Here is a 56138-nt window from a genome sequence, read left to right as displayed (position 1 = left end):
GACGAGCAGGAACGACGGGATGTCCAGTACGGGGCGGCCCAGGTCAGCCACGGTGCGCAGCGCGATCGCGCCCGCGATCAGGACGAGCAGGGTCAAGGCGCCGAAGACCCACAGCAGGGTGGTCCACGGGGCGAACGTCAGCAGCACGCCGGAGAGCACGATCGCCAGGGAAGGCCCCAGGGTGGTCATCGCGGCCATGATGCCCATGTTCAGCCCGAGCTTCTCGCGGGGCGAGACGGCCAGCGTGATGTTCATGCCGATCGGGGTGAGCAGACCCGTCCCGATGGCCTGGAGCAGGCGGGCGATCAGCAGTACCTCGAAGGACGGGGCGAGGGCACCCATAATCGAGCCGATGACCATGACCGCGACGACCGAGACGAACAACTGCCGGGTCGGGAAGCGGTGGTACAGCACGTTCGAGACAGGGACGAACACGGCGGCGACCAGCAGATACCCGGTGGTGAGCCACTGCACGGTGTTCACGTCGACGCCGAAGTCGTTCATGATCGGCGTGAAGGCGACGTTGAGGAAGGCCTCGTTGAAGGTGGCGAGGAACGCCGCGGCGGCGGCGACCGCGATCATCCAACCGGCACGGCCGGGGACAGGCGCAGGGGCAGTATGGGATGAGGACAAGGAGTCTCCTGACGTCCGGCGGGTGGGGTTGATCGACCGTGCCGTGTCAGAAGGTCCCTGCGTGGACCCTCGCGTGTCGTGTCATCGATGCTTGAGTACGGCTGTGAAGCCGACGAACGAAGCTATCACGATTCCGCGTCGTCGCGTAAGCGCGTCCGGGTAATGGACCGGTTCATGGGGGCCCTGCGGGTCCGCCACCCCGTACCTGGCCGGGACGGGCCTACGGGCTGCCCTGTTAGCCTGACCAGGACATTCGCCGATCCGTCGAGGAGTATCACCGTGGAACTGAGCATGGACAAGGGCAACCGGTTCGTCGAGGAGACGCAGTCCCCGGAGTCGGCGGCGGCATGGAAGCAGCAGCTGGACGAGTTCGCGCCCGGGGCATCCGACTGGGTGGTCGGCGCGGTGTTCGGTGGAACCTACCAGCGGGACGGCCTGGAGCTCCGCGATCGCCAGATGCTCAACATGGCCGCCCTGGCCGCGATGGGCGGGACAGAGCCGCAACTCACCGGCCACATCAAGACGGCCATCGATGTGGCCGGGATGAGCCGGGAGCAGGTGGCGGAGTGCTTCGTGCACCTGATGCCCTACATCGGCGTGCCCAAGACGCTGGCCGCGATGCGCTGCATGAAGGCCGCGCTCGACAGCTGAACATCTTCTCTTGACGTCACTCCTACGTGGCGCCCGCCCACCCCGGCGGCGGGTCGATCTCCTCCGTGCCGCAGCGCCAGCCGGAGTGGAAGTCCTCGAAGGCAGACGGGGGAGCGCCGATCTCCTCGGCACGGTGCCTCATCGCGGCGAACCAGCGGCAGTAGTCGGCATCGTTGAAGTACCGCACCTGGCTCGGGGAGCCGAGGCCGCGCAGGATCTCGTCCGCCACGTCCCGCGCGCTCGTGCGGATCGAGACGGTGAGGTCCCCGACGTGGGGGAAGGCGCCCTCAGTGGCCCGGAACACCGCGTCTTCGTCCCTGGGTGGGAGATCCACCCCGTTCGGGAGGTTGTCGGCGGTGGTGACCTCTAGTCGCCAGTAGCCGACGGGACCGAAGTACGGCAGGGCGCGGATGCCGGCGAACCCCCGGTCATGGAGGTCCTCCACCGCGGCGAGCAGGAGTGGCCACACGTGTCGTGGGGCCGGGTAGTCGGTCGCGTCGGAAACGTCGGTCTCTCGATTCTCCCGGGAAATGGCGCACCGCACCCCGGGGCGGGCCCGGGGTGCGGTGCGGCTGCGGCGTGGAAGTCAGCCGGAGATGCTCGCGAGGGCGGCGTTGAACGTCTCGCTCGGACGCATCGCCTCCTTCAGCTTGTCGATCGCGGGCTGGTAGTAACCGCCCAGGTCGACCGGCTTGCCCTGCACCTCGAGGAGCTCGCCGAGGATGGTGTCCTTCTCAGCGTCGAGCTTGCCCGCCAGCGGCGCGAAGTGGGCCGCCAGGTCTGGGTCGTCGGACTGCGCGGCCAGCTCCTGGGCCCAGTACAGCGAGAGCCAGAACTGGCTGCCCCGGTTGTCGAGCTCACCGGTCTCCCGCGACGGGGACTTCCGGTTCTCCAGCAGTTTGCCGGTAGCGGTGTCCAGCGTCCGGGCCAGGATCGCGGCCTTGGGGTTGTCGTACTTGCGTCCGACGTCCTCGAGGCTGGCGCCGAGCGCGAGGAACTCGCCGAGCGAATCCCAGCGCAGGTGGTTCTCCTCGACGAGCTGCTGCACGTGCTTGGGCGCGGAGCCGCCCGCGCCGGTCTCGTACAGGCCGCCGCCGGCCATCAGCGGCACGATCGACAGCATCTTGGCGCTGGTTCCCAGCTCGAGGATGGGGAACAGGTCGGTGAGGTAGTCACGCAGGATGTTGCCGGTGACCGAGATGGTGTCCAGGCCACGCCAGGCGCGCTCGAGGGTGTACCGCATGGCGCGCACCTGGGACATGATCTGGATGTCCAGGCCCTCGGTGTCGTGCTCGGCGAGGTACTTCTTCACCAGGGTGATGAGGTTGTTCTCGTGCGGCCGGTACGGATCGAGCCAGAAGACGGCCGGCATGCCCGAGGCGCGGGCGCGGTCCACGGCGAGCCGGACCCAGTCGCGGATCGGCGCGTCCTTGACGGTGCACATGCGCCAGATGTCGCCCGCCTCCACGTTCTGGGAGAGCAGGACCTCGCCGGTGGCGGCGTCGACGATGTTGGCCACACCGCCGTGCTGGACCTCGAAGGTCTTGTCGTGGCTGCCGTACTCCTCGGCCTTCTGCGCCATCAGGCCGACGTTGGGCACGGTGCCCATGGTCCGCGGGTCGAACGCCCCGTTGGTCTTGCAGAAGTTGATGATCTCCTGGTAGATCCGCGCGAACGTGGACTCCGGGATGACGGCCTTGGTGTCCTTCTTACGGCCGTCGGCACCGTACATCTTGCCGCCGATACGGATCATCGCGGGCATGGAGGCGTCGACGATGACGTCGGAGGGGGAGTGGAAGTTGGTGATGCCGCGGGCCGAGTCGACCATCGCCAGCTCCGGGCGCGACTCGTGGCAGCGGTGGATGTCCTCGATGACCTCCTCCTTCTTGGAGGTCGGCAGGGACTCGAGCTTGTCGTAGAGATCGCCCATCCCGTTGTTCACGTTGACGCCCAGCTCGTCGAAGAGCTCGCCGTGCTTGGCGAACGCGTCCTTGTAGAACACGCGGACGGCGTGACCGAACACGATCGGGTGGCTGACCTTCATCATGGTGGCCTTGACGTGGAGCGAGAACATGACGCCCGTCTCCTTGGCGTCGTCGAGCTGCTCCTCGTAGAAGTCCAGGAGCGCCTTCTTGCTCATGAACATCGAGTCGACGACCTCGCCGGCCTCGAGCGGCACGGTCTTGAGGACATGGGTCTCGCCGTCCGGGGTCACGATCTCCATGCGGGCGTCGCAGGCGCGGTCCAGGATGATGGACTTCTCGCCGGCGTAGAAGTCGCCGTGGGTCATGTGCGCGACGTGGGTCTGCGACGCCATCGACCACTTGCCCATGGAGTGCGGGTTCGCCCGCGCGTACTCCTTGACCGCCTTCGGCGCGCGCCGGTCGGAGTTGCCCTGGCGCAGCACGGGGTTCACCGCGCTGCCGAGGCAGGAGCCGTATCGCTCGGCGATCTCCTTCTCCTCGGGCGTCTTGGGGTCGTACGGGTAATCGGGGAGGTCGTACCCCTTCTCCCGGAGCTCGGCGATCGCAGCGGTGAGCTGCGGCACCGAGGCGCTGATGTTGGGCAGCTTGATGATGTTGGTGTCGGGCTCCTGGGTCAGCCGACCCAGCTCGGCCAGGTTGTCGGGGACGCGCTGCTCCTCGGTGAGCCGCTCGGGGAACGCGGCGAGGATGCGGGCGGCCACCGAGATGTCACTGGTCTCGACGCCGATACCGGCGGGCGCTGCGAAGGTGCGGAGGACCGGGAGGAACGCCTCGGTCGCGAGCCGCGGTGCCTCATCGGTGAGGGTGTAGATGATCTTCTGGGGACCTTGGGTCATGGATGTCGACTCTTCTCGTTTCGGGCTGATCGTGTTCTTGTGGAACTGCGCCATCTGGCCGCCCACCATCATCCCCCGGGTCGGACCGACGGTGTCGGAGCCCCCGGCGGGACGATGGACGCCCCGTTCCGTGCGTACGGCCCGGGAATCGAGGCGGCCTCCCCTGCAGTGTGGTCCAACTGGCGCTCGCTCGCCGGGTTTCCCGACGTCGCCCACCCCGGTCGGGCCCGTTCTAGGCCGGGTCCGGGGCGCTGTCCACGGCGGTCGCCCGCCGGCCGGCGGACCAGGCGGTCCATAGTCGGTGGTAGATCCCGCCGTGGGCGACGAGGTCGTCGTGGGTGCCGCGCTCGACGATCCGTCCGGAGTCCATCACGAGGATGGTGTCCGCCCGAGAGGCCTGATCGAGCCGGTGGGCGATCACCAGGGCGGACCTGTCGCGGGTGACCTCGTCGGCCGCACGCTCCAGCGCCTCCGCGCCCGCCGAGCCGGCCTCGGCCGTGGCCTCGTCCATGACGATGACGGCCGGATCGAGCAGGAGGACGCGGGCCAGGGCCAGCTGCTGCGCGGCGACCGGATCCAGTTGGAGCCCGCGCGCCCCGACGACCGTGTCGAGCCCCTCCGGCAGCCGCTCGAACCACGCGGTGGCGTTGACCCGGCGCAGCGCGTCGAGCAGCTCGTCGTCAGTGGCCTCCGGTCTGGCCAGGGTGAGGTCCTGGCGCAAGGTCCCCGAGAACACATGGACCTCCTGGCTGACGGTGGCCAGACGGGCGATGCGCTCGCGGTCGGACAGCGACGACACCGGGTGGCCGTCGACGAGCACCTCGCCGGCATCCGGGACCAGGAGGCCCGTCAGTAGAGCGGCAACCGTCGTCTTGCCGGCGCCCGACGCACCGACGATCGCGACGGTCCGCCCCGGTTCGATGGAGAAGCTGATGTCGCGCACCGCCCACGAGCCGCCGTAGCTGAAGCTCACACCGCGCAGCTCGACCCGGCCCTGCGGCGGCTCGGCACCGCTGTCGGGCACCGGCACGGGCGGGTCCACCACCACGCCGACGATGCGGGACAGCGACGCGTAGCCCGACTGGACCACGTCCAGGATGCGCATGAAGGTCATGAGCGGACCCCGCAGGCGGATGATCATGAGCACCGCCCCGGTCACCGCGCCCACGGTGAGGGTGCCGGTGGCGACGAGGTGGTAGCCCACCGTGAGAGCGATCGCGAGCATGAGGAACTCGCCCACCAGCATCCAGACGTTGAGCACGAGCATCGTCGTGCGGGCCCGGATGCCCTTGCGCACCACGTCCCAGGAGGCGTTGGCGATCCGGTTGTGCATCCGGCCCTCGAGCGAGAACGCGCGTACGGTCGCCCGGCCACGGATGGCCTCGAGGACCCGTCGCGCCCGCTCGGCCATCGCCGCGCGTTCCGCGGCGTAGCGGCCCGGGGCCTTGCCGAGGTACCGGCGCGCGGCGACGTAATAGAGGGGCGCGACTACGAGGGGGACGACGAGGAACTGCCAGTCCAGGGCGAACAGCGCGATCACTGTCGCCACGACCGTCAGGGCCGAGGTGGACAGCGTCGGGACGGTCTCGGTGACCGCCGAGGACAGTTCGGCCACGTCATCGGTGGACCGGCTGACGAGGTCGCCGGAGCCCGCGTCCTCCACCCGGTGGGTGGGCAGTCCGAGCGCGGTGCCGACCATGTCCTGCCGCAGGTTGGCGATCACCCGCTCGGACAGCCGGGCCACCAGGTAGAAGCCGGATGCGCTGAGCGCCGCGCCGCCGACCGCCGCCGCCAACAGCAGTCCGCCGATCTGCCACAGCGACCCCCCGCGTTCACCGGTGACCAGGTCCACGATCCGACCCATCAGCTGGGGGATGAGCACACCCGCGGTCGCCCCGAGGCTCAGAAGGAGTAACGCCACCGCCAGCCACCGCCGGGCGTGGCGGACCCGGGAGAGCTGCCGGGCCACCTCGCGACGGACCTGGCCCGCGGAGGCGACCGGAAACCTCAGGGCGGTGTCGGTCTTCAGGGGTGGTGTCGAACTCGTCGTCGTCATCCCTCGGCCCCCACGAGCAGACCCTCCGCGGTCTCGCGCAGTCGCCGTGCGGTCAGCCGCGCGTCCGCGACGGCGTTCCACGCCGGGGCCGGGCTGAAGACGATCGTGGTCTTCCCGATCCGCTCACGGGCGATGTTGTCCGCGAGGTTCTGTTCGGTCACCGAGTCCACAGCGGTGGTGGGGTCCTGCAGTACGAGTACCTCCGGGGCGAGCGCGACGGCACGCGCGAGGGCGACGCGCTGCCGCTGACCGCCCGAGAGCATCCGCCCGCTCTCACCGACCCGCTTGTCGGGGCCGTCGGGGATGTCGTCGCAGCAGGCGACCCGCAGGGCGTGTTCCGCCGCCGCGCGATCGGGGTGGACGTTGTCCGCCACGCTGCCGTCGAACAGGTCGGCGGCGTGGGGCACGACCGCCACCCGCGTGCGGGGCAGTGACTCGAGGAGGCGGATCAGCTCGGCGTCGGTGCCGTCGACGACCGTCAGGCCTGACGGAAGGGCGCGGATGAACCGCTCCGTGGTGGCGGCGTCGGCCTCCGAGATACGCTCGAAATCCGCGCCGAGCACCTCGCGTATCCGTCGGCCGGACGCCTCCGCCGACGCCCAGCGGGAGGCGATGTTGCGGCCGAACATGGTCATGGGGACCACGAGGAACTGGGTGAGGCCGACCACCGTGATCAGCTCGCCGATAGTGACGTGCCCGGCGAGCGCCAACGCGCCCGCCGCGATCCCGAGCGTGGACACGAAGACGGCTCCGGTCGCCTCGGTGGCGCCGTTGAGCCGTGCCTCGGCGGCGTCGGCGTGAACGGTCTTGCGGTAGGCGTCGTCCGACACCTCGTCGTAGCGCCTCCGGACGGTGACGATGGCGCCCAGGCCCTTGAGGATCCGCAGCCCCTGCACCACGTCGGTCGCGGTGGCCGCGGCCTGGGCGATCGCCTGCTGACGCGCCACCGACCGGCGCTGCAGCGGCCGCGCCACCCGAAGCGCCACGATGACCAACACCGGGCCGCCGACCAGGGTGGCCAGGCTCAGCCACGGGTTGATCGTGAACATCATCGCCGCGCCGTATGTGATGGCCGCCGCCTCGGCGACGGGCATCACGGTCATCATGACGATGTCCCCGACGCGCGTGGTGTCCGACGAGGCGATGGACAGCAGGCCGCCCGCGGTGCGTTCCCGGCCCGCGAACCCGCGCGGGTCCTGGATGCGGTCGGTGACCGCGGTGCGCAGGTCGTGGCTGACGAGTTGCTGACTGCGGACCAACATGAAGCGTGCGGTCCAGTTGGCGACCATCGCCACCAGGAACACGCAGGCGAGCACGCCGATCCATAACCAGAGCCGGTTCAGACGGCCGGTGGCGATCGCGTCGTCGACTGCACGGCCCACGACGACGGGGGTGAGCCCGTTGCAGAGAAATCCCACGGCCATGCCGCCGGAGGCGATGAAGCTCCACGGACGCTGGGACAACGCCACTTTGAGGGTCCACCGCGGTGAGTCGACGGCGGGCAGCTTCGACCGGCGGCCCCCGGGCCCGGGAAGCGCCGAGTAGTCGACGATGCTGCCCGTTCCCGGGGACTGCGAGTTGTCGGGCACGAGGGTCGATGGTAGCGGCGGGACGCCGGGTTCCTGTCATCCGCGAGCGGTGGTCAGAGGCGGTTCACCGGGCCGCGTGCCGCCCACTCACGCGCGGCTGCCGTTGCGCGCGGCGCGGCCGCCGACGATCTCCACGGTGTCCACGTCCGCCACCCCCAGCGCCAGGAGCGCCTGCCCCGTGGCATCCAGCTCGTCCTCTATCGTTCGCAGCCAGCCCCGCACCACTTCGTCGGGGAGGCGGTGCCTGGCGGACAGTCCGACGACGAATCCGGGCGACGCGATGGCTGGCAGGACGGCCATCGCGTCGCGGCGCTCGTGCGATGTGCACAGCCAGTCCACGTCGCTGATGAGGATGGGGGCGGCAAGGCCGACGTCGTGTTCGTCGCACGGGAGGATGAGCATCGTGTTCCGGCCGCGGTCGTGGTGACCGATGACGAGGTCGATCACGCCGGCGGCGAGCGGGGCGTCGTCGAGCGGGAGCGTGTTCCAGTTGTCGGGGAGGTCCTCGAATCTCATGCCCCGAGTCTCGGCGCTCCCGAGCGCCGGCGACAGCCCCGCGGCGCGTTCTGTGTAGCCGCCGGAACGCCCTGTGGACAAATGGATCCGCGGGAACCCGGAGGTGGCCGGACGCGTCTGGTCAGGACTCGTGCCGGAACCCCACCTTGATGGTCACCTGCCAGTGGGCGACCGCCCCGCCGTCGAGCTTGCCGCGGACGGACTGGACCTCGAACCACTCGAGGTTCCGCAAGGTCTTCGACGCCTCCGCGACCGCGTTGGCGATGGCCTGGTCCGTTCCGTCCGGCGAGGAGCCGACGATCTCGGTGACGCTGTAGACGTGGTTCATGGTGACCTCCGGAGTGCGCGCGGCGACGTGTGATACGGATCACTCTACGGTGGTCCGCGCGCTCGGCCACCGGCGTAGGGTCGGGAGGTGAAAGTTCCCGTTCCAGAGGAGGATCGAGATGCCCGACGTACGTGCACGAGCAACCACGCTGGCCGAGCTCCACGAATCGGGTGAACTGACGGTCCTGCCGACCGTGTGGGACACCTGGAGCGCCCGGGTCGCCGCCGATGCCGGCTTCAAGGGACTGACGGTGGGCAGCCACCCCGTCGCCGACGCGATCGGCAGCGCGGACGGGGAGAAGATGGACTTCTCCGAGTACCTGCGCGTGGTCAAGCGGATCACGGACGCGGTGTCCGTTCCCGTCAGCGCGGACGTCGAGTCGGGCTACGGTCTCGACCCTGCCGAGTTGATCACCCGCCTGCTCGAGGCCGGGGCCGTCGGCGCGAACATCGAGGACGTCGTGCACCGCGAGGGCAAACGCGTCCGGGACCGTCAGGAGCACGCTGACTACATCGCCGCCGCTCGCCGCGCGGCTGATGACGCCGGGGTTCCCTTCGTCATCAACGGACGCACCGATGCCGTCAAGCTGGGAACGGACGTCTTCCCGGACCCGGTGGCGGAAGCCGAGGCCCGTATCGCGCTCATGGAAGATGCCGGAGCGCGATCGGTGTACCCGGTGGGCGTGACGACCGCCGATCAGCTGACGCGTCTCGTGCAGGCGGTGACGATCCCCCTCAACGCGACCGCCCATCCGGTGAAGGGACACGGCGCCGGCGACCTGGCGGCCCTGAAGAAACTCGGTGTGCGCCGGGTGTCCTTCGGCCCGCTCTGGCAGATGTGGCTCGCCGAGGCCTCCGCCGACCGGTTCGTCGACTGGCTCCCGGAGAACGGCTGACGTCGCCGACCGGGCCGATCAGGCCGCGGGCCCGCTGCCAGGGTGAGACGGTGGAGGCATGGACACCCCTCCCGAACCATCGCTGCCGGACACGAAAGACTGGACGACCGTTCTCGAGTCCGGCTGTGACGACTGTGGATACCGGCCTCACGACCCGGCTTTCACGAGCGACCGACTGGCTTCCGCCCGCGACCGGTGGCTCGCCGTCCTCCGGCGGACCGGGGTCGAGCGGCGACCGTCGCCGCGGGTGTGGTCGCCGCGGGAGTACGCGGGCCACTGCCGTGACCTCATCGAAGTCCTGGGGGACCGCATAGCGGCGATGCTCGACCGAGCCGAGCCGACCTACGACGATTTCGACGGCGAGGCGGCGGTCGTCGAGCACGGGTACTGGCGCAGCGACCCGGACGATCTCGCCCGCCGACTCGACGCCACCACCGCTCGGACGCTGAAGGTTCTCGACCGCGTCGGCCCCGCGGACCGGGACAGGACCGGTCGACGCGGCGACGGCTACGTCTTCACCGTCGCCTCTCTGTGCCAGTACATCGTGCACGACGTCGAACACCATCTGGGTGACGTCGACGGGTGAGAACGCGCGGTCCCTGTTTCCCGCCCCGGGGCCTCGCGGGCGGGCTCGCCGACCGGCCCGTGGTCGGCGCCCACGCCGTCGCCCAGCGGCGTCACGCACCTGACGTTCCAGCGGCGCCGCTGACGGGGGCGTGTGTGAGGGTCCGGCGCGTGGCGAACCGTCGGGGCTCGCCGGTGACTGGGTCGGTGAACCCGAGCTCGCGGGCGAGGAGTTGCAGCGGCAGGTCGGGGTCGTCGGGGGCCTCGGGCAGCAGGTCGGGGTAGCGCCGGTCGCCGAGGATGCCGATCCCCAGCGCGGCGAGGTGCACGCGCAGTTGGTGGAGCCGCCCCGTGCGGGGCCGGAGGAGAGTCTGGACGACGAGCCGCCCTGAGGCGCTGTGTCCGGTCCGGAGCACGTCGACGAGGGTCTCGGAATTGGGCGGTAGCCCGGGGTGGAGGGTGACGCGCAGCTCGCCGCGCCGCGACCGGATGTGCTCGCGGTGGGTCACGGGTGCCGGGCGGCCGGCGAGAAACGGCGCGGCCGGGTCCCACCCGGGCGGGCGCGCGGAGACGGCCTCGTAGACCTTGGTGACCTCTCTCCGCTCGAACATGGACTGGTAGGCGCCGCGGGTGTCGGCGCGGGCGGAGAACATGACCACCCCGGCGGTCTCGCGGTCGAGTCGGTGGATCGGCGTGATGTCGGCGTTGCCCAGGCGGGTGCGTAGCCGGACCAGTGCGGTCTCGCGGAGGAAGTGGCCGGAGGGGGTGGTGGGGAGGAAGTGCGGTTTGTCGACGACGACGAGGTGGTCGTCGCGGTGCAGGATCTCCTCCCGGTAGGGCAGGGTGGGCTCGTCGGGCAGGTCACGGTGGTACCAGACGAACTCGTGCGTGCCCAGCGGTGTGTCGTGGTCGATCGCCCGGCCGTCGGCGCCGACGATCTCGCCGGCGGAGATCCGGCGCCGCAGCTCGCGTGGGTCGAGGTGGTCGAACCTCGCCTCGATGTACTCGGCGATGCCCGCCCACGAGCCGTCGGCGGGGACTCGCAGGCGGGTGGGGCTGACGCCGTCCCGGACCGGTAGAGGCGGCGGTGCGGGCACGGTCACACGTCCTGTCCGGTGACCGTCCGCGCCGGCTGGAAGTCGTTGTCGAGACGGCTCGGGACGTACATGGTGTGCTCGGGCCCGACCCCGGCGCGGCGGACGACCGCGGAGAAGAACACCCGCGCGGCCGGCAGACACCCCACGCACTGCTGTCCGACCGGCGTGTGTTGATCCACGGGAGGATCGTGTCACGGTTGCGACCGGTCCGCAGCGGGCCGCGCGCCGAATAGGGTGGAGGTCGCCCGGCAGGAGCGATGCGGAGGCGAGAACGGTGTGGGGTGGGGAGATGGCGCAGCGCGAGGCCGGGTCGGACCCCGCCACCGAGCCGTCGGTGGGGGATCCGCCGCTGGTCGGCCCGGTGCCCGCGCCCGGCCTCCACGTCATGACGTGGAACATCCGGCGGCCGGTGCCCGCTGCGCTCACCCGGCCGGCGGACCGGTGGCATCACCGGGCGCCGCGCGTGCGGGCGCTTCTCACATCCGAGCGGCCGACCGTTCTGTGCGCGCAGGAGGTGGCCGCCCGACAATTCGCCACCGTGCTCGAGGCCCTCGGCCCGGGCTACGACCACGTCGGTCGTGGCCGCTCGGCGGGCGGCGGGGGAGAGGCGTGTCCGATCTTCTTCGACGCGACCCGTCTCGAGCTGCTGGGCTGGGAACAGTCCGCCCTGTCGGACACGCCTCACCGTGCCGGGTCGGTGTCCTGGGGCAACCTGTTCCCCCGGGTGATGGTCGAGGTGCACCTTCGCGACCGGGTCACCGGTCGCGACCTGCTGGTGGTCAACACACACCTCGACCCGCTGTCCGGCCGGTCCCGGCTGCGCTCCGCCCGTGCCCTCCTGGAGGTGGTGGCCGCACGGGGCCTGCCGGCCGTCGTGACGGGCGACTTCAACGCGGGCCCGTCGAGCCCGGCCGTGCGCACACTCCTCTCGGACGGGGTACTGGTGGACAGTTGGCGGGTCGCCCGCGCCCGGCACAGCGAGCAGTGGGGCACCTACGCCGACTACCGGCGGCCGCGACGGGACGGCGCCCGGATCGACTGGATCCTCGCCACTCCCGATCTCTCGGTCACCGACGCCGCGATCAACCCGCTCCGCCACGAGGGCGGGTGGCCCTCGGACCATCTGCCGGTGCACGTTGTGGTGCACCCGGCCGGTCCGGGCGATGAGGAGCACAGTGGGCCGCGAGACGAGACGCGAGGACAGGGAGGAGCCCGGCGGACGTGATCGACAACTTCCTGCGCCCCGCCGGGAGCGCATTCCAGACGGTGGCGGACGCCCTGCGCCTGCTCGGCGTCCTCAGCGTGGTCTCGGCCCTGCTGTTCCACGGGGTGACGGACGCCGCCATCGTGGCCTTCGCCCTACCCGGACACATGCTGCCCCGGTTCCTCGGCATGCGCGCGTGGGCGGACGTCGCCGTGTCGGCCACGCTGCTCGTGGCGGCGTGGAGCAACGTCGTGGACCTCTACCGAACCGTCTGGTGGTGGGACATCCCGATCCACTTCTTCCTGGCCGCCGCCCTGTCGGTGGTGGCGTACGTGTTCTGCGCACACCGCGGGATCGTGCGGGCGCCGGGTGCCCGCGGGTTCACCGTCACCGGCGCGGTCGTGCTCACCACGGCGTTCGGGCTCGCGCTGGGCGCGATGTGGGAGATGGTGGAGTGGTTCGGCTACGCCTACCTCGCAGACGAGATCTACGTGACCTACGAGGACACCGTCGGGGACTTGGCGGCGGGCGGACTCGGCGCGCTGCTCGCCGGCGTGCTCATGGCCCGTGGCCCAGAGTTGCTGCTCCCCGCGGCCACGCTGCCCGCCCGGCCGGCGCCCGCCTACGGCACAGGTAGGTCTCGGCCCGCCCGTCCCCGGAGCGAGCTGCACCGTTCGCGACGAGAGCCGGCCTCGTCGTCGTCGCCGTACCCACGCAGGCGCGAGGCGCGGCCCACACCACCATCGCGATCCGGAAGAGGGAGACGAGTTCGGTCGAGGAGGGCTCCGCGGCCGGGCCGGCAGGCGGTGGCGCCCGGCGTGGCGGCACCGGGTGACCATGGGCGTTCGGCCCGCCGTGCCGCCCGTGCCAAGGTGGAAGCCATGACCTCCTCGCCGTGCACCCGTTCCGACGGTGACCCCCGCGCCCTGCCGGGGTTCCGGCGCACCTTCGCGCCCGGCCGACTCACGCTCGGCCTCGGGTTCCCGATGCGGAGCCGGACCGACAGCGACGACGTCCACGACCCGGCGGCCCAGGTGCGCCTCGCCCGGGCCGCCGAAGCCGGCGGTTTCGCCGCCCTCTACGTCCGTGACATCCCGCTGCGCGTGCCGTCCTTCGGCGACGTCGGTCAGGTCTACGACCCGTGGATCTACCTCACCCACATCGCCGCCCACACCTCGCGGATCGCGCTGGGCACCGCGGGCATCGTCCTGCCGGTGCGGCACCCACTGCACGTGGCCAAGTCCGCGGCCAGCGTCGACCGGCTGTCGGGCGGACGGTTCCTGCTGGGATTGGCGTCCGGCGACAGGCCCGAGGAGTTCCGCGCGTTCGGCCTCGAGCAGGGCGAGCGCGGTGAGCGGTTCCGCGAGAACCTCCGCGTGATGACGCACGCCCTGACCACCGAGATGCGCGGGATCCGGTGGTCCGGCGGATGGATGCACAGCGCGGACGTGGTGCCCAAGCCCACCGCCGCGTCGGTTCCGGTCATCATGATCGGGTCGTGTCAACAGAGCGTGGCCTACCTCGCCGCGCACGGGGACGGGTGGATGACCTACCCGCGCGACTTCGACGCCCAGCGGCGCACCGCCGCACAGTGGAGGGACGCGGTGGCCGCCGCCGCGGCCGGCGGAGTCGGCGACGTGAACGACGACGCCGACAGGGTCGACGGGGAGGTGTTCAAACCCTTCGCGCAGTCGCTGCAGATCGACCTCTCGCAGGACCCGGACGAGTCAGCCTCCCCGATCACCTTCGGCTTCCGGATCGGCCGGCGCAGGCTGGTCGACCACCTCGAGGACCTGAGGGGGATCGGGGTCAACCACGTGCAACTGGGTCTGGGGGCCTGCCGTCGCCCGGTCGGCGAGGTGATCGCCGAGCTGGCCGAGTACGTGGTGCCCCACTTCCCGGCCCACGCGCACTAGGGTCGCCGGACTCACCGGAGCGGCTCCCGTGCGCGTTCCCGCGGCCGAGCGTCTGGCTGCCCGGCGAGGGCCGCACTTCTGCCAGACTCGATGATCACGGCGACGGATCCCGGTCGATCCGCCGCGAGCGCCGACGAGGAGGCCCCGTGGGGATCTCGATTCTGTGGTTCCGCCGCGACCTGCGACTGTCCGACCATCCGGCGCTGCTCGCGGCAGTGGAGGCGGGGGATGAGGTGCTGCCCGTCTTCGTCCGCGACCCCGGCCTGCTGTCCCGGGCCGGCGCGCGAGCCGACAGACTGGCGGCGTCGGTCGCGGCGCTGTCGGCTGACACCGGGGGAGCGCTGGTCGTGCGAACCGGCGATCCAGCCCACGTCATCCCCGGGCTGGCCGCGCTCACCGGTGCCCGCGAGGTGCACGTCAGCCGTGAGTCCACGCCCTACGGACGGCGCCGGGACGCACGGGTGGGGGCCGCGCTCGAGGCCGACGGCCGCCGGCTGGTCGAGACGGGGTCGCCCTACGCCGTCGGGCCCGGCCGCGTTCTCAACGGCAGCGGCCGTCCGTACCAGGTGTTCACCCCGTTCTCACGCGCGTGGCGCGAACACGGGTGGCCCGCGCCCGGACAGCGGCCCCGGGACGTCCCCTGGGCGGCGGTGCCCTCCGGGGGGCTCCCCGGAGTCGACGGTGACGGCTGGGGACGCGGCACGGCGGGTGGCGTGGTTCGCGGTGCGGCCGGAGACGCGGGGGAGGCCGCGGCCCTCGCCCGGTGGCGAGCCTTTCTCGAGGATGACCTCGAGCACTACGGACAGCAGCGCGATCGCCCCGATCTGGACACCACGAGCCGCCTGTCCGCGCCGCTGAAGTACGGCGAGATCCACCCGCGCACGATCCTCACCGACCTCGCGGCGCACCCCGCCGCCGACGGCGAGGGGGCCCGCCGCTTCGTCACCGAACTCGCGTGGCGGGAGTTCTACGCCGACGTCCTGTGGCACCAGCCCCGGTCCGCCTGGCGAGACCTGCGTGACGCCCTCGCCGGGATGCCGTACGACCGGGGTCCCGAGGTGGACGACCTCGTCGAGGTCTGGCGACGGGGCCGGACGGGCTTCCCGTTCGTCGACGCGGGCATGCGTCAGCTCCTCGCGCAGGGGTGGATGCACAACCGCGTCCGGATGGTCACCGCGAGTTTCCTGATCAAGGACCTGCACGTGTGGTGGCCGGTCGGCGCCCGGCACTTCCTCGACCACCTGCTCGACGGCGACCTCGCCTCCAACAACCACGGATGGCAGTGGGTGGCCGGCACGGGGACGGACGCCTCCCCGTTCTTCCGCGTCTTCAACCCGGTCACCCAGGGGCAGCGCTTCGACCCGGACGGTGACTACATCCGTCGGTGGGTCCCGGAGTTGCGGCATCTACCCGGGGCGGCCGCGCACGAGCCCTGGCGGTGGCCCGACGGCCACGATCACGGGTACCCGGAACGGATCGTGGATCACGCCGAGGAGCGGCTCGAGGCGTTACGCCGGTACGACCTCGTCAGGAACGGCTCCTGATGATCAGGCGGGTTGCGGGCGGCGGTCAGTCTGCCACGTGCAGCAGCTCAGTTTCTCCCAGGGGGGAACAGGCCGACGTGCCACTCGCCGGCGAAAGGGGTGCGGTATCCCGCGTCACGCAGGAGTTCCGCTACGGTCGGCACCGGGTGGTCGAGGTATCCCTCGTAGCCCGGCTGCATGTACTGGTTCAGCTCATGCAGCGGCTGCATCACGCCGAGGCCCGCGGGTGTGGAATCCCCGGCCCGATCGGTGGTCTGTCGGGCCGCGGCGGAGGGGCCGACCGCGCAGCTGGGCCGACAATGCCTAGGCTGTGCGCATGAGCTCCGGAACCGACATGCCTCGCCCAGGACACGCGGCCACCGGCCGCGAGGTCGACATCAAGCCCCGAAGCCGCGACGTCACCGACGGGCTCGAGAAGACCGCCGCCCGCGGGATGCTCCGCGCGGTGGGTATGGGCGACGACGACTGGGTCAAGCCGCAGATCGGTGTGGCCTCCTCATGGAACGAGATCACCCCGTGCAACCTCTCGCTCGACCGGCTGGCCAAGGCCGTCAAGGACGGGACTCACGCCGGAGGCGGTTACCCGCTGGAGTTCGGCACCATCTCGGTGTCCGACGGCATCTCGATGGGCCACGAGGGGATGCACTTCTCGCTGGTCTCGCGTGAGGTGATCGCCGACAGCGTCGAGACCGTCATGAGCGCCGAGCGGCTCGACGGCTCTGTGCTGCTCGCCGGCTGCGACAAGTCCCTGCCCGGCATGCTCATGGCCGCTGCGCGGCTGGATCTGGCGAGCGTGTTTCTCTATGCCGGGTCCACCCTTCCCGGCTTCGCCAAGCTCTCCGACGGAACGGAGAAGCAGGTCACGATCATCGACGCCTTCGAGGCCGTCGGGGCCTGCTCGCGCGGTCTCATGAGCCGGGAGGACGTCGACACGATCGAGCGGTCCATCTGCCCGGGCGAGGGCGCGTGCGGCGGTATGTACACCGCCAACACGATGGCGAGCGCCGCCGAGGCGCTGGGTATGTCCCTGCCGGGCAGCGCGTCGCCGCCGGCCCCGGACCGCCGGCGCGACGACTACGCCAAGGCGAGCGGCGAGGCCGTGGTCGAGCTGCTGCGGAAGGGCATCACCGCGCGCGACATCATGACCAAGGAGGCATTCGAGAACGCGATCGCAGTCGTCATGGCCTTCGGTGGGTCCACCAACGCGGTCCTACACCTGCTCGCGATCGCCAGCGAGGCCGAGGTCGAACTGACCCTCGACGACTTCGCTCGCATCGGCGCCACGGTGCCGCATCTGGCCGACGTCAAGCCGTTCGGTGCCCACGTCATGACCGACGTGGACAAGATCGGTGGCGTCCCCGTGGTCATGCGGGCGCTGCTGGACGCCGGGCTGCTCCACGGTGACTGCCTCACCGTCACCGGCCGCACCGTGGCCGAGAATCTCGCCGACATCGCTCCGCCGGACCCGGACGGCAAGGTGCTCCGAGCTATGTCCGAGCCGATCCACCCGACCGGCGGGATCACGATCCTGCGCGGGTCGCTCGCCCCCGAGGGTGCGGTGGTCAAGTCCGCCGGTTTCGACTCCGACGTCTTCGAGGGCACCGCGCGCGTCTTCGAGCGCGAACGCGCTGCCATGGATGCTCTCGAGGACGGGACCATCACGGCGGGCGATGTCGTCGTGATCCGCTACGAGGGTCCCAAGGGCGGCCCCGGCATGCGTGAGATGCTCGCCATCACCGGTGCGATCAAGGGCGCCGGCCTGGGCAAGGACGTCCTGCTCATGACCGACGGGCGCTTCTCGGGTGGCACCACCGGGCTGTGCGTCGGCCACATCGCCCCGGAGGCCGTGGACGGTGGACCGATCGCGTTCGTGAAGGACGGCGACCGGATCCGACTGGACGTCTCGCAGGGGACCCTCGAGCTGCTGGTGGACGAGTCCGAACTGCGGTCCCGGCGCGAGGGGTGGGAGCCCCTGCCGCCGCGCTACACCCGCGGCGTCCTCGCCAAGTACTCGAAGTTGGTGCAGTCCGCCTCGACGGGCGCCATCTGCCGCTGAGGCCGGCCGCGCGGAACGCCGCGCCGCCCGCTGACGCGCGGGCGGCGGTCAGCCTCGCCTGACCGGGGGAGCGTCTCCGGACAGGGAGGCCGGCGTCATCGAGATCCGCGAGGAGGATCCGGTGATCTGGCCCGGTATCGCCGCGGTCGGTGCGGGTCAGTCGAGGACGGTGCCGTCGTCGAGGTGGGAGAGCGAGCCGCCGTCAGGGCGCTCCCCGGTGGCGAGGTAGACGATGCGGTTGGCGATGCTCACGGTGTGGTCGGCGAAACGCTCGTAGTACCGCGCCAGCAACGCCAGGTCGACCGCGCTGACCGACCCGTGCGGCCAGTCCTCCGACGAGATCTCCTTCATGAGGTCGGCGTGGAGTTGGTCTACGGCGTCGTCGTCGTCGTTGAGAGTCCGCGCCTTGTCGGCGTCGTGGTCGCTGAGCAGGGTCGTGAGCTGTCGGGCCATCACGCCGTCGCGGCGGGCCATCTCGCGGATGAGGGGGACGACGGGCTCGGGAACGACCGGGTGCGGATGCCGACGTCGGGCCACTCGTGCGATGTGGCCGGCGAGCGCGGACATCCGTGTGAAGTGTTCGACGATGTAGATGCCCGAGACCACCTGGCGGAGGTCACCGGCGACAGGCGCCTCGAGTAGGAGGAGCTCGAAGGCGTGCTGCTCGCTCACCTCACGGAGGTCCTCCAGTTCGGCGGCGCCGTCGATCACCTCTGTGGCGGCGACCTCGTCAGCGTCGAGCAGGGCGGCGGTGGCGCGCTCGAGCAACCGGGTGTTCGTCTCACAGAAGCGGATCAGCTGGTCCTCGAACTCGTCGAGCTTGGATCGGAAAACAGTACGCATGACACCACTGTAGTTGCGCGGTCGGGGCTCCGGCTCTCCGTTCTCCCAGTGTTCACCGCGCCGCCCTCCGGAAAGGGGGAGCCCGCCCGGGAATAGTTAGACAGAACTGTCTGTTCTCTCTACCGTGGGGCCAGACGACGAGACGACGCCCCGGGAAAGGAACACCCCCCAATGACCCTCTTCCTCTACGAGATCACCCCCTCGGCGGAGCAGCAGACCGACCCCTCCGCGCTGATCGATTCCATCGCCTCGACCCTCGCGGGCTCCGGCGCCGAGGTCATCGAGACCCAGGTGACCAAGGGCGCCTCCCGCGTCTTCACCATCATCGAGCTCCCCGACGACGAGAACGGTGCCTGCGCCTTCGAGGCACCCGCCCTGGACGCGTCCGCGATCGGTGCGGCCGAGGTCACCGAGCCCGCGCAGGTGCGTCTCGTGGGCACCGACCTCGAGACCATCAAGGCGGCCCGTCCCGAGGCCGGCTACCTGGTCGAGTGGGACATCCCAGCCGAGATCGACATGGACACCTACCTCACGCGCAAGAAGGAGAAGTCCCCGAAGTACGCGGAGATCCCCGAGGTCTCCTTCCTGCGCACCTACGTCCGTGAGGACACGGACAAGTGCCTGTGCTTCTACAACGCCCCGGACACCGACGCCGTCGTCCGCGCGCGTGAGATCGTGTCCACCCCCATCTCGCGTCTGCACGAGCTGGCATGAGCGACTCCGCGACCGACACCATCACCCACGACCTCGGGGCTCCCAGGGCCCGGCTCGCCGCCGGTGAGTTCGGCAGTGTCGACGTGGCGGGTCTCGTCGCGGTGATCGACTCCGTCGCCGCACGCGCCTCCGCGCTGGACCGGAACGAGGCGGATCTGCGTCAGGACATCGCCGCACTCGCCGACCTCGGCCTCTTCGACGTGGACCGCACGCCGGTCTCCGCCGCCGCCGCGGTCATCGAGGCGGTGGCCACGGAGAGCCTGGCCGTCGCGTTCGCAGCGTGGGCGCAGCGGATGACCGCCGCCTACCTGCGGCACTCGGCCGACCGCTCCGACGCGGCGGCCCGGACCTACCGGGCCGTCGCGGACGGCGGCCGCCCCGGCGTCACCGGGATGGCCGCAGCCCAGCGGCAGGTAGTCGGCCTCGGCAACGTCCCGATCTCCGCGACGAAGGTCGACGGTGGTTACCGGATCGACGGACCGATCGCGTGGGCGTCCAACGTGTACCCGGACAGCACGATCGTTCTCGCGGCCAACACCGAGGACGGGCGCAGCCTGGTCGTCACCTTCGACGCCTCCGCGCCCGGCGTGGAGATCCGCAATGCTCCGGACCTCCTGGCACTCAACGCGACCGCCTCCATGATGATCGGTCTGGACAGCGTGATCGTCCCCGACGAGCAGGTGCTCGGCGAGGATCTCGCCGACTTCCTGTCCGGCGTGCGCCCCCAGTTCCTGGTCCTCCAGGCCGCGTTCTGCTCGGGCGTCGCCGCCCGGTCTCTGACCGAGGCCGAGGGGCGGCTCGAAGGACTCGGTGCCTTCTACTCGGACGAGCACGCCGACCTCGCTGCTCGTCATGCGCATATGCACTCCGAACTGCACCGACTCGGTGCGGCACCGCACGAGGCGTCGCTGAAGGATCTTCTGCTCCTGCGACTCGACGGGGCTGAGATCGCGCCGGCGGCGACCCGGCTCGAGGCCGTCCTCTGCGGGGGGATGGGGTACGCCCAGACGGCCCCTGCGAACCGTCGGATGAGGGAGGCGGCGTTCCTTCCCGTGCAGTCGCCCTCCCAGTCTCAGCTGCGGTGGGAGCTCGACCGGCTCGGGGTCGCGCCGTGACGGCCGGAGTGCTCGAGAAGCCCGTGGCCGTCAGCGTCACGGGCCTCCAGCACCGGTTGCCCGGTGGTCGGCCGTTGTTCACCGACCTCGATCTGCAGGTCCGGTCCGGTGAGTCGCTCGTCCTCCTCGGCCCGTCCGGCGTCGGTAAGTCCACTCTCCTCCGGCTCCTGGCGGGGCTGGAGGAACCGGCCGGCGGCGAACTCCGTGTCGGTTCGGGCAGCATCGGCGGCGGTGGCCACTCCTATGCCGTGGTCTTCCAGAAGCCGCTGCTGTACCCGTGGCTCACGGTGCGGGAGAACGTGGCGCTGGGCGGCCGGTTCCGTGCACTGCGGGGCCGCGTCGACGCGCGTCACGTCGATGATCTTCTCGACCACTTCGGTATCGCCGAGCTCGCCGACTCCCGCCCCGATCAGATCTCGGGCGGGCAGGCGCAGCGGGTCGCGGTCGTCCGTGCCGCGGCGACGCGCCCGGAGATCCTCCTGCTCGACGAGCCGTTCAGCGCACTCGACCCGGTCACCCGGGCTGATTCGCAGCGGTGGCTCGTCGGTGTGACGGCCGACCTCGGGGTCACCTCGGTGATGGTGACGCATGACGTGGACGAGGCACTGGTCGTGGGCTCTCGCATCGCGCTGCTCGGCTCATCGGGCCGCGTGCAGCAGGAGTGGACGAACCCCTCTCACGGCACCACCGACTCGGATCCGGCCCTGCGAGAGAGCATTCTCGCCGCCTACCGGACCGCCTGACCGTCGCGGCGATGTCTGATTCTGCCGGGGCCAGGGGCCCCCTTCTCGACCGGCGGGCTCTGCTCAGGGCCGGAGGTGCCCTCGCCGTCGGGGCCGGTGCCCTCGGGGGCGCCGCCTCGCTCGGCTCGCTGGTCACGGCGGCGACGGCGTCGCGGGGCGCGGCCACCGACGACCTCCGGATCGGCTACCTGCCGATCACCGACGCGGCCCCCCTGCTCGTCGCGCACGGTGACGGATACTTCGAGCGGCAGCGGCTCATCGTCGGTCGGCCGGTGCTGTTCCGGTCCTGGTCGTCGCTCATGGAAGCGTTCCTCACCCGCCAGGTGGACCTCATCCACCTGCTCATGCCCTCGGCCGTCCAGCTCCGGTACGTGATCGGCGCGGACGTCAAGGTGGTGAGTTGGAACCACACCGGCGGCGGGGCCATCACGGTGGCCCCGGACGTGACGGAGATCGGCCAACTCGCCGGCACCCAGGTGGCGATCCCCGGTTGGTGGTCGATCCACAACATCTTGCTGCAGCGGGTCCTACGCGCGCACGGTCTCACTCCCGTGGCGCGACGGGCCCCGAGCCGGCCGGAGGACACCGTCGAACTCGTCGTCATGGGGCCGTCCGACATGATCCCGGCGCTCGCCACCGGCTCCATCTCGGCCTTCACCGTCGCCGACCCGTTCAACGCCGGTGCGGTCGCGCAGGGCGTCGGCTCGCTGCACATGCTGCTCGATCAGGTGTGGCGGGATCACGCCTGCTGCGTCACGGTCGTGCACCGGGAGCTGATCGACAACCGACCGGACACCGTCCAGGCTCTCGTCGACGCCGCCGTCGCGGCGCAGCTCGGGATCACCGCGGATCGCTCCGCGGCCGCCGCGATCCTGTCCGGAAAGGGCTATCTGCCGCAGCCGCCCAAAGCGGTCGACGTGGCCATGACCGGCACAGTTCCCGACCCCGACGGCGGACCCGCGCGCAACCGGATCGACTTCCACCCGTATCCGTTCCCCAGTTTCACCGCCGAGCTGGTGAGGCAGATGCGGACGACGGTCGTCGACGGGGAGACCCGCTTCCTCGACGGCCTCGACCCCGCGGGCGTACATGGCGAACTCGTCGACGACGGGTTCGTCCGCACCGCGATCGCCCGCCACGGCGGGCCCGCCGCCCTCGGTCTCCCCGCCTCGCTGACCCGACACGAACGGCTGATCTAGATGACACGCACCGACTCCACGCCGGATCCGGGCACCGACCCGGTGGCGGCCGACCCGATGATCGCCGGGCCCGGAGCCCCCGAGCTCGGCGCCGCCAGCGCCGCCGCGGACCGGGGATCGGACGAGCGCGCGACCCCGAGCGTTCGCCGGGGTCGTCGCGGTGTCGGCGCAGGGGGGCTCGCCGCTCGCTGGGGAGCCGGCCTGGTGGGCCTTCTCCTGGGGCTCGCGGTCTGGGCTCTTCTCACCTCCGGCCTCGTCACCGATGACCCGGTGATCGGAGGCATGTCCCCGGCGGAGACGTGGTCCGGTTTCGGCGACCTGCTCGACCGTGGGGTGTTGCTCTCCGATGCCGCGGTCAGTCTGTACCGCCTGGTAGCCGGGCTCGCGGTGGCCGCTCTGCTCGGTGTCCCACTCGGGCTGTGGCTCGGCCTACGTCGGCGCGCCGAGGCGGTCGCGGGCCCGCTCGTCCAGTTCCTCCGGATGATCTCGCCGTTGTCGTGGGCGCCTGTCGCGATCGCCGTCTTCGGGATCGGCAACGAGCCGGTGATCTTCCTCGTCGCCGCGGCGGCGATCTGGCCGATCATGCTCTCCACCTCGTCCGGCGTCCACGCGATGGACCCGGGTTATCTCGACGTGGCCCGCACGATGGGCGCCAGCGGGTGGGAGCGACTGACGCGGGTCGTCATCCCGGCGGTGAGACCGGCGATCCTCGGCGGTATCCGGCTCGCCCTGGGCACGGCGTGGATCGTGTTGGTGCCCGCGGAGATGCTCGGAGTTCGGTCGGGGCTGGGTTATCAGATCCTCAACGCCCGCGATCAGCTGGCCTACGACCAGGTCATGGCCGTGATCCTGGTCATCGGCGTGCTGGGGTTCGCGCTGGACTCGCTGTCCCGGCTCATCCTGCGGGAGCGCACCGCGCGCTGACGCGCGGCCCCGGCGGTGGCCGGTGCAGGTGCGGGCGCAGGGCTCATACCCGGCGCAACTCCGAGCGCAGGTGGTGCGTGAGGGGTACACCCACGGCGGCCATCGCGAATGTCGTCACCATCCGGTCGCCGACGATCTCGTATCGGCGACTGGTGGTGACGACCTCCTTGGCGGTGGCACTGCCCACGACGCGCGAGTCGAATTCCAACACGACGGTGTCGGCCTCTGCGACGACCGTGCCTTCACACAGCTCGGTCTGCCCGGTGGGCTGGGCGAGGACGAACTCGGCCACGCCGTCGCGGGGCGCTCGGAGGAACCCTGTCTCGGTGTGCATGGGCGAGCCGTTCGGTGCCCACGTCCGCTGGGTGTAGTGCAGGAAGGGTTTCCCGACATCCGTGAACGTGAGCTCCTCGGTGTAGGAGAAGTCGTCGATCGTCGGGTACGTCCCCGCGCCGTTCCCCTTCCAGGAGCCGAGGAGTGCCGCCAGGGGCGTGAGGTTCGGGGCGAGCGTCGATGCGGGATCCATGGCCGAGAGACTAGGCCACGGCCGGGCACGCGGCGGTCTCCGGCGCCGGGTTCGTAGCGATCGCCGGGTTCGCGGCGACAGCTGATCAACCGTCCCAGACCGGGTTACCGTCCTCGTCGAGCCGCAGGCCCTCGCTCGGCGTGTGCTCGGTGATCGAGCCGGAGTGCATCAGGTGCCCCACCGGCAGCTCGTGGACGGTCGCCACCACGTCAGCGACAATTCTCCGGTGGCAGCGCCACCACACCGATTCCGAGCACATCACCGCGACCCGCCGCTCGTGCGCGTCCGCCACGACGCGGGCGAGGGCCTCGCGAAAGGCGGGGTCGCGGGTCCAGGCGCTGTACGCCCGGAACGCCTCCACGCGCCACCATGTGTCGGGCGACCGCCGTCGTTGTTCGGCATCGAGGTGTCGGCGCCCGCCGAGGGCCTCCTCCCAGCGGTAGTCGATGCCGGCCTCCCCGACGATCTCGGGAACGGCGCCCTTGGCCGCCGCCTCGTTGGCACGGCTACCGGGGAACCTCCGGATGTCCACGAGGAGCTCGACCCCGGCGCCGCGGAGCAGGCGGGCTAGTTCGTCGCGGTCGAGTCGGCCGTGTCCGACGGTGAGGAGCATCAGCGATCGGTCTCCCGTCCCGTCCCCTCGGTCGCCCGCGGGTCGCCGCCGCCGGCAACGCCGCCGCCGCGAGGCGCATCGCGGTGTCCGTCACCGGATCCCCGCCGGGGGATCAGGTGCATGACCGCGACGATCACCGCACCCACGGCGAGGCCGAAGACGAGGGCGCACGCCGTGTCGACCAGCCATCCGAGTACGGCGCCCACGCCGGCGACGCCGGCCGCGGGCTCCGCCAGGACGTGCACGAGGTCGTACGGCGCGGTCACACCGAGCTCGCCGAGGCCCACGAGAAGGATGTGTCCGCCGACCCACAGCATCGCGAGCATGCCGACGAACGAGATCACCTCGAGTACGGTCGGCATCGCCTTGACCAGGTTGCGGCCGAACCGTTGGATGCCGGGGGAGTCCTTGGCCGCGAGGTGCAGCCCGATGTCGTCCATCTTCACGATCATCGCGACGACACCGTAGACGAGCGCCGTGATCGCCAGGCCCACCACCACGAGGATGACCCCCCGCGACCAGAACGACTCGGACGCGACCTCGTTGAGGGCGATCACCATGATCTCGGCGCTGAGGATGAAGTCGGTGGTCACCGCGCTGCGCACCATCCGCGCTTCGGCCTCGGGGCCCTTCTCCACGACGGGCGCGGCCTCCTCGTGGTGTCCCGAGACACGTTCCCACACCTTCTCGGCGCCCTCGTAGCAGAGGTAGAGGCCGCCGAGCATGAGGATCGGGGTGAGGAGCCACGGGACGAACTGGCTGAGCAGGAGCGCGAAGACGATGATGATCGCCTTGTTGCCCAGCGATCCGAGCGCGATCTTGCGGATGATGGGCAGTTCGCGCGACGGATCGACGTCGCGCACGTACTGGGGCGTGACGGCGGTGTCGTCGACCACGACTCCGGCGGCCTTGACGCTGGCCCGTCCCGCGGCGGCCGCGACATCGTCGGCGCTGGCGGCGGCCATGCGTGCGAGTACAGCGACGTCGTCGAGCAGGGCGGCGAGTCCACCGGCCATGGAAGACCTCATTTCGGGCGGGCGGGCATGACCCCGCGGACGGGTCCGACCGCGAGGCCGGGTCGTCCCAGGGTAACGCTCAGTCCCGGGGCGTCGAGGACCCAGCGCAGCGTGGGGGTCGCGGGCGTCGTAGCGGTGCCCGCGGTGACCGGTGCCCACGACCGTGCGGCGCGAGGTATCGTCGGGACGATGTCACCGCACGACCGCATCATGTACGACCGCGTCCCGTTCGACCGCTCTCGCCTCCGGGGGGTGGTCGGGGTCGTCGGGGTGCTGGGGACGTTGGTGGCCATCAACCTCACCGCGAATCTGGCGGGGCTGCCGTACCGCGACTGGATCGTTCCGTTGGCCGTGCTCGTGATGGTCGTGGTGGTCAAGGTGCGCGGCATGCAGTGGGCCGAGTTGGGCCTGTCCCTGCGGCACATGCCGCGCGGACTGGCGTACGGCCTCGCCGCGACCGTGGCCGTGGCCGCGGTGGTGACGGCCGGGTGTCTGATCCCGGCGACCAGCCCGTTCTTCCTCTCCGAGCGCTACTCGGACCTGCGGATGGCGGTGTTCTCGGCGCTCGTGCTCATCCCGCTGATGACCGTCCTGCCGGAGGAGTTCGCGTTCCGGGGCGTCCTGCAGGGTGCCCTCGAGCGCACCTTCGGCACCACCGGGGTCTTCGTGATCGGCTCACTGGCGTTCGGTCTGTGGCACGTCACGTCGTCGTTGGGCCTGACGGCCGGCAACGCCGGGCTGGCCGAGGTCCTGGGAACGGGGCCGGTCGGTCAGCTGGCCGGGATAGGCCTGGCGGTGACCGCGACGTCCGTGGCGGGCGCGGGATTCATCTGGATCCGCCGCCGCAGCCGGAGCCTGCTCGCACCGATCGGCCTGCACTGGGCGTTCAACGCCGTCGGCGCGCTGGCGGCGGCGCTCACGTGGCGCGCCCTGGCCGGCTGAGAATCGCCCACGCGGCCACCACGGCGATCGTCGCGCATGTGCCCATCACCGCGAGCATGGGGACGGCCGAGTGCGGTCCGGCGAGCCCGGTCAGTGGCGAGACCACCGCGGCCAGGCTGAACTGGGCGGCGCCGAGCAGTGCCGACCCGGCGCCGGAGTTGCCGCCGGTGGCCTGCATGGCCAGGGCCACCGCGTTGGGCAGGACCGTGCCGATCGACAGAGTGAGCACGATGAACCCGACCGTGACCGGCGCCAGCGAGAGGGTGCCGGCGGGGGAGAGGGTGACGACGACGACGAGGAACACGATCGCCACGACCATGCCCACCACCCCGGTGCCCATGAGCTTCTCCGGTGCGAACCTGCCCACCAGCCGCGCGCCCGCGAGGTTCGACACGAGGATGCCCAGTGCGTTGACGGTGAAGGCGATCGCGTAGGCGGTGGGCGACAGGCCCACCATGTCCTGGTAGATGAACGGGCTGGCCGAGATGTAGGCGAACAGGACGCCGAAGGTGAACACGAACACCGACACACGGGCGGCGAACGGCCCGTGCGTGGCCACGGCCCGCATGCCGGAGAGGGCCGCGCGCACGCCGCCGGCGCGACGGTCCGCGGCCGGCAACGACTCGGGCACGGCCACGGCCACGCCGACGGCCGTGACGGCGGCCAGTGCGGCGAGCAACCAGAACACGCCCCGCCAGCCGCCGAAGGGCACCACCGCGCCGCCGACGAGCGGGGCGATCACCGGGGCGACGGACTGGATGGCCATGAGCGTCGCGAACGCCTTGGCCACCCCGTCGCCCCGGCCCACGTCGACGATCACGGCCTTGGCCAGCACGACGCCGGCGGCGCCGAAGAAGCCCTGGGCCACCCTCCCGGCCAGCAGCACCCAGATCGCGGGGGCGAGTGCGCAGACGACGGCCGCGAGTGCGGTGCCGATCGCGCCCGCCAGGAGGAGGGTCCGGCGGCCCGTCCGGTCCGAGATCGGGCCGATCACCAGCTGGCCCAGCGCCAGCGACACCATGAACGCCGTGAGTGTGAGTTGCGCGGTCGAGGCGGTGACCCCGAACTCGTCGACGATCAGCGGCAGCGCCGGCAGGTAGGTGTCGGTGGCGAAGGGGCCGATCGCCCCGGTGAACGCCAGCGCGACGAGCATCGTGGCCGGGACGCCGCCGGCGGTCGGGGGAGGTGTCGGGGAGGGGGCGGACGTCACGACTGGACGATATCGGCGCCGTGAGCGCCGGGCCCGCCCGGGTCAGTCGGTCTCGACCTCCGCGACCCCGTCGAGGTAGGTGATGACGCCTCCCTCGAACGTGGAGATCCAGCCGCCGTCCGTGGTCGCCTCGTCCGCCGTGGGGAAGCCGAGATCGCCCGCCGGGCCGCCCGCCTCGCGGTAGGCGGCGAGGATCTCGCCCTGGACGACGAATGGGCGGCCCCGGGGAGTCAGGACGATCGCACCCCGTTCGAAATCGACGACCGAACCACCCTCCACCTCCGTAGCGGGCCCCGTCACCCGGCCGAGCATGCCCTGCTCGCCACCGAGTTCCTCCCAGCGCTGTGCCACCGCCGCCGGGATGTCGACCGGGGAGCCCGCGGACCCGGGTACGGGGGTGGAGCTCGTCGTCGTCGCCGTCTCCGCCGTCGTCACCGCGGTCGGTGACGCCGGCGCGGCGGAGTCCCCACCGGTGGGGCCGTCGGCGGACGAGCAGGCCACCAGGGTGGCGCCGGTGACCGCGGCCAGGGCCAGAGGGGCGAGGATACGCGTGATCCTGTCCATGGCGCCGATCCTAGTCGCCCGTGCCGTAGTGGGACCGTGGCCGAAACCGCAACGCCGAACGGCTTTCCCGGCTGAGGCGCACCGGCGCACACTGAAGGGCACCGCCGGGGCCCCGCGTCTCCGGCACCGCGGAGGGGAACACGATGGCCCAGATGAGCACCTGCCTGTGGTTCGCCACCGAAGCGCAGGAGGCCGCCGAGTTCTCACGCCTCCGGAGTACACGGACGCGGTATCCCTCGAGATCCGGTGCGACACCCAGAAGGAACTGGACCACTACTGGAACCGACTCCTCGCCGGCGGCGGTCGGGAGGTCCAGTGCGGCTGGCTCATCGACCGATACGGGGTCCGTTGGCAGGTCACCCCGCACATGCTCTACGACCTGGCCCGCGGCGACGACCCCGAGGCGGCGCGACGCGCGTTCACCGCGATGATGAGCATGGTCAAGCTCGACGTCGCCACTCTCGAGGCCGCCGCCCGCGGGGACTGAGCTGCGCGGACGACGGCCGGGAGGACGGATCAGAGCCCGGGGCGCTTGCCGATCGTCAGCGTGACCTCACCGGTGTGGGCGAAGAAGTCCTCGCCCTTGTCGTCGACCACGATGAACGCGGGGAAGTCCTCGACCTCGATCTTCCACACCGCCTCCATGCCGAGTTCCTCGTACTCGATGATCTCGACGTGCTTGATGCAGTCCTGCGCCAGGCGAGCGGCCGGGCCGCCGATCGAGCCCAGGTAGAAGCCGCCGTACGTCGCGCACGCGTCGGTGACCTGCTTGGAGCGGTTGCCCTTGGCCAGCATGACCATCGAGCCGCCGGCGGCCTGGAACTGCTCGACGTAGGAGTCCATCCGTCCGGCCGTCGTGGGGCCGAAGGACCCCGACGGCATGCCCTCCGGCGTCTTGGCCGGACCCGCGTAATACACGGGGTGGTCCTTGAGGTACTGCGGCATCTCCTCGCCCGCGTCCAGGCGCTCCTTGATCTTGGAGTGCGCGATGTCGCGCGCCACGACCAGCGGACCGGTCAGCGAGAGCCGCGTCTTGACCGGGTGCTTGCTCAGCTCGGCCAGGATCTCCGGCATCGGCCGGTTGAGATCGATCCTCACCGCCGCGCCCTTGCCCGTGCCGGACACGCCGTCGGTCGCGGCGTCGAGCTCCGCGTCGGTGGTGGCCGGCAGGTACTGCCCCGGGTTGAACTCGAGCTGCTCGAGGAACACGCCCTCCGGGGTGATCTTGGCCTTGGCCTGACGGTCGGCGGAGCAGGACACGGCGATCGCGACGGGCAGCGAGGCCCCGTGTCGGGGCAGCCGGACCACGCGCACGTCGTGGCAGAAGTACTTGCCGCCGAACTGTGCGCCGATGCCGATCTGCTGGGTGAGCTCGAAGACCTTCTCCTCGAGATCCGTGTCGCGGAATCCACGACCGGTCATCGCGCCCTCGCGGGGCAGCTCGTCGAGGTAGTGCGCGGAGGCCAGCTTGGCGGTCTTGAGCGCGAACTCCGCCGACGTGCCGCCCACGACGATCGCGAGGTGATATGGCGGGCACGCGGCGGTGCCGAGGGAGCGGATCTTCTCCTCGATGAACTGCATCATCCGCTCGGGGTTCAGGATCGCCTTGGTCTCCTGGTACAGGAACGACTTGTTGGCCGACCCGCCGCCCTTGGCCATGAAGAGGAACTTGTAAGCGCATCCGGATCCGGGCGTGGTGTTGGCGCCGATCTCGATCTGCGCGGGCAGGTTGGAACCGGTGTTCTTCTCGTCCCACATGGTGAGGGGCGCGTTCTGCGAGTAGCGCAGGTTGAGCCGGGTGAACGCGTCGTAGACGCCGCGGGCGACCGCCTCCTCGTCCGGGCCGGGGGTCAGCACATGCTGGCCGCGTTCACCCTTGACGATGGCCGTGCCGGTGTCCTGGCACATGGGCAGCACGCCGCCGGCGGCGATGTTGGCGTTCTTCAGCAGGTCCAGCGCGACGAACTTGTCGTTGTCACTGGCCTCGGGGTCGTCGAGGATCTTGGCGACCTGCGCGAGATGGTCACTACGGAGGTAGTGGGAGATATCGTGCATCGCCGTCTCGGTGAGCAGGCGGATGGCCTCGGGGTCCACCTTGAGGAACGTCATGCCGTCGGGGCCCTGCACTGTCGAGACGCCCTCGGTGGTGAGAAGGCGGTACTCGGTGGTGTCCTCCCCGACGGGAAGAAGGTCCTCGTAGAGGAAGTCGGCCATCGACGGCTCCTGGGTGTGCAGGTGGATGATCTGCGTCCCAGGATAGTTGCCGGATCATGCTGGTCGGAATCGGGTGTGGATCAAGGGCACGAACCGGTAACCGCCGTGCTCGCTGATCTCGAGGTCGGCGCCCGATCGCCGCACCCGGTGCATCCGGTTCGCCCACGGCGCGACCATGATCCCGTTCTCGCCGAGCTGGCCGACGAGCTCGCGGGGGAGGTCGTCGGCCATCGCGGAGACGAGGATGCGGTCGAACGGCGCGTGCCCGGGGAGGCCGAGTGCCCCCGGTTCGGCGTGGTGGACATGGACCCACGGTTGGTCGATCGCCTCGCGGGAACTTTCCACCAGCTCCGGGACGAGTTCGACGGCGCGGACCTCCGAGTCCGGCCCGCCGAGCTCGCCGAGGATCGCGGAAGTCCATCCGCTACCGGACCCCACGTCGAGCGCCCGCATACCGGGGAACGGCTCGAGGAGGGTCAGCATGTCCGCCACGGTGGACGGTTGCGAGTTGGTCTGCCCGTACCCGATCGGCAGCGGAGCGTCGAGGGCGTGGTCTCCGACGACCTCCGGCGGGAGGAAGCGACGGCGGTCCTGGGCGCGCATCGCCGCCGCGATATCCGGGACGCTCACGGCGACACCCCCGCGGTCGGTCGCTTCGGTCAGGCCTCGCCGAGGACCCGGGTCTCGCCGTCCGGGTCGAGCTCGTCGATCTCGTCGCGGGGCTCTGGCGAGACCCCCTCGTCCTCCGGCTCCGGGCTGTCGACGTCCGGACGCTCGGCCGCGAGCTTGTCGTCGAGGTCTTGGTTCTCCTCGATCGGCTTCCACGTCTCCGGCGGGTCGACGGTCAGGTCCTCGTTGTCCGTGGTGATGACGTCGGCGTCGAGACCCTCGCTACCGTCGAGCGTGTTCTCGTCGTAGTCACCGTCGGTGTCCTGGTCGTACTGTCGTTCGGTCATGACTCTGATTGTCCTGAATCCGGGGCCTTCCCGCATCCGGTCTCCTCGATGCCGCCGGGCGGGACGCACCACGGTCGCAGGGTTCGAGGAAGAGGCGTGGTGCGTGTTAAGTGAGGCAAGCCATACTTTCAACTTGCCTATCGATGATTCGTGCGGTTAAGGTGAGGCTAACCTTCCGAACTATCCCTGGAGTGACATGAAGCGATTCCCCAAGATCGCCGCCGCAACGGCAGCGATCGCGTTGACCGGTGGCGCGCTCACTGCGTGCGGCAGCTCGGACGCACAGTCCGCCGGCGCCGAGGGGGAGGGACCGACCCGGGTGGTGCTCACGAGTCACGCGGCGGCCGACACCCTGGATGCGCTCGACCTGGAGGATCGGGTCATCGGTCTGGTGAAGACCGGAGTCTTCCCGGCGGCGTTGGACGTGTACGCGGGAGACGAGTACACGGACATCGGCAGCCTCAAGGAGCCGAAGATGGACGTCATCGCCGAACTGGGACCCGACCTGATCCTGTTCGGTAACCGCACCCGGGAGATGGAGCCGGAGTTCGCGAAGATCTCCGACCAGGTGATCGCCGGAGATCCGGACACATCCGACACGATCGCGTCGAACCGCGCCAAGGTCGAGGAGATCGCGGCGCTGTTCGGAGCCGAGGACAAGGCTGTCGATGAGCTCGCCGAGATCGACGAGATGGTGGCCGAGACCCGGGCCAAGGCGGAGGGGGCGGGCACGGCCCTCGTCCTGATGACGTCCGGCGGCAAGGTGACCGGGTACGGACCGGGCTCGCGCTTCGATCTGATCTTCAACGAGCTCGGGATGTCGCCTGCAGGTGAACTCGAGGCGGAGGGCAGCCACGGTGCCCCGCTCAGCTGGGAGCAGATCGCCGAGCTGAATCCCGACCACGTCTTCGTCATCGATCGGGACGCGGCGATCGGTGCCGAGGGTGAGGCCGCCGCGGCCCTGCTCGACAACCCGCTCTTCAACCGGACCTCGGCTGCGGTCAACGACAACGTCCACTTCCTGGACGGCCAGAACTGGTACCTCGTCGGGGGCGGGCTCGGCGTCCTCGAGTCGATGATCGACGAGATCGACTCCGCCGTCTCCTGACGGTAGGCAGCCACCGCAGATGACGACGACCCTGGCCGAGCGCCGACCGCAGCGTTACTCGCTGTGGCCGGCGCTCGGCGTCGCCGCGCTCGTGATCTCGCTCGTGGCGAGCGTGTTCGTCGGCGCAGCGGACATCACCGTGTGGGACGCCCTCACGGGTGGACTCACCGAAGCGCACCGTGTGTACCTCGTCGAGGCCCGCCTCCCGCGTACCGCTGCTGCCGCCCTCGCGGGGGCGTCGCTGGCGATCGCGGGTCTGCTCATGCAACTGCTCACCCGAAACCGGTTCGTCGAGCCGTCGACCGCCGGAACCGTCGAGTCCGCCGGGCTCGGCCTGGTGGTGGTGGCGATCATCGCGCCGGGTGCACCGATCGTTGCCAAGATGCTCGTGGCCATGGTGTTCGCCCTCGCCGGGACCGCCCTCTTCCTCGCCTGCATCCGGCGGGTACCGGTGTCGGATTCGTTCGTTGTCCCACTCATCGGCATCATGCTCGGGTCCGTGATCGGTGCCGTCGCGGCTTTCCTGGCCCTGTCCCGCGATCTGCTCCAGATGCTCAACTCGTGGATGCTCGCCGACTTCTCCGCGGTCCTGGCGGGGCGGTACGAATTGCTGTGGCTGGTGGGAGTGCTCGGCGTCCTCGCCTACGTCGCCGCGGACCGATTCACTGTCGCGGGTCTGGGCGAGGACGTTTCGACCGGCCTCGGACTCGACCACAAGACCGTGGTCGGCGCCGGGATGGCCATCGTGGCCGCGGTCGCGGCGGTCGTGGTGGTCACCGTCGGCGCACTTCCGCTGCTCGGGCTCGTCGTGCCCAACGTGGTCTCCCGCCTGGTGGGCGACGACGCCCGCCGTGGCCTGCCGCTCGTCGCGCTTCTCGGTGCGGTCACGGTCCTGGTCTGCGACATGGTGGGTAGGTCGCTCCCCGGGTTGTTCGCCGGTGGTGCCCCCGGCGCCGGCGAGGTACCCGTGGGCACGATAGTCGGGATCCTCGGCGGCGCCGTGTTCCTCGCCATGATGCTGCGGGGGGTGCGCAATGCCTGAGAACGCCATCCTCGTCGCGCCGCCGAACAGTCTGTCCCGGGGACGGACCCGGGCCGAGGCCGACCACCGGCGACGGTGGATCGTGACGCTCGTGTGCGCCGCACTGGCCGTCGTGGCCCTCGTGGCCCTCGTGCTCTCCGGCCTACCGGGCACCGTCGGCTCCAAGGCGTGGACCTACTCTCTCGACCGCCTATCGCGTCACGCCGTGGCGATCGTCCTGGTCTCGGTCGCGGTCGGGGTCTCGACGGTGCTCTTCCAGACCGTCACCGGCAACCGGATCCTCACGCCGGCACTGATGGGATTCGACTCGCTCTACCTGCTCATCCAGACGATGCTCGTGTTCTTCATGATCCCGCGCGACGCGGCGGTGATCGGGGGACTGACGAGCGGTGGTCTGGCGGGGTTCCTCGGCCAGACCGCGATCATGGTGGTCGCGTCGACGTCGTTGTACCTGTGGCTTCTCGGGGGCCGCAAGACCGACATCCACCTCCTGCTTCTGGTGGGCGTGGTGTTCGGGGTCTTCTTCCGCTCGGCGTCCACGTTCTTCCAGCGTCTGCTGGACCCGGCGGCCTACCTTCAGGTCCAGGACGCGATGTTCGCGAGCTTCCGCGGGGTTCAACTCGACGTGCTCGCGGCCTGCGGGGCCATCGTGGTGGCGGGCGTCATCGTCGTGGCGGTCCTCGGTCGCCGGCTCGACGTGATGCTTCTGGGGCGCGACCCCGCCGTCGCGCTCGGCGTGAACCACCGACGGGTCACGATCGTGGTCCTCGTGGTGGTCTCCTTCCTCGTCTCGGCGTCCACCGCCCTGATCGGTCCCGTGATGTTCTTCGGGCTCATCGTCGCCAACGCGGCGTACGCGCTACTCGGCACCACACTGCACCGGTACACCCTGCCGGTGGCCTCTCTGCTGGGTGTGATCGCCCTGGCGGGCGGCGAGATGGCCCTCGGCGCTCTCGGCGTCGAGTCCGCGCTGAGCATCGTCATCGAGTTCGCCGGTGGTCTCCTGTTCCTGTTCCTGCTCCTGACCAACCGCGCACGCTGAAAGCGAGGCACGACATGTCCCTTCTCCCGTTCCGACGCCGCGGCGACCGATCCGGTGACGCCCGGTGGGCGGCCGGGTGCGGCATCGAGGCGCGGTCGGTGTGCTCCTCCTACGGTGACACCCCGGTTCTCCACGACGTCACGGCGTGTTTCGCGCAGGGCGGCGTCACGTCGCTCATCGGTCCCAACGGTGCGGGCAAGTCGACTCTTCTCGGTGTCATGAGCCGCCTCCAGCCAGCGGATTCCGGAACAGTGCTCGTCGACGGGGTCGACGTGTCTGTCAACGGGGGACGTGAGTTGGCTCGCCGCCTCGCCGTGCTCCGTCAGGAGAACGCCGTCTCCATCCGGCTCACGGTGCGTGAACTCGTGGGGTTCGGACGATTCCCCCACAACGGCGGCCGCCCCGGTCCGGACGACGCCGAACACATCGACTACGCACTGGGGGCGATGGAACTCGAGGACCTCGCCGACAGGTATCTCGACGAACTGTCGGGCGGCCAGCGTCAGCGCGCCCACATCGCGATGGTGCTGGCGCAGGACACGGACTACGTCCTGCTGGACGAGCCGCTCAACAACCTCGATCTCCGGCACGCCACCGCGATCATGCGACTGCTGCGTCGCACCGCGGCGGAGCGGGCGAAGACCATCGTGCTCGTCATCCACGACATCAACATCGCCGCCGCGTACTCCGACCGGATCATCGCCATGAAGGACGGCCGGATCGTCTCCCACGGTACCCCGGCCGAGATCATGCGGACAGACGTCCTCAAGGCGGTCTACGACATGGAGATGCAGGTCGCCGAGGTCGCCGGACGTCATGTGGCTCTGTACTTCGACGGAGAAGAAGCCCCGGACGCGCGCGGCGTGGCGATGTCGACGGCCTGAGCCCGGCACGGGTCTCCCGGCGACCAGTAGGTGCGTCAGACCGCCCCGGCTACAGTGTCGTTCTCAGAGGTGGCGGGGATCCCGCCCCCGCCCGGAAAGGAGTCCCCGCATGGCGCCGCTGTCCGTGGTCACGATCGTCCTCGCTGGTGGCGCGGGATCCCGCCTCCGCGCTCTCACCCGGGACAGGGCCAAGCCGGCCGTGCCCTACGGGGGCGGATACCAGCTCATCGACTTCCCGTTGAGCAACGCGGCCAACTCGGGCCTGAGAGATGTCTGGGTGGTCCAACAGTTCCACCCGGTGTCACTGGGTTCTCACCTGCGCAGCGGCCGTCCGTGGGATCTCGATCGTCTGGAGGGGGGACTGCTCGTGCTGCACCCGTCGCAGGGCACCGGCCGCGACGGGTTCCACTCGGGGACGGCCGACGCTCTGTGGAAGCAGGTCGGACCGCTGCGCGAAGCGGCTCCCGAGGTGACCGTCGTGGTCAGCGCCGACGCGGTGTACCGCCTCGACTACGACCGTCTGGTCCGCGACCACCTGGAGTCCTCCGCGGAGGTCACCATGGTCACCACCCGGGTCGATCCCGGGGACGCCGGGCGCTACGGGGTGGTTCGCGTGGCCGACGACGGCACGATCACCGACTACGCGTACAAGCCCGACGACCCGGCCACCGACCTCATCTGCGCGGAGATCTTCGCCTTCGACACCGCCGCCCTGATCCGCTACCTCGAGAAGGCGCACGCGGACGCCGCCGCCGACGGCGATGACGGGGACGGCGCCGACATGGGCGACATCGGCGACAACGTCCTTCCGGCGATGGTCGGGGCCGGGCGGGCCCGGGAGTGGCGCCACGACGAGTACTGGCGCGACGTGGGCACCGTCGAGTCGTACTGGGCGGGGCACATGGATCTGCTCGGCGAGCCTCCCGCGTACGAGCTCGACGTCCCGGGCTGGACGTTGCGGACCGCCTCGACGTTCAGCGGACCGGCCAGGACGGGCCCGGACGCCCGGCTGACGACGTCGCTGGTGGGTCACGGCGCGGTCGTGTGCGGCGTCGTGGAGCATTCGGTCATCGGTTCCGGAGTCGTCGTCGAGGAGGGCGCCCGGGTCCGCGACAGTGTGATCCTGCCCGGCGCCGTGGTGCGTTCCGGGGCGCGGGTGGAGACCGCCGTCGTCGACGCCGGGGTCGAGGTGCCGGCCGATGCGCGCATCGGGGAGCCGCAGCCGGGTGCCGACGAGTCCACTGTCCGGGTGGCGCTGCTGGGCGCCGCGCGGGACGGGGCGCGGCCGCCCGGCTTCACCCTGGAGGCGGGGAGGCTGGATCCCCCCGACGACGACGAGGACTCCAGCGTCTGACATGGGCCGGGCGCCGGGGGGATCGGGCCCGGCCGGTTCGATCCCGCCGGGAACCGCCGGTGCGACGCTACGCTCGTGCCATGCGATTCGGTCTCTTCCTGCCCCAGGGCTGGCGCCTCGATCTGGTAGACGTGCCGGCCGACCGCCACTGGCCCGTGATCTCCGATCTCGCCGCCCGAGCCGACGCCGGCCCGTGGGAGTCGGTCTGGGTCTACGACCATATGCACACCTCGCCCCTGACGTCGTCCGAGGCGACCCATGAGGCGTGGAGCCTGATGTCGGCGCTCGGTGCGGTGACCTCGCGGGTGCGGCTCGGCCAGATGTGCACGTGTCTCGGGTATCGCAACCCGGCCCTGCTCGCGAAGATCGCCGCGACGGTCGACCACATCTCCGGTGGCCGGGTCGAGATGGGGATCGGCGCGGGGTGGTACGAGCACGAGTGGCGCGCGTACGGCTACGGCTTCCCGTCCGCCGGTGAACGACTGGGAATGCTCGACGAGGGCGTGCGCATCATGCGCGAGGCGTGGGCGCAGGGCGTCGTCTCCCTGGAGGGCGAGCACTACCGGGTGGACGGGGCGATCGTGCAGCCGCAGCCGCTGCAGCCGGGCGGCATCCCCGTCTGGGTCGCGGGCGGGGGAGAGCGCAAGACCCTGCGGATCGCCGCCCGGTACGCCGACTACACGAACTTCGACGGCACCCCGGACGGCTTCGCCCACAAGGCGGAGGTCCTGCGAGGCCACTGCGCGGATCTGGGCCGCGACCCGGCGGAGATCACCATGACGGCCAACTACAACGTGGCCATCGGCGAGACGGAGAAGGAGGTCGCCGACCGGCTGGCCTCACTCCGCGACCGCATGGCTCGTCACGTGGGCGCGGACGAGGCGGATCGCCAGCTGGGGGCGTACCGGGGCCTGCCCGGCGTCGGGACGCCGGGGCAGATCGTCGACAAGCTCACCGCGCTGCGGGACCTGGGTATGGACTACGGCATCTTCTACTTCCCGGAGATCGCGACAGACACCTCGGGTCTCGAGCTGTTCGAGCGAGAGGTCGTCCCGGCGTTGAGCTGAGACCCGGTGGTGCCGGGGCCCCGGCGTCGCGCTGACCCCGACCACCGAGAGCAGGTGCCCGCGATGAGGACGGTCGAGTACGAGGAGCTGCCCGCGGAGGCGGTCCTCGACCACGTGACGCCGGGGATGCACGTCATCTCGCCGATACAGAACGCCGCGCCCCCGGCGCTCCTGCGGGCCCTGGACGCCGGGGCGGACGGATTGACGGACGTCACGGTGCACCACATGGACCCGTGGGAGTCGCTGCCCTTCATGGAGGGGGCGTATCCCGGTCGGCTGCGCCACGTCGACTACTTCCTGGGGCCCGGTTCGCGGAAGAACTTCCACGAGGGCCACTGCGACCTCATTCCTGTGGACTTCGCCAAGATCCCGGCCACTCTGCGCGAGTTCAGTCCCCCCGGTCTGGCGATCACCACCGTGTCGGAGATCGACGAACACGGCTTCTTCTCGATGGGCACCAACGCCGACTACGTGGCCTCGTTCATCGGGCAGGTGCCGTTTTTCGTCGAGGTCAACGCCAACATGCCGCGGACCTTCGGCCGCAACCACATCCACATCTCGCAGGTCGTGGGGGTGACCCGCAATGACGTACCGCTGATCACCACCGAGCCATCGGTGCCCGGCGAGATCGAGAACGCGATCGCCGACCGGATCGCCGAGCGCGTCCCCGACGGCGCGTGCCTGCAGCTCGGCGTGGGGAAGTTGCCCAACGCGTTCCTCTCACGGCTGACCGGTCACAAGAACCTCGGCATCCACACCGAGGCGCTCTCCGATGGCGTCATGGACCTCGTCAACGCAGGCGTGATCGACGGTTCCAGGAAGACCGGCCGCCCCTACAAGCACGTCACGACCTTCGCTGTCGGCTCCCAGAAGCTGATGGACTGGCTGCACAACAACCCATCGGTGGCGATGCTGCCGGTGGACATCGTCAACGACCCGCGGGTAATCGGGCAGGAGCACAACCTCTACTCGGTCAACGCGACGAGCGAAGTCGATCTCTACGGGCAGGCCGCCTCCGAGACGATCGCCGGCCGGTACTGGTCGGGCGCGGGCGGGCAGGCGGATTTCGCCCGGGGCTGCACCTTCTCGCCGGGAGGGCACGGCTTCATCGTCACCCCCTCCCAGACCTCCAAGGGGATCAGCCGCATCACCCTCTCCCTCACGCCGGGCAGCCCGGTCACCACCCACAAGAACATCATCGAGAACGTGGTGACCGAGTACGGGATCGCGTCGCTGCGCGGCAAGTCCGTATCCCAGCGAGCCGCCGCGCTCATCGACGTCGCGCACCCGGACCACCGCGAGCGGTTGAGCCGCGAGGCCAGGGAGGCGGGCCTGCTGCCCCGTACCGTGCATTAGTCACCGAGAAGTCGCGGCGCGGAACAATGAGCCGATGAACGTCATCCTGACCGGGATGGGGCTGTCCGCCGCCGCCCGCACCGTCGCCAACACGGGGCCCGCAGGTGCCGCCGCGCCCGTCCCGTCCTCGGTCGAGGACGTGTCGGCGCTCGGTCTGAGTCTGGTGGCGATCTCCGCGCCGATCATGGTCCTGGTGGCACTGCTCGTGATCTTCTCCGCCATCGGGTACGCATGGTGGGCGTTGGCCCGGCTCCGGCGCCGGAGCCGGGGCGGCGGCACGTGAGTGATCCGGTGGCGCCGCGTTGTGACCGGAGTTACGGTCCGGACGTCAGTGACCCCAACTACGGAGGCACCCATGGATCCCGTCATCTGGATCATCATCGCGGTCATCGCGGTGATCCTGATCGTCGTGCTCGTCGCGGTAGCAGTCAAGAGCAGGAACAAAAAGAAGCTCGCCGAGGCGGCCGAGCTCCGGCGGGACGCACGCGAGCGGGAGGCGCAGCTGGAGCAGAAGCGCTCGGTCGTCGAGGAGCACGAGCATCGCGCGGGCGCGGCCGAGCAAGAGGCCAAGGCGAAGGCCGCCGAGGCCGATCGTCTGCGTGCCGAAGCGAACGACCACCGGTCCACCCTCGACGATCAGCGACGCGATGTTCGTTCGATGGAGAACCGGGCCGACCAGCTGGACCCCAAGAACCGAGCTGACGACGTGGTCGGTGGTAGCCGCCACGACGACCGCCACCGCGATGACGGACGGGGCCTCGGCGACCGTGGCCGCGACGACCGGGCCCTGGATGATCGTGGCGTCGACGACCGCGGTCGCGGCGGTGGCGCCGGTGGCGCAGTAGTCAGTCCGGGCGCCGCCGGGGTCGCGTCCAACCGTGCCGATGATCGCCACCAGGACGCCGGGTGGACGGACCGCCAGGTCGGCGGTGACGATCTCCGCCACGGTGATACACGTCAGGACTACGCACAGCAGGGCCGGGCCCAGCACGGCCCCGAGAAATCGGGAAGCACACAGCAGGACTATGCCCGGCAGGGCATGGACCGTGACACCCAGGCCCGCGGTGGTCTGGACCACGACCGCACCGATCTCGCCGGCCACGACGCGACGGCGGGCGGCGGTGTGCGTCGGGACGCCGGGGCGACCGGCGGTGGACGACACGCGATGGCCGACGATCGTGAAGGCCCGGGCCACGACGGCCGTGGCGCCGACCGGGCGGCCCACCCCGACCGCACGGGCCATCCGGACGAGAAACCCGGCATCGTGGACAAGCTCCTCGGCCGGAGCGACCGCGACGACCCGCGTCGCTAGGCGCAGGCGACCGATAAGCGAAAAGGCCCCGTGGGATTCGATCCCACGGGGCCGACGCTTGTGTGTGTGGGGGTCAGGCGTTGCTTCGCGCGGTGACCGCGGCCCCGACCTTCTCGCCGAAGAGCGGGCCGTAGAGCGCGCCGGCGATCAGGGCGCCGATGATCGGCGCCACCCAGAACAGCCAGAGCTGGCCGGGCGCTCCGTCACCGTGGAAGAACGCGACGGCGGTGGAGCGGGCCGGGTTCACCGAGGTGTTGGTGACGGGGATCGAGATGAGGTGGATCAGCGTCAGCGTGAGGCCGATCGCGGCGGGGGCGAACCCGGCGGGGGCGCGGTGGTCGGTGGCGCCGAGGATCACCCACACGAACACCGCGGTGAGCACGATCTCGATGACAAGTGCCGAGAGGAGGCCGTAGCCGTCGGGGGAGTTCGCCCCGTAGCCGTTCGCCGCCATGTTGCCGGCCGCGGACCAGCCGTCCTTCCCGCTGGCGACGAGGAAGATCACGGCGCCGGCGACGAGGCCGCCCACGACCTGGCTCACGATGTACAGCGGCGCCTTGGCCCACGGCAGGCGTCCAGCCGTGCAGGCACCGACCGTGACGGCCGGGTTGAAGTGCCCGCCGGAGATATGGCCGAGTGCGTAGGCGCCGGTGAGGACGGTGAGGCCGAAGGCCAGGGAGACGCCGAGGTAGCCGATGCCCACCTGGAAGCTGGTGTCATCGACCGAGGCGATCTGCTTGGCGGCGAACACCGCGCTGCCGCAGCCTCCCAGGACGAGCCAGAAGGTGCCGAGGACCTCGGCGGCGACGACGGACGTCGTGGACGGCGTTCTCGTGGATGAGTCGGACACTTCAGGTGACCTCCGATCAGAGCACTCCCGGGTCGGAAGAGCGACGGCACGGGAACACGACCCCGCGTCCGGGAATGCTAGTCCGGCCGACGGGGCCTGTCCACGCCATCTCCAGCGGGTCAGGAGAGGATCTCGGGCACGGCTTCGCCGGCGGTGGCCCGGACGTGGACGGTCACCGCGGGCGCCAGGCCTGAGGGGCCGGGATTGACCTCCACGACGGGTATGCCGGCCTCGGCGGCGAGGTCGGGGAGCGAGGCCGCAGGGTGGACCAGCCCGGAGGTGCCGACGACGAGGACCGCGGCAGCCCTGTCGATCGCGGCTACCGACTCCTCCCAGGGGCCCGGGGGGAGCATCTCCCCGAACCACACGATCCCAGGTCTGGCCCGGCCGCCGCAGGCGATGCAGTGCGGGGGTGCGAGACGGCCGACGGCCGCCACGGGTGGCGGGCCCACGTCCATCGGCGTTCCGCAGGTGTCGCACCGGTGCGAGAAGAGGCTGCCGTGCACGTGGTGCACGACCGGGGAGCCTGCGCGTTCGTGCAGGTCGTCGACGTTCTGAGTGACGACGATGACGTCGCGGCGCTCCGCGGCGCGGGCCACCGCGAGATGGCCGGCGTTCGGCTGGGCGTGGGAGATCAGGTTCTCCCGCCAGCGGTACCAGGCCCACACCGTGTCGCGGTCGCGCGCCCACGCCTCCGAGGTGGCCAGCGCGGCGGGGTCGTAGCGTTCCCACAGTCCGGTCTGCGCGTCACGGAACGTGGGCACATCGCTCTCGGCGCTCATCCCGGCGCCGGAGAGGACGACGAGAGACCCGTCACCGGCGAGGGCGAATCGGGCCTCCCTGAGGTCGTGCGCAGTGATCACCTGACGTGCGCGGTCCCCACAGTGGGGAAGGCGACGCAGTTGGAGGTCCCGCCGTTCTCGAGGTTTGTGGTGACCCCGCCCTGCAGGAGCATGAGCACCTGCCCGGGGCCGGTGTCTGCGACCCCGTTGATGGTGGCCGGGCCGCCCTCGTTGAGGCCGTTGTATCCCAGGACGGTCGTGCCGCGACGGCCGTTGTTGATGTTGAACCAGTCGACGGTCATGGGCTGGGCCTGCTGGGCGGCGACCCCTTCGGTGCCCAGCGCGGTGAAGATGAAACCGAGATGACCGGGCGCTATGCCGGGCAGCGGGAGGTCGGCGGGGCCGGGCACCGCGGTCGCGGCGCCCACGGCGGTCTGCTCCCCGCCGATGCAATGCTGCATGATGGTCGGGTAGGCGAACTGCGCGAGGACCGGCCCGTTTTCCGGCAGCGGCGTGCCGGGTTCGCCGGTGCCGCGGAAGAAACCGACGAGACGGGCGATGGTGCCGCGGGTCTCCTCGGGGATCCACTGCTGCGCGGCGAGGTCCTCGATCGCCTGGAGGACGGGCTCGGTCGGGCGCCCGAGCTCGTCGAGCGACTGGGCGCCGGCGGTGGCGGGGGCGGCTAGCCCCAGCACGACGGCGGCGGCGGCTCCGAGGCCGAGGGTCTGAAGCGAGGTCCTGAGCGAGTGGCGGGTCACTGGCGAGTCCATTCTTCGGCAGGGGCGGGCGGACCGGTCGGCGGCCGACCGGGCGACCGCTCGATGTTCTCACAGTGCCCCCGTATCGGGGACACGCGGAGCCGGATTGGCGAGCTTGCTGGGTCTGATGTTACAGATGTTGTGCGTGATGTAAATAACATCGCGCGCGCACGGACGGCACCGGCGGAGGTCGGGATAGCGGCGCCGCGCCGATCAACGGGTAAAGTGGTCACGCAACGCGCGCTCGACCGGACGCGCTTGTGGATCACGCGGGAGACCCCGCCGATTCCCGCGCCACGCGCCCCGGCGGCGACCCCAGCCGCCTCGGCGCCGAAAGCCTCCGAGGGAGAACCCAGCGTATGGCCCAGACCGAGTTCCGTAACGTCGCGATCGTCGCGCACGTCGACCACGGCAAGACGACCCTCGTCGACGCGATGCTGCGCCAGTCGGGCGCATTCGACGAACGCGCCGAGCTCGTGGACCGCGTGATGGACTCGGGGGACCTGGAGCGCGAGAAGGGCATCACGATCCTCGCGAAGAACACCGCAGTCCGCCGCCCGGGCGCGGGTTCCGGCGGTGCCGATCTCGTCCTCAACATCATCGACACCCCCGGCCACGCCGACTTCGGCGGTGAGGTCGAGCGCGGCCTGTCGATGGTCGACGGCGTCGTGCTGCTCATCGACTCGTCCGAGGGTCCGCTGCCCCAGACCCGTTTCGTCCTGCGTAAGGCGCTCGCCGCGTCGCTGCCGGTGATCATCGTGGTCAACAAGACCGACCGCCCGGACGCCCGCATCGACGAGGTGGTGGAGGAGGCCCAGGACCTCCTGCTGGACCTCGCCTCGGACCTCGAGGACCCCGATGCCCAGGCCGCCGCCGAGCGCGCCCTCGAACTCCCCGTCGTGTTCGCCTCCGGTCGCGCCGGCAAGGCCTCCACGACCCAGCCGGCCAACGGCCAGGAGCCGGACGCCGAGAACCTCGACGATTTCTTCTCGCTCCTCTACGACGTCATCCCCGCCCCCCGTGGCGACGCCGACGCCCCGCTGCAGGCGCACGTGACGAACCTCGACGCGTCCAACTTCCTCGGCCGCATCGGCCTGGTCCGCATCCACAACGGCCGCCTCCGCAAAGGGCAGCAGGTCGCGTGGATCCACCATCTGCCGAACGACGAGACGGAGACCAAGTCGGTCCGGATCTCCGAGCTCCTCGCGACCGAGGGCGTCGAGCGCGTCCCCACCGAGGAAGCCGTGGCCGGCGACATCGTCGCGGTGGCCGGTATCAGCGACATCATGATCGGCGACACCCTCGCGGACCCGGAGAACCCGGTCGCGCTGCCCGCCATCACCGTGGACGAGCCCGCGATCTCCATGACCATCGGCGTCAACACGTCCCCGCTCGCCGGACGCAACGGCGGCACCAAGCTCACCGCACGGATGGTCAAGGCGCGCCTCGACCAGGAGCTCGTGGGCAACGTCTCCCTCAAGGTGCTCGACACCGAGCGTCCCGACGACTGGGAGGTGCAGGGCCGCGGTGAGATGGCGCTGTCCATCCTGGTCGAGACGATGCGCCGGGAGGGCTTCGAGCTCACCGTGGGTAAGCCCCAGGTGGTCACCAAGCGCATCGACGGCAAGGTCCACGAGCCGATGGAGCACATGACCATCGACGTGCCCGAGGAGTACCTCGGCGCGGTCACCCAGCTCATGGCCGCACGCAAGGGTCGCATGGAGCAGATGAGCAACCACGGCACCGGGTGGGTCCGGATGGAGTTCCTCGTCCCGGCCCGCGGCCTGATCGGCTTCCGCACGACCTTCATGACCGAGACGCGCGGCTCCGGCATCGCCAACTCCGTGTCCGCCGGCTACGAGCCGTGGGTCGGGGAGATCCGTTCGCGGCACACCGGCTCCCTCGTGGCCGACCGCGCGGGCAAGGCCACCGCGTTCGCGCTGCTCGGCCTGGCCGATCGCGGCGACTTCTTCATCGAGCCCGGCTCCGAGGTGTACGAGGGCGTCGTCGTGGGGGAGAACCCGCGCTCCGAGGACATGGACGTCAACATCACCAAGGAGAAGAAGCTCACCAACATGCGCTCGGCCACCTCCGACGCCACCGAGACGCTGCAGAAGCACCGCAACCTCTCGCTCGAGGAGGCCATGGAGTTCTGCGCCGGCGACGAGTGCGTCGAGGTCGGCCCCGACGCGATCCGCGTGCGCAAGGTCGCGCTCACCGCGACCGAGCGCGCCAAGGCCCGCAGCAAGGCCAAGTCCCGCGAGCAGCAGTCCGTCAGCTGACGCAGGTGAGGCCGTGAGGACGACGGGGGTGTACGCGCGCCGGCGGGCATCCGCCGTACTGGGCGCCGCGCTCGCCCTCGTCGTCGCCTCCGGCTGCGTCGCCGACCCCCCACCCCCAACGGTCGTGGGCGACGACCGCACCGACGGCACGGCCGTCAGTCTCACGGACGGCGGCATCCTCCTCGCGCTCGACCGTGTCGAGGCGGGGTTCAACCCACACCTCCTCGCCGACCAGGGTGCGGACACCGACCTCGTCGCCTCGCTGCTGCTCCCCAGCGCGTTCGTCCCCGGCGTCGACGGCGAGCCCGTCCTCAACCGCGACCTGCTGCTGTCCGCGGCACCGCTGCCGGACGCCCCAGAGACCATCCGCTACACCATCGATCAGCAGGCCCAGTGGTCCGACGGCGTCCCGGTGGCGGCCGAGGACTTCGAGTACCTGTGGCGGCAGATGACCGGTCAGCCCGGCGTAGTCGACCCCGCCGGTTACGAGCAGATCGTCGACGTGCGCTCCGGCGCCGGCGGCAAGGTCGTCGACGTCGTCTTCGAGTCCGTACCCGCGCACTGGCGGTCACTCTTCCAGCACATGCTGCCCGCGCACATCCTCAAGGGTGCCCCCGACGGTTTCCAGGGCTCGATGGAGGCGCTGCCGGTGATGAGCGCGGGGCCGTTCATGATCCGTGCGGCCGACATCGGCCGTGGCGAGATCGAGTTCGTCCGCAACGACCGCTACTGGGCCGGGGCCCCGGAGATCGAGCAGATCGTCGTCCGCCGCGCCACCGGCCCCGGCCAGCTCGGGGCGGCCCTGCGTGACGGTCCGGGGTCGATGGCCCTGGTCTCCGCGACGCCGGTGGCCAGGGACGTCTCCGAGACCGTCCCCGGGGTGACGGGCACGCCGTTGGCCGGCACCGCCCAGCTGGAGCTGGCGTTCAACACCGTCGCCCCGACCGTGTCCGAGCCCGCGGTCCGTCGCGCCGTCGCCGCCGCTCTCGACCCGCAGGTGATCGGGCGGGTCGTCACGGGGGAGGCGCGGCCCGAGGTGACATCCCATCCTTTCCCGGCCGGGTCCGCCGTGACCACGACCGCCGATCCCGCGCTGACCGAACGCGCGCTGACGGGAGCCGGTTTCGCCCTGACCGGTCCGCGCTGGCAGCGCGACGAGGTCCCGCTCTCCCTCACGCTCGGCGTCGAGGCCACCGACGACCGCGCCGTGACCGCCGCGTACTCCGTCGCCGACCAGCTGCGCGGCGCCGGGATCGGCGCCCGGGTGTGGGAACTCGGGTCGACGGCTCTGTACGCCGACGCGTTGCCGCACGGTCTGGTCGACGCCGTCGTCGGCTGGCAGAGCACCGACGGGCAGCCGGAGCTCGCCGCCGTCTCCCGCTTCGCCTGCGCCCCGGCCGCTCCCCGACCGGGATCGGGGGCGTCCGCGTCCGCGTCCACGTCCGGCTCGGCCACGTCGGAGGAGGCGACCACGACACCGGCCCGGCCCCGCACGACCGTGCCGAGCCTGTCCCCGCCCGAGCCGGACACCGGCCGGAGCCGCCAGCGCCGCACCACCGACACGACCGTGAGCGCCGGCGCGACCAGTACCGCCCCGACCTCCCCGCCCCGGACGATCGGCCGGGACGCCACCGCCCGCGCCTCCGACGTCTCCGGGATCTGCGATCCCGTGCTCGACCGCGCGTTGGGCGTGTCCGGCGGGGACGCATCGGCACCGACGGCCACACCCGATCTGGTCGCCGCGGGAGAACGCGTCGCCGACCTGGCGCTGCGTGTGCCGCTCGTGCGCCCCACCCTGCTGCTGGCCACCGACGGGGTCGACGTGAGCGGGTCAGGCACCGATCCCGACGGCGGGGCACAGGCCACGCGTCCGGTCACCGACGTCTTCGACACCGCACGCACCTGGAGGAGGACCGGATGACCCCGACGCCCGCGACCCCGGCCGCGGACGGGCTGCGCGCCCTGTTCGTGCACGCTCATCCCGACGACGAGGCGATCACCACCGGTGGCACGATCGCCGCGCTGGTCGCGGCCGGCGCCGAGGTCCGCGTGATCACCTGCACCCTCGGCGAGGAGGGGGAGGTCCTCGGAGATGCGTTGTCCGGGCTCGTCGCCGACCGCGCCGACCAGCTGGGCGGGTACCGGATCGGAGAACTCGGGATCGCGCTGCGCGCCCTCGGCGTGGACCGGACCCGATTCCTCGGCGGGGCCGGCCGTTGGCGGGACTCGGGGATGTCCGGCACGCCGTCGGCCCACCATCCGCGCGCGTTCGTCCGGTCCGGTGACGAGGCCGTCGCCGAGATGGTGGCGGTCCTCGACGACGTCCGGCCCCACCTCGTCGTGACCTACGACCCCCGTGGCGGGTACGGACACCCGGACCACATCCGCGCCCACGAGGTGGTGCACGCCGCGATCGAGGAGTCCGCCCACCGGCCCGACCGGGTGGCGTGGACCGTCACCGCGCGCTCCGAGCTCGACCGCACGCACCCCGAGCCGCCCGCCCACCTCCGTCACGCCGAACCGGAGGAACTGCCCTCCGTGCCGGACTCGCGCCTCACCCACCGCGTCCCGCTGGACGACGCGGACTACGCCGCCAAGCTGGAGGCCCTCACCGGGCACGCCACCCAGCTCGAGCTCGTGCCCGGGCCCGAGGGGGAGCCGTGGTTCCTCGCCCTGACCAACGGCGTCCTGCAGCCCGTCCCGCAGGTGGAGTGGTACATCGCCCACGACCGGTCCGGCGACGACGGGCCCTACGTCACATGCCAGCCCGGCTCGGCCCGTCTGTTCGACGGCCTCCGCGGGGACGCGTCGTGACCGCCGCGGCCGGTGCGGCCGGTGCGGCCGCCGTGCCCACGGTTACCGACCCGGTCCGCCCGGCCCGGCCCGCCTCGGCGGTCGAGTTCGGGGTCGCCCTGGTGCTGCTGGCGATCGGCGCGGCGGCCAGCTGCGTGCTGGCCTCGGCATGGCTGACGATGTACCTGGGCCCCGTGCCGATGCCCGTCAGCGTGCTGGCGGCGGGCGCCTGGTCGCTGTTCCTGGTGCGCGTCGCCTCGACGTGGTCGGACCGGAGGATCGTCGCGGCGTTCCCCGCCCTGGTGTGGATCCTCACGCTCGTCGCACTCGAACTGGGCCCGGGCGGCGACATGCCGGTGCCCGTCGGCCTGCGCGGTCTGGCGCTGCTGGTCTTCGGCGGCCTCATCCCGCTGTGGGTGGCCACCCTGCGGGTCTCACCCGCGCCGGACCCCCAACGACGGTGACACGCGGCCGCCCGGGTCGGCGTCGTGGTGCCAGACGTCGGTGATGCCCGGCGTCAGCGCCTCGGCCAGCGCCCACGCCTCGTCGGCATCGATGTCCATCACGGAGTAGACGCCGTTGCCGGCCGGGGTCGCCGCCGCCACCGTCGCCACGCCCGCCGAACGCTGGAAGACCGACTGGGTGACGGTCCATCCGATGATCCCGTCGGCCTCGAGGATTGTCCGCTTGGCGGTCCACGACCCGTGCGAGGTGACGAGCATCCCCGGCAGGAGTGCGTGCCCGAGCATGCGGATGCGGTCCGCCGCGAGCAGCAGGAAGAGCACGAGCGCGGCCGGGATTCCCCACTCCACCCAGATGTCGGCGGACGGGCCGGAGTCGATCCGCACGAGCACGATCAATCCCGCGACGATCCAGAAGGGCAGCAGGCCGCGCGTGATGCGACGCCGCGCCGCCTTCCACGGGTGACGACGCAGCGGGACGGTCACCGGCGTCGGGTCCCCGAGGATGCGGATCGCCACGCGGCGCACGTCCTTGATCGGTGCCTGCGGCAGCAGCGTGGACGCCGTGGCACCCTTCTTGGTGCCCGTCATGATCGGCTCGAGGCGGCCGCCCCCGAGCATCCGCAGGTACACCGGCAGGCGCATCTCCACGCCGCGCAGGCGGGCCTTGTCCAGCGCCTGGTGCTTACGGCGCAGGACACCGTTCTGCACGTAGAGCAGCTGGCCGTGGTCGGTGAGCGCGTACTTGCCGTAGCGGATCGCGTAGGTGATGACCGCCAGCACCCCGGCGACCGCCCAGATGGCGACGCCCTTGCCCACGAACGCCCACGGCTGCCCCAGCGAGTCCAGCCAGGCGATGGTGCCCTCGACCACCGCGAGGTCCATGATCCGGTCGTGCATGTCGCCCATCTGCCACGTGATGAGCCACAGGGAGAACAGGACGCCGAACCCGATGAAGGAGAACGGGGCGAACCGGGCCCACGTGACCTTCCACTGCGCGATGTCCTCGCCGTACTTCGACCCCCACTGGACCTCGTCCTCCTCGGAGAGGGAGGGATCCAGCGCCCGCCGGTGCTTGAGCAGCTCGTCGCGCAGCGGCTCCACGAGCGCCGTGTCGATCGCGTCGAGGCGGAACCGCTCGGCGTCCGACTTACCCGAGTCCGCGCGGCCCGTGCCCACCTCCACGATCGAGACCCTCAGGACCCGGTGGAACAGGTCGGACTCGGTGTCCACGCTGCGGATCCGCTGCCGGGCCACCGTGACGACCTGGCGGCTGAAGAAGCCCTTGCGCAGGATGATGTGCGTGCGGCCGACCTGGTAGCTGGTCGAGAGCCACCGCAGCACGCCACCGAGGATCACCATCGAGACGATGACGATCTCGAACCAGTAGTTGCTCCGGTTGGAACCCAGCCAGAGGGAGACGAGGAACAGCGGCAGGAGGCGGGTGAGCATCCCGAGCGGATAGACGAGCAGCATCCGCCACGACAGGCGCTCCCACGGCGCCTCCGGGTCGACCTTCTCCGCCGCCGCGGGTTCGTCGGCCGCCAGGACCTCCTCCGCCGGTCCCGCCTCCGGGGCGGTGGCGGTGTCGACGGGGGAGCGGCCCTCGTCGTCGTCGCCGTCAGGTCGTCCCCCCGCGCCGGGCGCGGTCACGTCCCGTCCCCCGCGTCCAGGTTGGCGATCGCGATGAGGTGCTGCGCCAACGCCTCGGCGTCCGCGAGGTTCAGGCCGCGGATCTGCACCGTCCCCTGCGCGGAGGCGGTGGTAGCGTTGACCGTCGCGAGGCCGAACCAGCGCTCGAACAGCGTCCGCGTGGTGTACACGCTCTGCAGTCGCGCCAACGGGGCGATGCGGAACTGGGTGGTCCACCACCCCTGGCGCGAGCACACCGCCGTGTCCGACACGTCCCACCGGGCGACCAGGTAGCGCCACCACGGCGCCACGACGATGCCCATGAACGCCAACGGCACCGTCACGCCCAGGGCGACCCAGTTCCAGAAGCCCATGACGTTGTCACCCCAGTAGAACCAGGCGACCTGCAGGCCCGCGAGGACGGCCCACGACCAGATCCCCTCGATCACGAACAGCAACGCGGTCCGCTTCTCGATACGGTGCCGCGGCGCGGTCACCAGCACCCGGTTGGAGGTGAGCAGGGCGTCACCGGCGTCCGGAACGACGTCGGGGGAGCCGCCGTCGTCGGCCGGACGGGGCTCGCGGAGAGCGTGGGCGCCCCCCTGGCCGGGCGCCGCGGAGGAGACCAGGGGGTCCCCGTTCGTGCGGAGGGGCACTGCGTGATCGGGCATGGCGACAACAGTAACGCCAGCCTGGCGCCGGTAAGCCCGTGACCACCGTTGGAGCACCGCTCCGCTCTCGCCGCCGCCGCGGTGGGGCATCATCGCGGGTATGGATCCCGCCGTGCCGCCCGCCGATCCCCAGCCCACGCCGTCGGCCATGCGCCGCGCCCTGCGCCGCGCCGCCGACGGCCTCACGCTCGACGTGACCGAGGCCGCGGTGCTGCTGGCCGCGCGGGGCGGGGACCTGGACCGCCTGATGGCCCTGGCCGCCGCGCGTCGGGACGCGCGTCTGGTCGACGAGGGACGCCCCGGCGTGGTGACCTACTCGCGCAAGGTCTTCGTCCCGCTCACCCGCCTGTGCCGGGACCGGTGTCACTACTGCACGTTCGTCACCGTGCCGGGCAAGCTCCGCGCGGCCGGACAGGGCATGTTCCTCGACCCCGATGAGGTCGTGGAGCTGTGCCGCCGCGGCGCGGAGGCCGGTTGCAAGGAGGCGCTGTTCACCCTGGGGGACCGGCCCGAGGAGCGGTGGCCCGAGGCGCGCGAGTGGCTCGAATCGCGCGGCTTCTCCTCCACGCTGGACTACGTGCGCGCCATGGCGATCCGCGTGCTCGAGGAGACCGGCCTGCTGCCGCACCTCAACCCCGGCGTCATGAGCTGGGCGGAGCTGTCGCGGCTCAAGCCCGTCGCGCCGTCGATGGGCATGATGCTCGAGACCACGGCGACCCGCCTGTTCACCACCCCGGGCGCCGCCCACCACGGCAGCCCCGACAAGGACCCGGCCGTGCGGCTGCGGACCCTCACCGATGCCGGCCGCCTCGCGGTGCCGTTCACCACGGGGATCCTCGTGGGGATCGGGGAGAACCGCACCGAGCGCGCCGAGAGCCTGCTGACGCTGGCCGGGCTCGCGCGCGAGTTCGGCCACCTGCAGGAGGTGATCGTCCAGAACTTCCGCGCCAAGCCCGACACCGCGATGCGCTCGGCCGACGACGCCGACCGGGACGAGTTCCTCGCCGCGATCGCCGTGGCGCGACTCGTGCTGGGGCCGCGCGTGGCCGTGCAGGCACCGCCCAACCTCGTCGACCGGGGTGACGTGCTGGCGCTGGTGGACGCCGGGGTGGACGACCTGGGGGGCATTTCGCCCCTGACCCCTGACCACGTCAACCCCGAGCGGCCGTGGCCGCACCTGGACGAGCTCACCGCGGACCTCGCCGCGCGCGGGTGGACGCTCACCGAGCGCCTCACCGCCCATCCGCGCTACGTGGGCGGGGGAGACGCCTGGATCGACCCGCGGGTGGCGGGCCACGTCCGCGCCCTGGCCGACCCGGCCAGCGGGTTGGCCGTGTCGGGCGACGACGACGAGGTGGTGCAGCCGCAGGGACGGCCCTGGCAGGAGCCCGACGACGACTGGGACTCGAGCGGACGGACCGATCTGCACACGGCGATCGACTCCGAGGGCCGCAATACGGACACCCGGTCGGACATCGGCGAGGCCTTCGGCAACTGGGACGTCATCCGGGCCCGCGCGGCGGAGCTCGGGGCCGCGGCGCTGGTCCCCGAGCGGGCCGACGCCGAGGTCGTGGCCGCGCTGCGCGCCGCCGAGGCGGACCCCGCCGGCCTCACCGATGAGCAGTACCTCGCGCTGGCCACCGCCACCGGGGACGGCCTGGCGGCCGTCGCGGGGCTCGCCGACCGGATCCGCGCCGACGTGGTGGGGGACACCGTCACCTACGTGGTCAACCGGAACATCAACTTCTCCAATATCTGCTACACCGGCTGCCGGTTCTGCGCGTTCGCCCAGCGCAAGGGTGATGCCGACGCGTTCTCGTTGTCCGCCGCCGAGGTCGCCGACCGGGCGTACGAGGCGTACGTCACCGGGGCGTCCGAGGTGTGCATGCAGGGTGGGATCGACCCGGACCTGCCCGTGTCCGGCTACGCCGACCTCGTGCGCGCGGTCAAGGAGCGGGTGCCGTCGATGCACGTCCACGCCTTCAGCCCCATGGAGATCTCCAACGGCGCGTCGCGCTCCGGGGTCGGCGTACGCGAATGGCTCACCGAGCTGCGGGCCGCCGGTCTCGACACCATCCCGGGCACCGCCGCGGAGATCCTCGACGACGAGGTCCGCTGGGTCCTCACCAAGGGCAAGCTGCCCGCCGCCGAGTGGATCGACATCGTCACCACCGCTCACGAGGTGGGCCTGCGCTCGAGCTCGACCATGATGTACGGCCACGTCGACACGCCCCGCCACTGGGTGGCGCACCTGCGGACCCTGCGTGGGATCCAGGAACGCACCGGCGGGTTCACGGAGTTCGTGCCGCTGCCCTTCGTGCACCGCAGCGCCCCGTTGTACCTCGCCGGGGCCGCCCGTCCCGGGCCGACGCGCGAGGAGAACGTGGCGGTGCACGCGTTGGCGCGGATCATGCTGCACGGGGCCATCGACCACGTGCAGACCAGCTGGGTCAAGCTCGGCGTGGCGGGCACGCGGACGATGCTGCGGTCGGGCGCCGACGACCTGGGCGGCACCCTCATGGAGGAGACCATCTCGCGGATGGCGGGGGCGGAGAACGGCTCGGCCAAGTCGCCGGCGGAGATCGAGGAGATCGCCACCGGGATCGGTCGCCCGGCCCGCCGGCGTGACACCCTGTACGGGCCCGCGCCGCGCCCCGTTCACGTGGCGGTCGTCACATAGCCGGAACCGCGCGTGGGGCGGCTTCGGCATCGGAGTGTGTCGTGGCATACGATGCTGGCCATACCGCTACGAGGAAGGTGGCTGACGTGACCTACACGATCGCAGAGCCGTGCGTCGACGTGATGGACAAGTCCTGCGTCGAGGAGTGTCCGGTCGACTGCATCTACGAGGGGGGACGGATGCTGTACATCCACCCCGACGAGTGTGTCGACTGCGGCGCGTGTGAGCCGGTCTGTCCCGTGGAGGCCATCTTCTACGAGGACGACGTCCCGGACGAGTGGACCGAGTACAACGCCGCGAACGCCGACTTCTTTGTCGAGCTGGGTTCGCCGGGCGGGGCGGCCAAGGTCGGCAAGGTCGACTACGACGTGCCGTTCATCAAGGCACTCCCGCCCATGAACCAGGAGTGAACCCGGTGGTGTCGCGCCCGGAGCGTCGACCGCCCGGGCGTGCGCTCCCGGTGTTCCCCTGGGACACCCTCGCCGAGGCGCGCTCCCGCGCGGCGGCTCACCCCGACGGGCTCGTCGACCTCACGGTCGGCACTCCCGTCGACCCGGTCGCCCCGGTCATCCGCGAGGCGCTCGCCGTCGACGCGGCCGAACCCGGTTATCCCACGACCGTCGGCACACCCGCACTGCGGCAGGCCGCCGTGGGCGCCCTCGCACGGCGCTACGGCGTCACCGGCCTGACGACCGACGCCGTCCTGCCCGCGATCGGCACCAAGGAGCTCATCGCCGGGCTTCCCTCACAACTCGGCCTGGGCCCGGGCCACACGGTCGTCGTGCCGGAGGTCGCCTACCCGACCTACGAGGTGGGGGCCCTGCTCACCGGGGCCACGGTCGTGCGCGCGGACTCGCTCACGCAACTCGGACCGTCGTCGCCGACGCTCCTGTACCTCAACTCGCCGTCCAACCCGAGCGGCAAGGTCCTCGGCGTGGACCATCTGCGCAAGGTCGTGGGCTGGGCACGCGACCGCGGTGTGATCGTCGCCTCCGACGAGTGCTACCTCGGCCTGGTGTGGGAGGGGGAGGCCCCCTCGATCCTCGACCCGCGCGTGTGCGACGGCGACCACACCGGGCTGCTGGCGCTGCACTCGCTGTCCAAGACCTCCAACCTGGCGTCCTACCGGGCCGGGTTCGTCGCCGGCGACCCCGCCCTGGTGGCGGAGCTGCTCGCGGTGCGCAAGCACTCCGGGCTGATGATGCCGCTGCCGGTGCAGTCCGCGATGGCGGTCGCCCTGACAGACGACACCCACGAGGACGAACAGCGCGAGCGGTACCGGGCCCGCCGGGCGCGTCTGCGGCCGGCGGTGGAGGCCGCGGGCTTCCGGATCGACCACTCCGAGGCCGGGCTCTACCTGTGGGCGACCCGCGACGAGCGCTGCCGGGACACGGTGGACTGGTTCGCTGAGCGCGGCGTGCTCGTGGCGCCGGGCGAATTCTACGGCCCCGCCGGTGCGCGGCACGTGCGCATCGCACTCACCGCCACAGACGCGACTGTCGACGAGGCCGTGCGCCGGCTGGCCTGACCGCCCGGCCCGGGCCCCCGCGTCCTGCACAGCACATCGAGAAGACGGCTCCGCACACATCGCCCGAGTGGGGTGTGCGGAGCCGTCCTGTCGTTGCGGGACGCGTCTCTAGTCGTTGGCGTGCAGATCCGCGTTGAGCTCGACGCCCTCGCGCTTCCACGGAACGGCCTCGACCGCACCGGAGACGGAGTTGCGGCGGAACAGCAGGTTGTCCATCCCGGACAGCTGACCGGCCTTGACCGGCTCGCGCTCCGCCCAGGCCCCGGCGCGGACGTCTACCTTGGTGCCGGCGGTGACGTAGAGACCGGCCTCGACCACGCAGTCGTCACCGAGCGAGATGCCGACGCCCGAGTTGGCGCCGAGGAGGCAGCGCTCGCCGATCGAGATGGTCTCCTTGCCGCCCCCGGAAAGGGTGCCCATGATGGAGGCCCCGCCGCCCACGTCGGAGTCCGCTCCGACGACGACGCCCGCGGAGATGCGGCCCTCGACCATCGACGCGCCCAACGTCCCGGCGTTGAAGTTGACGAAGCCCTCGTGCATGACGGTGGTGCCCTCGGCCAGGTGCGCGCCGAGGCGGACGCGATCGGCGTCGGCGATCCGAACGCCCGACGGGACCACGTAGTCCACCATGCGCGGGAACTTGTCCACTCCGTACACGGTCACCGGGCCGCGGGCGCGGAGCCTGGCCCGGACCGACTCGAAGCCCGGGACGGCGCAGGGGCCGAAGTTCGTCCACACGACGTTGGTGAGCTTTCCGAACAGGCCGTCCATGTTCGCGAAGTGCGGTCGGATGAGGCGATGGCTGATCAGGTGGAGGCGTAGGTAGGCGTCGTAGGCGTCTGCCGGTGGTTCGGTGAGGTCGGAGATCTCGACCCGCACGGCCACCCGCTCGACCCCGCGGTCCTCGTCCGGCCCGGTCAGGGACGCGAGCTCGGCGGGCACCTCGTCGCCGGACAGGACGGCGTGACCGCTCGAGGAGGCGGCGCCCAGCTCCGGTTCGGGGTACCACACGTCGAGGACGGTGTGGTCGGACGTCAGGGTGGCGATTCCGGTGGCCACGGCTCCATGTGCACTCATGGCCCCGATG

Annotated in this window: 55 protein-coding genes (1 of these 55 running past the window's edge); 30 read left to right on the top strand and 25 right to left on the bottom strand. The window is 71.1% G+C overall.

Going from position 1 to position 56138, the window contains the following annotated elements:
• Window positions 1-582, bottom strand: partial view of an MFS transporter gene (locus tag DPA01S_RS04750; protein WP_061227612.1) — the 5' end (the start) only. Its footprint begins 1305 nt before the window's first position; the window shows 582 of its 1887 coding nt (coding positions 1-582); the start codon lies at window positions 580-582; its stop codon lies beyond the left edge, outside the window.
• 330 nt (window positions 583-912) lie between these two features.
• Between DPA01S_RS04750 and DPA01S_RS04745 the strand changes: the two genes are divergently transcribed.
• Complete coding sequence (locus DPA01S_RS04745; protein ID WP_061227613.1) at window positions 913-1284, top strand: carboxymuconolactone decarboxylase family protein; 372 nt, start codon at window positions 913-915, stop codon at window positions 1282-1284.
• 22 nt (window positions 1285-1306) lie between these two features.
• Here the strand turns inward: DPA01S_RS04745 and DPA01S_RS04740 are convergent, their stop codons facing one another.
• The 6 genes from DPA01S_RS04740 to DPA01S_RS04715 all read right to left on the bottom strand — a co-directional run bounded on the left by DPA01S_RS04740 (window position 1307) and on the right by DPA01S_RS04715 (window position 8594).
• A complete protein-coding gene (locus DPA01S_RS04740) occupies window positions 1307-1753 on the bottom strand; it encodes a hypothetical protein (RefSeq protein WP_061914290.1) in 447 nt (148 codons plus the stop codon).
• A 117-nt stretch (window positions 1754-1870) separates the two neighbouring features.
• Window positions 1871-4105: an NADP-dependent isocitrate dehydrogenase gene (locus DPA01S_RS04735; RefSeq protein ID WP_007631378.1), complete on the bottom strand. Its 2235-nt coding sequence runs from the start codon at window positions 4103-4105 to the stop codon at window positions 1871-1873.
• A 232-nt stretch (window positions 4106-4337) separates the two neighbouring features.
• Window positions 4338-6161, bottom strand: a complete 1824-nt coding sequence (locus DPA01S_RS04730; protein WP_061914288.1) for an ABC transporter ATP-binding protein — start codon at window positions 6159-6161, stop codon at window positions 4338-4340.
• Entirely contained in the window at window positions 6158-7750 is a 1593-nt protein-coding gene (locus tag DPA01S_RS04725; protein ID WP_109148725.1) for an ABC transporter transmembrane domain-containing protein, read from the bottom strand. The genes DPA01S_RS04730 and DPA01S_RS04725 overlap by 4 nt, the downstream gene beginning before the upstream one ends.
• An 87-nt stretch (window positions 7751-7837) precedes the next feature.
• Window positions 7838-8266, bottom strand: coding sequence for a hypothetical protein (locus tag DPA01S_RS04720; RefSeq protein ID WP_061227615.1), 429 nt, complete (start codon window positions 8264-8266; stop codon window positions 7838-7840).
• Window positions 8267-8387: 121 nt separating this feature from the next.
• Window positions 8388-8594 (bottom strand): dodecin, encoded by a 207-nt coding sequence (locus DPA01S_RS04715; RefSeq protein ID WP_007629964.1) that lies wholly within the window; start codon window positions 8592-8594, stop codon window positions 8388-8390.
• Between the two features lie 118 nt (window positions 8595-8712).
• On the opposite strand from DPA01S_RS04715, the gene DPA01S_RS04710 reads away from it, so the two are divergent.
• Entirely contained in the window at window positions 8713-9489 is a 777-nt protein-coding gene (locus tag DPA01S_RS04710) for an isocitrate lyase/PEP mutase family protein (protein WP_061227616.1), read from the top strand.
• Between the two features lie 58 nt (window positions 9490-9547).
• Window positions 9548-10075 carry a DinB family protein gene (locus DPA01S_RS04705; protein WP_061227617.1) on the top strand — a complete coding sequence of 176 codons (528 nt, stop codon included), beginning with the start codon at window positions 9548-9550 and terminating at the stop codon, window positions 10073-10075.
• 91 nt (window positions 10076-10166) lie between these two features.
• Here DPA01S_RS04705 and DPA01S_RS04700 read toward each other — a convergent pair whose 3' ends face one another.
• Together DPA01S_RS04700 and DPA01S_RS16710 are read right to left on the bottom strand one after the other, a co-directional pair.
• Complete coding sequence (locus tag DPA01S_RS04700; protein ID WP_061227618.1) at window positions 10167-11156, bottom strand: pseudouridine synthase; 990 nt, start codon at window positions 11154-11156, stop codon at window positions 10167-10169.
• Window positions 11153-11329: an HAD family hydrolase gene (locus DPA01S_RS16710; protein ID WP_156482525.1), complete on the bottom strand. Its 177-nt coding sequence runs from the start codon at window positions 11327-11329 to the stop codon at window positions 11153-11155. Before DPA01S_RS16710 ends, DPA01S_RS04700 begins: the two co-directional genes overlap by 4 nt.
• 110 nt (window positions 11330-11439) lie before the next feature.
• On the opposite strand from DPA01S_RS16710, the gene DPA01S_RS04695 reads away from it, so the two are divergent.
• From DPA01S_RS04695 to DPA01S_RS04680, 3 genes are all read left to right on the top strand, one after another.
• Window positions 11440-12375 carry an endonuclease/exonuclease/phosphatase family protein gene (locus tag DPA01S_RS04695; RefSeq protein WP_061227619.1) on the top strand — a complete coding sequence of 312 codons (936 nt, stop codon included), beginning with the start codon at window positions 11440-11442 and terminating at the stop codon, window positions 12373-12375.
• Entirely contained in the window at window positions 12372-14270 is a 1899-nt protein-coding gene (locus tag DPA01S_RS17540) for an LLM class oxidoreductase (RefSeq protein WP_311200969.1), read from the top strand. Before DPA01S_RS04695 ends, DPA01S_RS17540 begins: the two co-directional genes overlap by 4 nt.
• Before the next feature lie 152 nt (window positions 14271-14422).
• Window positions 14423-15814, top strand: a complete 1392-nt coding sequence (locus tag DPA01S_RS04680) for a cryptochrome/photolyase family protein (RefSeq protein ID WP_198150714.1) — start codon at window positions 14423-14425, stop codon at window positions 15812-15814.
• A gap of 47 nt (window positions 15815-15861) precedes the next feature.
• Here the strand turns inward: DPA01S_RS04680 and DPA01S_RS16255 are convergent, their stop codons facing one another.
• The gene (locus DPA01S_RS16255) at window positions 15862-16023 is read right to left on the bottom strand and encodes a sulfatase-like hydrolase/transferase (RefSeq protein ID WP_239550338.1); all 162 of its coding nucleotides are present in this window, start codon (window positions 16021-16023) and stop codon (window positions 15862-15864) included.
• A 107-nt stretch (window positions 16024-16130) separates the two neighbouring features.
• On the opposite strand from DPA01S_RS16255, the gene ilvD reads away from it, so the two are divergent.
• A complete protein-coding gene (gene ilvD, locus DPA01S_RS04675) occupies window positions 16131-17870 on the top strand; it encodes a dihydroxy-acid dehydratase (RefSeq protein ID WP_232303018.1) in 1740 nt (579 codons plus the stop codon).
• 156 nt (window positions 17871-18026) lie between these two features.
• Here ilvD and DPA01S_RS04670 read toward each other — a convergent pair whose 3' ends face one another.
• Window positions 18027-18713 (bottom strand): phosphate signaling complex PhoU family protein, encoded by a 687-nt coding sequence (locus tag DPA01S_RS04670; protein WP_061227621.1) that lies wholly within the window; start codon window positions 18711-18713, stop codon window positions 18027-18029.
• 171 nt (window positions 18714-18884) lie between these two features.
• On the opposite strand from DPA01S_RS04670, the gene DPA01S_RS04665 reads away from it, so the two are divergent.
• The 5 genes from DPA01S_RS04665 to DPA01S_RS04645 are packed head-to-tail and all read left to right on the top strand — an operon-like array spanning window position 18885 to window position 23408.
• Window positions 18885-19427 carry a DUF4242 domain-containing protein gene (locus tag DPA01S_RS04665; RefSeq protein WP_061227622.1) on the top strand — a complete coding sequence of 181 codons (543 nt, stop codon included), beginning with the start codon at window positions 18885-18887 and terminating at the stop codon, window positions 19425-19427.
• Window positions 19424-20542, top strand: a complete 1119-nt coding sequence (locus tag DPA01S_RS04660; protein WP_007629771.1) for an acyl-CoA dehydrogenase family protein — start codon at window positions 19424-19426, stop codon at window positions 20540-20542. The genes DPA01S_RS04665 and DPA01S_RS04660 overlap by 4 nt, the downstream gene beginning before the upstream one ends.
• A 56-nt stretch (window positions 20543-20598) precedes the next feature.
• Window positions 20599-21285 (top strand): ABC transporter ATP-binding protein, encoded by a 687-nt coding sequence (locus DPA01S_RS04655; RefSeq protein ID WP_050797162.1) that lies wholly within the window; start codon window positions 20599-20601, stop codon window positions 21283-21285.
• Between the two features lie 11 nt (window positions 21286-21296).
• On the top strand, window positions 21297-22484 hold the full coding sequence (locus DPA01S_RS04650; protein WP_007629774.1) for an ABC transporter substrate-binding protein: 1188 nt from the start codon (window positions 21297-21299) through the stop codon (window positions 22482-22484).
• On the top strand, window positions 22485-23408 hold the full coding sequence (locus tag DPA01S_RS04645) for an ABC transporter permease (RefSeq protein WP_311200406.1): 924 nt from the start codon (window positions 22485-22487) through the stop codon (window positions 23406-23408).
• A gap of 43 nt (window positions 23409-23451) precedes the next feature.
• On the opposite strand, the gene DPA01S_RS04640 is transcribed toward DPA01S_RS04645, so the two are convergent.
• From DPA01S_RS04640 to DPA01S_RS04630, 3 genes are all read right to left on the bottom strand, one after another.
• On the bottom strand, window positions 23452-23934 hold the full coding sequence (locus DPA01S_RS04640; RefSeq protein WP_061227623.1) for a heme-binding beta-barrel domain-containing protein: 483 nt from the start codon (window positions 23932-23934) through the stop codon (window positions 23452-23454).
• 85 nt (window positions 23935-24019) lie between these two features.
• Window positions 24020-24547, bottom strand: coding sequence for a DUF488 domain-containing protein (locus tag DPA01S_RS04635; protein WP_061227624.1), 528 nt, complete (start codon window positions 24545-24547; stop codon window positions 24020-24022).
• A complete protein-coding gene (locus DPA01S_RS04630; protein ID WP_061227625.1) occupies window positions 24547-25563 on the bottom strand; it encodes a DUF808 domain-containing protein in 1017 nt (338 codons plus the stop codon). The genes DPA01S_RS04635 and DPA01S_RS04630 overlap by 1 nt, the downstream gene beginning before the upstream one ends.
• Before the next feature lie 189 nt (window positions 25564-25752).
• Between DPA01S_RS04630 and DPA01S_RS04625 the strand changes: the two genes are divergently transcribed.
• On the top strand, window positions 25753-26505 hold the full coding sequence (locus DPA01S_RS04625; protein ID WP_061227682.1) for a CPBP family intramembrane glutamic endopeptidase: 753 nt from the start codon (window positions 25753-25755) through the stop codon (window positions 26503-26505).
• Here DPA01S_RS04625 and DPA01S_RS04620 read toward each other — a convergent pair.
• Together DPA01S_RS04620 and DPA01S_RS04615 are read right to left on the bottom strand one after the other, a co-directional pair.
• On the bottom strand, window positions 26480-27715 hold the full coding sequence (locus tag DPA01S_RS04620; RefSeq protein ID WP_232303017.1) for a multidrug effflux MFS transporter: 1236 nt from the start codon (window positions 27713-27715) through the stop codon (window positions 26480-26482). The two genes, DPA01S_RS04625 and DPA01S_RS04620, sit on opposite strands and share 26 nt — an antisense overlap.
• Window positions 27716-27757: 42 nt before the next feature.
• The gene (locus tag DPA01S_RS04615) at window positions 27758-28279 is read right to left on the bottom strand and encodes an LGFP repeat-containing protein (RefSeq protein WP_007632510.1); all 522 of its coding nucleotides are present in this window, start codon (window positions 28277-28279) and stop codon (window positions 27758-27760) included.
• Between the two features lie 166 nt (window positions 28280-28445).
• Between DPA01S_RS04615 and DPA01S_RS04610 the strand changes: the two genes are divergently transcribed.
• Entirely contained in the window at window positions 28446-28766 is a 321-nt protein-coding gene (locus DPA01S_RS04610; RefSeq protein ID WP_007632512.1) for a VOC family protein, read from the top strand.
• Window positions 28767-28795: 29 nt separating this feature from the next.
• On the opposite strand, the gene DPA01S_RS04605 is transcribed toward DPA01S_RS04610, so the two are convergent.
• From DPA01S_RS04605 to DPA01S_RS04595, 3 genes are read right to left on the bottom strand one after another with little or no spacing between them, the layout of a single operon-like run.
• Window positions 28796-30493, bottom strand: a complete 1698-nt coding sequence (locus DPA01S_RS04605; protein WP_061227627.1) for a fumarate hydratase — start codon at window positions 30491-30493, stop codon at window positions 28796-28798.
• 54 nt (window positions 30494-30547) lie between these two features.
• On the bottom strand, window positions 30548-31123 hold the full coding sequence (locus DPA01S_RS04600; RefSeq protein WP_232303016.1) for a protein-L-isoaspartate O-methyltransferase family protein: 576 nt from the start codon (window positions 31121-31123) through the stop codon (window positions 30548-30550).
• A gap of 29 nt (window positions 31124-31152) precedes the next feature.
• Window positions 31153-31449: a hypothetical protein gene (locus DPA01S_RS04595; RefSeq protein WP_061914286.1), complete on the bottom strand. Its 297-nt coding sequence runs from the start codon at window positions 31447-31449 to the stop codon at window positions 31153-31155.
• Between the two features lie 196 nt (window positions 31450-31645).
• Here DPA01S_RS04595 and DPA01S_RS04590 point away from each other — a divergent pair, with 196 nt between their 5' ends.
• The 9 genes from DPA01S_RS04590 (at window position 31646) to DPA01S_RS04550 (ending at window position 40614) form a co-directional block, all read left to right on the top strand.
• A complete protein-coding gene (locus tag DPA01S_RS04590; RefSeq protein WP_007632520.1) occupies window positions 31646-32557 on the top strand; it encodes a siderophore ABC transporter substrate-binding protein in 912 nt (303 codons plus the stop codon).
• Between the two features lie 19 nt (window positions 32558-32576).
• Entirely contained in the window at window positions 32577-33599 is a 1023-nt protein-coding gene (locus DPA01S_RS04585) for an ABC transporter permease (protein ID WP_007632521.1), read from the top strand.
• Complete coding sequence (locus DPA01S_RS04580) at window positions 33592-34641, top strand: iron chelate uptake ABC transporter family permease subunit (RefSeq protein ID WP_007632522.1); 1050 nt, start codon at window positions 33592-33594, stop codon at window positions 34639-34641. The genes DPA01S_RS04585 and DPA01S_RS04580 overlap by 8 nt, the downstream gene beginning before the upstream one ends.
• 14 nt (window positions 34642-34655) lie before the next feature.
• Entirely contained in the window at window positions 34656-35525 is an 870-nt protein-coding gene (locus tag DPA01S_RS04575; RefSeq protein ID WP_007632524.1) for an iron ABC transporter ATP-binding protein, read from the top strand.
• A gap of 109 nt (window positions 35526-35634) precedes the next feature.
• Window positions 35635-36879: a glucose-1-phosphate adenylyltransferase family protein gene (locus DPA01S_RS04570; RefSeq protein WP_007632526.1), complete on the top strand. Its 1245-nt coding sequence runs from the start codon at window positions 35635-35637 to the stop codon at window positions 36877-36879.
• A gap of 80 nt (window positions 36880-36959) precedes the next feature.
• On the top strand, window positions 36960-37946 hold the full coding sequence (locus DPA01S_RS04565) for an LLM class F420-dependent oxidoreductase (protein WP_007632528.1): 987 nt from the start codon (window positions 36960-36962) through the stop codon (window positions 37944-37946).
• A 63-nt stretch (window positions 37947-38009) separates the two neighbouring features.
• Window positions 38010-39302, top strand: a complete 1293-nt coding sequence (locus DPA01S_RS04560) for an acetyl-CoA hydrolase/transferase family protein (protein ID WP_007632529.1) — start codon at window positions 38010-38012, stop codon at window positions 39300-39302.
• A 34-nt stretch (window positions 39303-39336) separates the two neighbouring features.
• The gene (locus DPA01S_RS04555) at window positions 39337-39585 is read left to right on the top strand and encodes a DUF4126 family protein (RefSeq protein ID WP_007632531.1); all 249 of its coding nucleotides are present in this window, start codon (window positions 39337-39339) and stop codon (window positions 39583-39585) included.
• A gap of 72 nt (window positions 39586-39657) precedes the next feature.
• Window positions 39658-40614 (top strand): hypothetical protein, encoded by a 957-nt coding sequence (locus DPA01S_RS04550; protein ID WP_061227629.1) that lies wholly within the window; start codon window positions 39658-39660, stop codon window positions 40612-40614.
• Between the two features lie 73 nt (window positions 40615-40687).
• Here the strand turns inward: DPA01S_RS04550 and aqpZ are convergent, their stop codons facing one another.
• The 3 genes from aqpZ to DPA01S_RS04535 form a co-directional block, all read right to left on the bottom strand.
• Window positions 40688-41464 carry an aquaporin Z gene (aqpZ, locus tag DPA01S_RS04545; RefSeq protein ID WP_061227630.1) on the bottom strand — a complete coding sequence of 259 codons (777 nt, stop codon included), beginning with the start codon at window positions 41462-41464 and terminating at the stop codon, window positions 40688-40690.
• Between the two features lie 119 nt (window positions 41465-41583).
• Entirely contained in the window at window positions 41584-42327 is a 744-nt protein-coding gene (locus tag DPA01S_RS04540) for an SIR2 family NAD-dependent protein deacylase (protein WP_007632538.1), read from the bottom strand.
• Window positions 42324-43004, bottom strand: coding sequence for an Rv1157c family protein (locus tag DPA01S_RS04535; protein WP_007632545.1), 681 nt, complete (start codon window positions 43002-43004; stop codon window positions 42324-42326). The genes DPA01S_RS04540 and DPA01S_RS04535 overlap by 4 nt, the downstream gene beginning before the upstream one ends.
• A gap of 359 nt (window positions 43005-43363) precedes the next feature.
• Here DPA01S_RS04535 and typA point away from each other — a divergent pair, with 359 nt between their 5' ends.
• From typA to DPA01S_RS04515, 4 genes are read left to right on the top strand one after another with little or no spacing between them, the layout of a single operon-like run.
• Window positions 43364-45286, top strand: coding sequence for a translational GTPase TypA (typA, locus tag DPA01S_RS04530; protein WP_061227631.1), 1923 nt, complete (start codon window positions 43364-43366; stop codon window positions 45284-45286).
• 13 nt (window positions 45287-45299) lie between these two features.
• Window positions 45300-47207: an ABC transporter substrate-binding protein gene (locus tag DPA01S_RS04525; RefSeq protein ID WP_232303015.1), complete on the top strand. Its 1908-nt coding sequence runs from the start codon at window positions 45300-45302 to the stop codon at window positions 47205-47207.
• On the top strand, window positions 47204-48100 hold the full coding sequence (mshB, locus tag DPA01S_RS04520; protein WP_061227633.1) for an N-acetyl-1-D-myo-inositol-2-amino-2-deoxy-alpha-D-glucopyranoside deacetylase: 897 nt from the start codon (window positions 47204-47206) through the stop codon (window positions 48098-48100). Before DPA01S_RS04525 ends, mshB begins: the two co-directional genes overlap by 4 nt.
• A complete protein-coding gene (locus DPA01S_RS04515; RefSeq protein ID WP_232303014.1) occupies window positions 48097-48543 on the top strand; it encodes a hypothetical protein in 447 nt (148 codons plus the stop codon). Before mshB ends, DPA01S_RS04515 begins: the two co-directional genes overlap by 4 nt.
• On the opposite strand, the gene DPA01S_RS04510 is transcribed toward DPA01S_RS04515, so the two are convergent.
• A complete protein-coding gene (locus DPA01S_RS04510) occupies window positions 48514-50193 on the bottom strand; it encodes a PH domain-containing protein (RefSeq protein ID WP_061914284.1) in 1680 nt (559 codons plus the stop codon). The genes DPA01S_RS04515 and DPA01S_RS04510 overlap by 30 nt on opposite strands.
• Window positions 50190-50843 carry a PH domain-containing protein gene (locus DPA01S_RS04505; protein ID WP_043568524.1) on the bottom strand — a complete coding sequence of 218 codons (654 nt, stop codon included), beginning with the start codon at window positions 50841-50843 and terminating at the stop codon, window positions 50190-50192. The genes DPA01S_RS04510 and DPA01S_RS04505 overlap by 4 nt, the downstream gene beginning before the upstream one ends.
• A 100-nt stretch (window positions 50844-50943) precedes the next feature.
• Here DPA01S_RS04505 and DPA01S_RS04500 point away from each other — a divergent pair, with 100 nt between their 5' ends.
• The 3 genes from DPA01S_RS04500 to dapC all read left to right on the top strand — a co-directional run bounded on the left by DPA01S_RS04500 (window position 50944) and on the right by dapC (window position 55051).
• The gene (locus DPA01S_RS04500) at window positions 50944-53523 is read left to right on the top strand and encodes a bifunctional FO biosynthesis protein CofGH (protein ID WP_007632555.1); all 2580 of its coding nucleotides are present in this window, start codon (window positions 50944-50946) and stop codon (window positions 53521-53523) included.
• Window positions 53524-53609: 86 nt separating this feature from the next.
• Window positions 53610-53933 (top strand): ferredoxin, encoded by a 324-nt coding sequence (gene fdxA / locus DPA01S_RS04495; protein WP_007632557.1) that lies wholly within the window; start codon window positions 53610-53612, stop codon window positions 53931-53933.
• Between the two features lie 5 nt (window positions 53934-53938).
• A complete protein-coding gene (gene dapC, locus DPA01S_RS04490) occupies window positions 53939-55051 on the top strand; it encodes a succinyldiaminopimelate transaminase (RefSeq protein ID WP_217354149.1) in 1113 nt (370 codons plus the stop codon).
• 108 nt (window positions 55052-55159) lie between these two features.
• Here the strand turns inward: dapC and dapD are convergent, their stop codons facing one another.
• A complete protein-coding gene (gene dapD / locus DPA01S_RS04485) occupies window positions 55160-56128 on the bottom strand; it encodes a 2,3,4,5-tetrahydropyridine-2,6-dicarboxylate N-succinyltransferase (protein ID WP_061227636.1) in 969 nt (322 codons plus the stop codon).
• Window positions 56129-56138 lie beyond the last annotated feature (10 nt).

Source organism: Dietzia papillomatosis NBRC 105045 (assembly GCF_001570845.1).
GTDB lineage: Bacteria > Actinomycetota > Actinomycetes > Mycobacteriales > Mycobacteriaceae > Dietzia > Dietzia cinnamea.
This window is presented reverse-complemented; position numbering and strand designations above follow the sequence as displayed.

Excerpts from the sequence above, each read along its gene's own strand:
- DPA01S_RS04735 (WP_007631378.1), bottom strand. The coding sequence starts at position 4,105 with ATGACCCAAGGTCCCCAGAAGATCATCTACACCCTCACCGATGAGGCA.
- DPA01S_RS04730 (WP_061914288.1), bottom strand. The coding sequence starts at position 6,161 with ATGACGACGACGAGTTCGACACCACCCCTGAAGACCGACACCGCCCTG.
- DPA01S_RS04720 (WP_061227615.1), bottom strand. The coding sequence starts at position 8,266 with ATGAGATTCGAGGACCTCCCCGACAACTGGAACACGCTCCCGCTCGAC.
- DPA01S_RS04715 (WP_007629964.1), bottom strand. The coding sequence starts at position 8,594 with ATGAACCACGTCTACAGCGTCACCGAGATCGTCGGCTCCTCGCCGGAC.
- DPA01S_RS04710 (WP_061227616.1), top strand. The coding sequence starts at position 8,713 with ATGCCCGACGTACGTGCACGAGCAACCACGCTGGCCGAGCTCCACGAA.
- DPA01S_RS04705 (WP_061227617.1), top strand. The coding sequence starts at position 9,548 with ATGGACACCCCTCCCGAACCATCGCTGCCGGACACGAAAGACTGGACG.
- DPA01S_RS04695 (WP_061227619.1), top strand. The coding sequence starts at position 11,440 with ATGGCGCAGCGCGAGGCCGGGTCGGACCCCGCCACCGAGCCGTCGGTG.
- DPA01S_RS16255 (WP_239550338.1), bottom strand. The coding sequence starts at position 16,023 with ATGCAGCCGCTGCATGAGCTGAACCAGTACATGCAGCCGGGCTACGAG.
- ilvD (WP_232303018.1), top strand. The coding sequence starts at position 16,131 with ATGAGCTCCGGAACCGACATGCCTCGCCCAGGACACGCGGCCACCGGC.
- DPA01S_RS04670 (WP_061227621.1), bottom strand. The coding sequence starts at position 18,713 with ATGCGTACTGTTTTCCGATCCAAGCTCGACGAGTTCGAGGACCAGCTG.
- DPA01S_RS04665 (WP_061227622.1), top strand. The coding sequence starts at position 18,885 with ATGACCCTCTTCCTCTACGAGATCACCCCCTCGGCGGAGCAGCAGACC.
- DPA01S_RS04660 (WP_007629771.1), top strand. The coding sequence starts at position 19,424 with ATGAGCGACTCCGCGACCGACACCATCACCCACGACCTCGGGGCTCCC.
- DPA01S_RS04650 (WP_007629774.1), top strand. The coding sequence starts at position 21,297 with ATGTCTGATTCTGCCGGGGCCAGGGGCCCCCTTCTCGACCGGCGGGCT.
- DPA01S_RS04645 (WP_311200406.1), top strand. The coding sequence starts at position 22,485 with ATGACACGCACCGACTCCACGCCGGATCCGGGCACCGACCCGGTGGCG.
- DPA01S_RS04640 (WP_061227623.1), bottom strand. The coding sequence starts at position 23,934 with ATGGATCCCGCATCGACGCTCGCCCCGAACCTCACGCCCCTGGCGGCA.
- DPA01S_RS04635 (WP_061227624.1), bottom strand. The coding sequence starts at position 24,547 with ATGCTCCTCACCGTCGGACACGGCCGACTCGACCGCGACGAACTAGCC.
- DPA01S_RS04630 (WP_061227625.1), bottom strand. The coding sequence starts at position 25,563 with ATGGCCGGTGGACTCGCCGCCCTGCTCGACGACGTCGCTGTACTCGCA.
- DPA01S_RS04625 (WP_061227682.1), top strand. The coding sequence starts at position 25,753 with ATGTCACCGCACGACCGCATCATGTACGACCGCGTCCCGTTCGACCGC.
- DPA01S_RS04615 (WP_007632510.1), bottom strand. The coding sequence starts at position 28,279 with ATGGACAGGATCACGCGTATCCTCGCCCCTCTGGCCCTGGCCGCGGTC.
- DPA01S_RS04605 (WP_061227627.1), bottom strand. The coding sequence starts at position 30,493 with ATGGCCGACTTCCTCTACGAGGACCTTCTTCCCGTCGGGGAGGACACC.
- DPA01S_RS04595 (WP_061914286.1), bottom strand. The coding sequence starts at position 31,449 with ATGACCGAACGACAGTACGACCAGGACACCGACGGTGACTACGACGAG.
- DPA01S_RS04590 (WP_007632520.1), top strand. The coding sequence starts at position 31,646 with ATGAAGCGATTCCCCAAGATCGCCGCCGCAACGGCAGCGATCGCGTTG.
- DPA01S_RS04585 (WP_007632521.1), top strand. The coding sequence starts at position 32,577 with ATGACGACGACCCTGGCCGAGCGCCGACCGCAGCGTTACTCGCTGTGG.
- DPA01S_RS04580 (WP_007632522.1), top strand. The coding sequence starts at position 33,592 with ATGCCTGAGAACGCCATCCTCGTCGCGCCGCCGAACAGTCTGTCCCGG.
- DPA01S_RS04575 (WP_007632524.1), top strand. The coding sequence starts at position 34,656 with ATGTCCCTTCTCCCGTTCCGACGCCGCGGCGACCGATCCGGTGACGCC.
- DPA01S_RS04570 (WP_007632526.1), top strand. The coding sequence starts at position 35,635 with ATGGCGCCGCTGTCCGTGGTCACGATCGTCCTCGCTGGTGGCGCGGGA.
- DPA01S_RS04565 (WP_007632528.1), top strand. The coding sequence starts at position 36,960 with ATGCGATTCGGTCTCTTCCTGCCCCAGGGCTGGCGCCTCGATCTGGTA.
- DPA01S_RS04560 (WP_007632529.1), top strand. The coding sequence starts at position 38,010 with ATGAGGACGGTCGAGTACGAGGAGCTGCCCGCGGAGGCGGTCCTCGAC.
- DPA01S_RS04555 (WP_007632531.1), top strand. The coding sequence starts at position 39,337 with ATGAACGTCATCCTGACCGGGATGGGGCTGTCCGCCGCCGCCCGCACC.
- DPA01S_RS04550 (WP_061227629.1), top strand. The coding sequence starts at position 39,658 with ATGGATCCCGTCATCTGGATCATCATCGCGGTCATCGCGGTGATCCTG.
- typA (WP_061227631.1), top strand. The coding sequence starts at position 43,364 with ATGGCCCAGACCGAGTTCCGTAACGTCGCGATCGTCGCGCACGTCGAC.
- mshB (WP_061227633.1), top strand. The coding sequence starts at position 47,204 with ATGACCCCGACGCCCGCGACCCCGGCCGCGGACGGGCTGCGCGCCCTG.
- DPA01S_RS04505 (WP_043568524.1), bottom strand. The coding sequence starts at position 50,843 with ATGCCCGATCACGCAGTGCCCCTCCGCACGAACGGGGACCCCCTGGTC.
- DPA01S_RS04500 (WP_007632555.1), top strand. The coding sequence starts at position 50,944 with ATGGATCCCGCCGTGCCGCCCGCCGATCCCCAGCCCACGCCGTCGGCC.
- dapD (WP_061227636.1), bottom strand. The coding sequence starts at position 56,128 with ATGAGTGCACATGGAGCCGTGGCCACCGGAATCGCCACCCTGACGTCC.